48 protein-coding genes and 1 pseudogene (1 of these 49 running past the window's edge) are annotated in these 57,671 nt (G+C 26.9%); 39 read left to right on the forward strand and 10 right to left on the reverse strand.

The features are described 5' to 3' along the window. Both TY07_RS18730 and TY07_RS09980 read right to left on the reverse strand, forming a co-directional pair. Positions 1-1,761, reverse strand: a pseudogene (locus TY07_RS18730) (DUF11 domain-containing protein); the annotation flags it as partial. A 251-nt stretch (positions 1,762-2,012) separates the two neighbouring features. After that, complete coding sequence (locus TY07_RS09980; RefSeq protein WP_042398998.1) at positions 2,013-2,453, reverse strand: Hsp20/alpha crystallin family protein; 441 nt, start codon at positions 2,451-2,453, stop codon at positions 2,013-2,015. A 487-nt stretch (positions 2,454-2,940) separates the two neighbouring features. Here TY07_RS09980 and TY07_RS17670 point away from each other — a divergent pair, with 487 nt between their 5' ends. Beyond that, positions 2,941-3,636 (forward strand): CAP domain-containing protein, encoded by a 696-nt coding sequence (locus tag TY07_RS17670; protein ID WP_042399001.1) that lies wholly within the window; start codon positions 2,941-2,943, stop codon positions 3,634-3,636. A 235-nt stretch (positions 3,637-3,871) separates the two neighbouring features. Beyond that, on the forward strand, positions 3,872-5,710 hold the full coding sequence (locus TY07_RS17320) for a PAS domain-containing sensor histidine kinase (protein WP_052330686.1): 1,839 nt from the start codon (positions 3,872-3,874) through the stop codon (positions 5,708-5,710). Positions 5,711-5,822: 112 nt separating this feature from the next. Here the strand turns inward: TY07_RS17320 and TY07_RS09995 are convergent, their stop codons facing one another. Continuing rightward, positions 5,823-6,263, reverse strand: coding sequence for an Hsp20/alpha crystallin family protein (locus TY07_RS09995; RefSeq protein ID WP_042399004.1), 441 nt, complete (start codon positions 6,261-6,263; stop codon positions 5,823-5,825). Between the two features lie 344 nt (positions 6,264-6,607). On the opposite strand from TY07_RS09995, the gene TY07_RS10000 reads away from it, so the two are divergent. The 3 genes from TY07_RS10000 (at position 6,608) to TY07_RS17325 (ending at position 10,105) form a co-directional block, all read left to right on the forward strand. Then, positions 6,608-7,264: a poly(ethylene terephthalate) hydrolase family protein gene (locus tag TY07_RS10000; RefSeq protein WP_242833247.1), complete on the forward strand. Its 657-nt coding sequence runs from the start codon at positions 6,608-6,610 to the stop codon at positions 7,262-7,264. Between the two features lie 210 nt (positions 7,265-7,474). After that, entirely contained in the window at positions 7,475-8,203 is a 729-nt protein-coding gene (locus tag TY07_RS10005; protein ID WP_242833248.1) for a nuclease-related domain-containing protein, read from the forward strand. Positions 8,204-8,257: 54 nt separating this feature from the next. After that, positions 8,258-10,105: a PAS domain-containing sensor histidine kinase gene (locus tag TY07_RS17325; RefSeq protein WP_052330687.1), complete on the forward strand. Its 1,848-nt coding sequence runs from the start codon at positions 8,258-8,260 to the stop codon at positions 10,103-10,105. Between the two features lie 107 nt (positions 10,106-10,212). Here the strand turns inward: TY07_RS17325 and TY07_RS18735 are convergent, their stop codons facing one another. The 3 genes from TY07_RS18735 to TY07_RS10020 all read right to left on the reverse strand — a co-directional run bounded on the left by TY07_RS18735 (position 10,213) and on the right by TY07_RS10020 (position 11,085). Further along, positions 10,213-10,338: a hypothetical protein gene (locus tag TY07_RS18735; RefSeq protein ID WP_278244487.1), complete on the reverse strand. Its 126-nt coding sequence runs from the start codon at positions 10,336-10,338 to the stop codon at positions 10,213-10,215. Positions 10,339-10,459: 121 nt separating this feature from the next. Continuing rightward, entirely contained in the window at positions 10,460-10,645 is a 186-nt protein-coding gene (locus TY07_RS10015; RefSeq protein WP_042399010.1) for a DUF4177 domain-containing protein, read from the reverse strand. Between the two features lie 71 nt (positions 10,646-10,716). Beyond that, entirely contained in the window at positions 10,717-11,085 is a 369-nt protein-coding gene (locus tag TY07_RS10020; protein ID WP_042399013.1) for a hypothetical protein, read from the reverse strand. Between the two features lie 192 nt (positions 11,086-11,277). Between TY07_RS10020 and TY07_RS10025 the strand changes: the two genes are divergently transcribed. Beyond that, entirely contained in the window at positions 11,278-11,499 is a 222-nt protein-coding gene (locus TY07_RS10025; protein WP_042399015.1) for a DUF1659 domain-containing protein, read from the forward strand. 23 nt (positions 11,500-11,522) lie between these two features. Then, positions 11,523-11,738: a DUF2922 domain-containing protein gene (locus TY07_RS10030; protein ID WP_042399018.1), complete on the forward strand. Its 216-nt coding sequence runs from the start codon at positions 11,523-11,525 to the stop codon at positions 11,736-11,738. Positions 11,739-11,818: 80 nt separating this feature from the next. Here TY07_RS10030 and TY07_RS10035 read toward each other — a convergent pair whose 3' ends face one another. Continuing rightward, complete coding sequence (locus TY07_RS10035; RefSeq protein ID WP_042399021.1) at positions 11,819-12,490, reverse strand: response regulator transcription factor; 672 nt, start codon at positions 12,488-12,490, stop codon at positions 11,819-11,821. Between the two features lie 228 nt (positions 12,491-12,718). On the opposite strand from TY07_RS10035, the gene TY07_RS10040 reads away from it, so the two are divergent. The 23 genes from TY07_RS10040 (at position 12,719) to TY07_RS10145 (ending at position 42,936) form a co-directional block, all read left to right on the forward strand. Beyond that, positions 12,719-13,264 (forward strand): hypothetical protein, encoded by a 546-nt coding sequence (locus TY07_RS10040; RefSeq protein ID WP_042399023.1) that lies wholly within the window; start codon positions 12,719-12,721, stop codon positions 13,262-13,264. Positions 13,265-13,336: 72 nt separating this feature from the next. Next, positions 13,337-14,323 carry a hypothetical protein gene (locus tag TY07_RS10045; protein WP_042399025.1) on the forward strand — a complete coding sequence of 329 codons (987 nt, stop codon included), beginning with the start codon at positions 13,337-13,339 and terminating at the stop codon, positions 14,321-14,323. Positions 14,324-14,379: 56 nt separating this feature from the next. Then, the gene (locus TY07_RS10050; protein ID WP_042399027.1) at positions 14,380-15,705 is read left to right on the forward strand and encodes a replicative DNA helicase; all 1,326 of its coding nucleotides are present in this window, start codon (positions 14,380-14,382) and stop codon (positions 15,703-15,705) included. A 13-nt stretch (positions 15,706-15,718) separates the two neighbouring features. Then, positions 15,719-16,210, forward strand: coding sequence for a hypothetical protein (locus TY07_RS10055; RefSeq protein ID WP_042399030.1), 492 nt, complete (start codon positions 15,719-15,721; stop codon positions 16,208-16,210). Between the two features lie 187 nt (positions 16,211-16,397). Next, entirely contained in the window at positions 16,398-17,246 is an 849-nt protein-coding gene (locus TY07_RS10060; protein WP_042399032.1) for a ParA family protein, read from the forward strand. Between the two features lie 4 nt (positions 17,247-17,250). Further along, positions 17,251-17,610 carry a hypothetical protein gene (locus tag TY07_RS10065; RefSeq protein ID WP_042399038.1) on the forward strand — a complete coding sequence of 120 codons (360 nt, stop codon included), beginning with the start codon at positions 17,251-17,253 and terminating at the stop codon, positions 17,608-17,610. 706 nt (positions 17,611-18,316) lie between these two features. Beyond that, on the forward strand, positions 18,317-19,324 hold the full coding sequence (locus TY07_RS10075) for a restriction endonuclease (RefSeq protein WP_042399041.1): 1,008 nt from the start codon (positions 18,317-18,319) through the stop codon (positions 19,322-19,324). 128 nt (positions 19,325-19,452) lie between these two features. Continuing rightward, positions 19,453-21,690, forward strand: a complete 2,238-nt coding sequence (locus tag TY07_RS10080; protein ID WP_042399050.1) for a Piwi domain-containing protein — start codon at positions 19,453-19,455, stop codon at positions 21,688-21,690. Positions 21,691-21,873: 183 nt separating this feature from the next. After that, positions 21,874-23,337: a GIY-YIG nuclease family protein gene (locus TY07_RS18365; protein ID WP_198133991.1), complete on the forward strand. Its 1,464-nt coding sequence runs from the start codon at positions 21,874-21,876 to the stop codon at positions 23,335-23,337. Between the two features lie 186 nt (positions 23,338-23,523). Next, positions 23,524-23,790 (forward strand): hypothetical protein, encoded by a 267-nt coding sequence (locus TY07_RS10090; protein ID WP_042399051.1) that lies wholly within the window; start codon positions 23,524-23,526, stop codon positions 23,788-23,790. Between the two features lie 115 nt (positions 23,791-23,905). Then, complete coding sequence (locus TY07_RS10095) at positions 23,906-25,861, forward strand: hypothetical protein (protein ID WP_042399054.1); 1,956 nt, start codon at positions 23,906-23,908, stop codon at positions 25,859-25,861. 168 nt (positions 25,862-26,029) lie between these two features. Then, on the forward strand, positions 26,030-28,144 hold the full coding sequence (locus tag TY07_RS10100; RefSeq protein WP_042399057.1) for a Z1 domain-containing protein: 2,115 nt from the start codon (positions 26,030-26,032) through the stop codon (positions 28,142-28,144). A 359-nt stretch (positions 28,145-28,503) separates the two neighbouring features. Then, on the forward strand, positions 28,504-28,866 hold the full coding sequence (locus TY07_RS18595) for a hypothetical protein (RefSeq protein ID WP_242833249.1): 363 nt from the start codon (positions 28,504-28,506) through the stop codon (positions 28,864-28,866). 83 nt (positions 28,867-28,949) lie between these two features. Continuing rightward, positions 28,950-29,291 (forward strand): type I restriction enzyme subunit R domain-containing protein, encoded by a 342-nt coding sequence (locus TY07_RS18600; RefSeq protein ID WP_242833250.1) that lies wholly within the window; start codon positions 28,950-28,952, stop codon positions 29,289-29,291. A gap of 84 nt (positions 29,292-29,375) precedes the next feature. Further along, entirely contained in the window at positions 29,376-29,828 is a 453-nt protein-coding gene (locus TY07_RS18605) for a hypothetical protein (RefSeq protein ID WP_242833251.1), read from the forward strand. 374 nt (positions 29,829-30,202) lie between these two features. After that, the gene (locus TY07_RS10110; RefSeq protein WP_042399060.1) at positions 30,203-32,641 is read left to right on the forward strand and encodes a UvrD-helicase domain-containing protein; all 2,439 of its coding nucleotides are present in this window, start codon (positions 30,203-30,205) and stop codon (positions 32,639-32,641) included. Beyond that, positions 32,634-35,306 (forward strand): hypothetical protein, encoded by a 2,673-nt coding sequence (locus TY07_RS10115; RefSeq protein ID WP_042399063.1) that lies wholly within the window; start codon positions 32,634-32,636, stop codon positions 35,304-35,306. The genes TY07_RS10110 and TY07_RS10115 overlap by 8 nt, the downstream gene beginning before the upstream one ends. Further along, complete coding sequence (locus TY07_RS10120) at positions 35,293-37,593, forward strand: UvrD-helicase domain-containing protein (RefSeq protein WP_052330688.1); 2,301 nt, start codon at positions 35,293-35,295, stop codon at positions 37,591-37,593. Before TY07_RS10115 ends, TY07_RS10120 begins: the two co-directional genes overlap by 14 nt. Before the next feature lie 94 nt (positions 37,594-37,687). Next, entirely contained in the window at positions 37,688-38,119 is a 432-nt protein-coding gene (locus TY07_RS10125; protein WP_042399067.1) for a zinc ribbon domain-containing protein, read from the forward strand. A gap of 151 nt (positions 38,120-38,270) precedes the next feature. Further along, complete coding sequence (locus TY07_RS10130; RefSeq protein WP_042399071.1) at positions 38,271-40,760, forward strand: DEAD/DEAH box helicase family protein; 2,490 nt, start codon at positions 38,271-38,273, stop codon at positions 40,758-40,760. 93 nt (positions 40,761-40,853) lie between these two features. Next, on the forward strand, positions 40,854-41,930 hold the full coding sequence (locus TY07_RS17330) for a PDDEXK family nuclease (RefSeq protein ID WP_052330689.1): 1,077 nt from the start codon (positions 40,854-40,856) through the stop codon (positions 41,928-41,930). A gap of 94 nt (positions 41,931-42,024) precedes the next feature. Continuing rightward, positions 42,025-42,621 carry a class I SAM-dependent methyltransferase gene (locus TY07_RS10140; RefSeq protein WP_042399072.1) on the forward strand — a complete coding sequence of 199 codons (597 nt, stop codon included), beginning with the start codon at positions 42,025-42,027 and terminating at the stop codon, positions 42,619-42,621. 6 nt (positions 42,622-42,627) lie between these two features. Continuing rightward, complete coding sequence (locus tag TY07_RS10145) at positions 42,628-42,936, forward strand: nucleoside triphosphate pyrophosphohydrolase (protein ID WP_042399073.1); 309 nt, start codon at positions 42,628-42,630, stop codon at positions 42,934-42,936. Here the strand turns inward: TY07_RS10145 and TY07_RS18740 are convergent. Continuing rightward, a complete protein-coding gene (locus tag TY07_RS18740) occupies positions 42,920-43,048 on the reverse strand; it encodes a hypothetical protein (protein WP_278244488.1) in 129 nt (42 codons plus the stop codon). The genes TY07_RS10145 and TY07_RS18740 overlap by 17 nt on opposite strands. 151 nt (positions 43,049-43,199) lie before the next feature. On the opposite strand from TY07_RS18740, the gene TY07_RS10150 reads away from it, so the two are divergent. Together TY07_RS10150 and TY07_RS10155 are read left to right on the forward strand one after the other, a co-directional pair. Then, positions 43,200-45,326 (forward strand): DEAD/DEAH box helicase, encoded by a 2,127-nt coding sequence (locus TY07_RS10150; protein ID WP_052330690.1) that lies wholly within the window; start codon positions 43,200-43,202, stop codon positions 45,324-45,326. An 87-nt stretch (positions 45,327-45,413) separates the two neighbouring features. Then, positions 45,414-45,797, forward strand: coding sequence for a hypothetical protein (locus TY07_RS10155; RefSeq protein WP_042399074.1), 384 nt, complete (start codon positions 45,414-45,416; stop codon positions 45,795-45,797). Positions 45,798-45,914: 117 nt separating this feature from the next. Here TY07_RS10155 and splB read toward each other — a convergent pair whose 3' ends face one another. Further along, positions 45,915-46,937, reverse strand: a complete 1,023-nt coding sequence (splB, locus tag TY07_RS10160) for a spore photoproduct lyase (RefSeq protein WP_042399075.1) — start codon at positions 46,935-46,937, stop codon at positions 45,915-45,917. Between the two features lie 98 nt (positions 46,938-47,035). Between splB and TY07_RS18610 the strand changes: the two genes are divergently transcribed. The 6 genes from TY07_RS18610 to TY07_RS10190 all read left to right on the forward strand — a co-directional run bounded on the left by TY07_RS18610 (position 47,036) and on the right by TY07_RS10190 (position 55,480). Next, positions 47,036-47,263, forward strand: coding sequence for an NAD(P)H-dependent oxidoreductase (locus tag TY07_RS18610; RefSeq protein ID WP_341349576.1), 228 nt, complete (start codon positions 47,036-47,038; stop codon positions 47,261-47,263). Positions 47,264-47,317: 54 nt separating this feature from the next. Next, positions 47,318-48,022 carry a LytR/AlgR family response regulator transcription factor gene (locus TY07_RS10170; RefSeq protein WP_042399078.1) on the forward strand — a complete coding sequence of 235 codons (705 nt, stop codon included), beginning with the start codon at positions 47,318-47,320 and terminating at the stop codon, positions 48,020-48,022. 10 nt (positions 48,023-48,032) lie between these two features. After that, complete coding sequence (locus TY07_RS10175) at positions 48,033-49,349, forward strand: ATP-binding protein (protein ID WP_042399080.1); 1,317 nt, start codon at positions 48,033-48,035, stop codon at positions 49,347-49,349. 136 nt (positions 49,350-49,485) lie between these two features. Continuing rightward, the gene (locus tag TY07_RS10180) at positions 49,486-51,975 is read left to right on the forward strand and encodes a beta-glucosidase family protein (protein WP_042399082.1); all 2,490 of its coding nucleotides are present in this window, start codon (positions 49,486-49,488) and stop codon (positions 51,973-51,975) included. Further along, on the forward strand, positions 51,950-52,477 hold the full coding sequence (locus tag TY07_RS10185; protein ID WP_042399084.1) for a GtrA domain-containing protein: 528 nt from the start codon (positions 51,950-51,952) through the stop codon (positions 52,475-52,477). The genes TY07_RS10180 and TY07_RS10185 overlap by 26 nt, the downstream gene beginning before the upstream one ends. Positions 52,478-52,600: 123 nt before the next feature. Next, on the forward strand, positions 52,601-55,480 hold the full coding sequence (locus TY07_RS10190; protein ID WP_042399087.1) for a glycoside hydrolase family 3 N-terminal domain-containing protein: 2,880 nt from the start codon (positions 52,601-52,603) through the stop codon (positions 55,478-55,480). A 130-nt stretch (positions 55,481-55,610) separates the two neighbouring features. On the opposite strand, the gene TY07_RS10195 is transcribed toward TY07_RS10190, so the two are convergent. Next, a complete protein-coding gene (locus TY07_RS10195) occupies positions 55,611-56,702 on the reverse strand; it encodes a glycerol dehydrogenase (protein WP_042399090.1) in 1,092 nt (363 codons plus the stop codon). Positions 56,703-57,030: 328 nt separating this feature from the next. Here TY07_RS10195 and TY07_RS10200 point away from each other — a divergent pair, with 328 nt between their 5' ends. Beyond that, positions 57,031-57,671, forward strand: the 5' portion of a protein-coding gene (locus TY07_RS10200; protein WP_042399094.1) for an SDR family NAD(P)-dependent oxidoreductase. 118 nt of this gene lie beyond the right edge of the window; 641 of the gene's 759 nt are visible here — the first part of the coding sequence; the start codon lies at positions 57,031-57,033; its stop codon lies off the right edge, out of view.

Raw genomic sequence — 57,671 nt, forward strand, 5'->3', positions numbered from 1 at the left:
AGGTCCAGTAGGACCTGTATCACCGGGAGTACCAGTAAAGCCAGTACATCCGGTAGGACCAATAGCACCAAGAATACCAGTAGGACCAGTAGGTCCAGTAGGGCATGGACTACAATCTGTATCTATTACCATAGTATAAACTGTATTAGAAATGATATTAGTTTCATCACCAGTAGTTCCATAGAAGAGTCTACAAAAATTTATGATTTCAGTACCATTTTCAGTATTATTATTAATTTTTACATTAAAAGTTATAGTAACAGCTTCATTTATGCCTAGTGAAGGGATTATCGTTTCAATATAACCAGGCTGTCCGATATTAGTAAATTGCATATTATTTACTGTTAAACTATTAGCAACATAGGTTGTATTGGCAGGAATTTCATCATAAAAATATAAATTAGTGATTTCAGTATTGCTAGTATTTTCAAAGGTTATAGTATATAAAAGAATATCACCAGGTTTAGCTACATATTTATCAACAGATTTTTTTAAATTTGTAATAGGACTTTCAATTAATTCATAAAGAGTAATATCATCTATAATAAAATCATTTCCAGTTGCAGCAGCACCTTCACTAATAAAAGAAATTGTAATAGTTGTCTTAGTATCTAAATTATTTTTACCATCAATTATGCTAGTACCAGAATTTAACATTGTACCTATCTGATTCCAAGTGGGGATTTTTTTTACTTTAAAATTTCCTATTAAATTATCATTAAAAATAGGAGTTGAGCTTCCTTCTTCTGTTATTTCAACTCTCAATTTGGGCAAAGCAGCACTAGGAAAAAGGTCTATATTACAAATCCATGCTGAAAAAAAATAATTAGTATTTTCCTTAAGAGTAACATCACTTTTAAAAATAAATTCACCTGGATAAGCTCCATTTACAATTAGCATACTACTAGTTTCATCACCAGATTTGTGGTCGGAAACATTAAACCAGCCACCAGTAGACCAACCACAAAAATTAGAATTAGCTATTGTATTACTTAAAGAATATTGACCATTATATGGTGGGCAGGTTGGATAACCACCATGGGTACAAGTACATAATTCACCAGGTTCGTCATTTTGACAAGCAAGATTAGGGTCACTAGTTTGAGTTGCAGGATTATGTTCATACTGGACATATTGAAAGCTTTCTCCAAAACCTGAATAAGGATTTGAAGCAGGACTAGTTTGTACAGGGGTTCCATTTGGCAAATTACCAAATGTACCATTATCAGCACCAGTAAATAAATTACTTCCAGTAATAACATACTTACCTAAAGAAAGTGGAATATCATTAACAAAAACATCAATAAAAGAAATATTATCAATATCTTCTGTTAATGTATCAATAAAAACTGTATTGGGTGATATTGAACAAATTCTATTAGAGTCTGATGGAGCATTAGCAACTTGAGAAATATATGGGTCAATTGGAGTTATGGATATCTCCTTAGAGTCATTCCAATCTCCAGTAGAAGATATTTCACCTAGATATTGTCCCGCTTCAACAACTCGATAACTATTATTAGAAGGTACGTTTATAAAAGTGAACCTTCCGTTAATATCAGTTTTTACAACAATTCCAGTTTCTGTTACTACGCCGTAAATATTTTTGTCCCCTTGAATTTGTAATGCAATTGTAACATTAGGCATAGGAGTATTTATTACATCTTTATAGGGTCCACCGTTATTGTGTACAACTGTTCCTGAAACTGTATATATATTTATATTTTCGTTAATTAAAGAATATTTTTTTGAATTAGTCATAAAAAGCACCTACAAAATTTTCTATAATAAGATATTATATGCATATATCTATGAAAATTTCATGTAACTATTTAATATGGTACAGTAATTTAATAAATTTAATGAGTAAACTTTTCATTAAGCTTAACTTATAAATATAAAAAAATCAGCTACAAATTAAGTTTTGTAGCTGATTTTTTATCTAACCCGCTTGAATCATCTCCTTTCTAGAGAAGAAATACTTTTAGGAGTAAATAAAAATTAATTTTTGACTATTCAATTAAAATTTGAGTACTATTATTTGTAGTTACTTCCTTCTTAGGCAATTCAATATTTAAAACACCATTATCGAATTTAGCTTTAATTGAATCTTTATTTACATTGCTAATATAAAATGCCCTTGAAACTGATCCATAGCTTCTTTCACGTCTTATATAATTATCTTTCTTTTCTTCAGATTCATTATTTCTTGTTGCAGAAATAGTTAAATAATTATTATTGTAATCAATTTTTATATCTTCTTTCTTAACACCAGGTAATTCAGCATGAACAATATATTCCTCTGGAGTTTCCTTTATATCAGTTTTGAAGCTTCCACTAGAATTAAATTCTGATAGCATATCATCATTAAAGAAATCATTGAACATGTCATTAATTGTTAATCCTCTACTATTTTCTCCATTATTAAATTTGAAAGGTACTAAACCAAACATACAAAGACCTCCTTCATAATATAAATTTTAATTTAGTTAATTGTGAAAGTTCAAAAGTAGTTTTTACTAAGCTTAATTGAGCTTTCTATTTGAGAAGTTTATTCATTCTTTATTTATTACTTCTCTTATCTCTTTGTACAAGTACATTATAAGATTAAAGTCAAAGAAAGTCAAAGTTAAAAATAAAGAGATTTAGTTAGATTTATTTAGAAAATTAAAGAGTTAGTTTGATAAAATTTAATTTTAAAAAATTTTTTATATATTTCAATAAATTTAAATAAAAATCAATGTTTCTAAAAACTATTTTTAGGAATGTAAAGAAAAAATATTATTTTGGGGATATAAAATGTACATTTACTATTAATCCACTATTATAAAATTCAGATATCCATGTTACTATTAGGTGGACAAGTTGTTAGAGACGTAAAAGTACAAGACGACTAAAAATGAGTTAAAGATATTAACTCAAATTATAGGAGGAATGGAAATGAAATCAAAAATAATTTCACTAGTATTATTAGGAAGTATATTTGTAGGAGGAGTACAAGCCCATGCAGAAACTATTGATAATAGTTCAAATTCTAAAATGGTAAGTACATCTACTAGTTATAGATATAATAGACATAATAAACATAATAATAATCAAAATAAGCCATCTACTGGCAATACTTCAACATCAACTGGTAACACCTCAACATCAACTGGTAACACTTCAACGTCAAATGGAGGAAATACTAGTAACAATACTCAAACAGGTGATAGTACAGTTGTAAATGATCAATTCATGGCACAAGTTGAACAAGCCATATTTAATAAAGTAAATGAAGAAAGAGCAAAAGCAGGAGTTGCACCATTAACATATAATACAACAATGGAAAAGTATGCTAGAATTAAGTCTCAAGATATGGGAGATAATAATTACTTTAGTCATACTGATTTAAGTGGTAACTATATAACTACAAAAATGAAAGCTGATGGAGTTACATATAGAGCTTGGGGAGAAAATATCGCTTATATATGGGGAGTTTCAGACCCAACAGCATTAGCAAATCAATTTATGACTAACTGGATGAATTCACAAGGTCATAGAGAAAACATATTATCTACAAACTTTAGTAGTATTGGTGTAGGTGTATATAAGATAGGTAATAAGGTATATGCAACTCAAGAGTTTTACAAATAGAAAATAAATTTAGAATATATAATTAAATAGTACAATAATAGGAAGCTATAAGGTGATTTAAATATAATATCATCTTATAGCTTTTTTGTTATAGTCAAACCTTAAATTTATATTGGAATAAATGGTATTTTTTTTATAGAAAAAAATATAAAAATATAATATAATGTATTTAATTGTAAAAAATAATAAATTCAAAAGAAAAAATGTATTAATAGGTCAATAATATGGAGGGAATATGGTAGATTATAGAGAGGTTTTTAGAAAAATGCCCATGCCAGTTTTATTTGTAAAATATAAATTAATCTCAAATGAGCAATTTAAAATGAAAATAGAATTTATTAATGAAGAAACACTTTCATTTTTGAATAAAACTTCTGAAGAGCTTATAAATAAGGAGTTTTTTGATATTTTACCAGAGTTTAAAGATGATAAAAATTTTACATATAAAATACAAAATATGGATAGTGATAATATAATATATACTAAATATGTTAGAAGTTTAAATAATTTTATTAAGATTACGATACAGAAAATAAATGATGAAAGCTTTATTTTTTATTTAGAATGTTGTATAGAAAAGAGAGTTCTAGATAATATCAAGAAAAAGGGTAATGTTTTCTTCGTTAAGGATAAAGATAATAAATACATGTATAGTAGTTACTCTTATAAAGAACTTTCAGGAAATGCTAATATAGATATTTATGGATTAACAGATTTTGATCTATATGGAGCGGAGATTGGAAGTAAATATTTTGAAGCAACTAAAGAGTTTATTGATTCAAAACAAACTTATACTAAAGAAAATTGCAATTTAAATAATAATGTGTATTTATTAAATAAATATTCAATATTGAGCGATGATGAAGTTGTAGGAGTTATAGGGGTTCTTGAAACTATTGAAGGGAAATTAGAAAGAATATCTGATGGTGGTGTTATTGCTGAAATATTAAATAATAGTTCGGAACATATAGTTTTTAAAGATGTTAATGGTATATATTTAGATTGTAATGATAGTTTTTTAAAAGATTTGAATGTTAAGCGTGAAGATATTATAGGAAAAGCTAATTGTAATGTAAAGGCTTTAAGTTCAATAAATGATAGTTCAATTAAAACAGACTTAGCAGTAATTAATGAAAAGAAAAGAATAATATATACTCAAGAAATAAATATTGATGAACAGGTTAAGGAGTTTGAAATTATTAAAGAACCATTTTTAGATAGTTATGGAAATGTAGCAGGAGTTATCGCAACAGGAAGAGATGTTTCTCATAGAAGAGAAATTGAAAAATTACAGCAAGAATTCTTTGCAAATATATCTCATGAATTAAGAACTCCTTTAAATTTAATTTTTAGTTCATTACAAATAATTAAATTTATTAAAAAGGAATCCTGTGAAAAAGAAAGGGAATTTAATAAATATATAAATATAATAGAACAAAATTCAAAAAGATTATTAAAGTTAGTTAATAACTTAATTGATTCTACAAAAATGAAGTGCGGATATTATAAATATAATCCCAAAAATGGGAATGTAGTAAGTTTCATAGAAGATATTTCTATGTCAGTAGCTGAATTTGCTAAACAAAATAATATTGATTTAATTTTTGATACTAATGTAGAAGAAAAAATAATGGCATTTGATTTTGAAAAGCTGGAAAGAATAATGCTTAATTTGCTTTCAAATAGTATAAAATATAATAAAGCAAATGGAAAAATAGAAGTATTATTAAATGATTGTGGTGATAGTTTTAATATAGCTGTAAGAGATACTGGAATAGGTATACCAAGTGATAAATTGGAATATATCTTTGAAAGGTTTAGGCAAGTTGAAAATAGACTTAGAAAGTCTAATGAAGGTAGTGGAATAGGCTTATCTCTTGTAAAGGACTTAATTGAAATACAGGATGGAATTATAGAAGTTAAAAGTGAACTAGGTATTGGTAGTGAGTTCAAAATAAAATTACCAGTAAAGGTTTTAAGTGAAGAGCATGATTTTAATAAAGAATATTTTGATAATGATTCTAACGATTTGGTTAAGAGGATGAATATAGAGTTTTCAGATATATATTTATAAATAATTAATATATAAATAAATAATAAAAGCAGCCACAAATTAAGAATTGTGGCTGCTTTAAGCTTTTTAAAACAATGGAATCATCTTCTTTCTGGAGTCATTATTAATTGGGCTATTCAATTAAAATTTGAGTACTATTATTTGCAGTTAATTCCTTTTTAGGTAACTCAATATTTAAAACGCCATTATCAAATTTAGCTTTAATTGAATCTTTGTTTACATTGCTAATATAGAATCCTCTTGAAACTGAGCCATAGCTTCTTTCACGTCTTATATAATTATCTTTCTTTTCTTCAGATTCGTTATTTCTTGTTGCAGAAATAGTTAAATAGTTATTATTATAATCAACTTTTATATCTTCTTTCTTAACACCAGGTAATTCAGCATGAACAATATATTCTTCAGGGGTTTCCTTTATATCAGTCTTGAAACTTCCACTAGAATTAAATTTTGATAACATATCATCATTAAAGAAATCATTGAACATGTCATTAATTGTTAATCCTCTATTATTTTCTCCATTATTAAATTTAAAAGGTACTAAACCAAACATACAAAGACCTCCTTATACTAAAATTCTAAATTTTAATTTAGCTAATTGAACTTACTCCCTAAAGTAATAGTTAGGAATGAAGTTCATTTAATAAATTAATTTTGTGAAAGTTCAAAAGTAGTTTTTACTAAGCTTAATTGAGCTTTCTATTTGAGAAGTTTATTCAATCTTTATTTATTACTTCTCTTATCTCTTTGTACAAGTACATTATAAGGTTAAAGTCAAAGAAAGTCAAAGTTTAAAATGAAGAGGTTTGGGTTGATTTATTTAGAAAATTAAAGAGTTAGTTTGATAAATTTTAATTTTAAATAAATATTTATATATTTGAAGAAAATTAAATAAAAATGATTAACGTATTTGCAAATGGGGCAGGGGTTCGATATCAAAAGTATGGAGCAACATTTGAGCATTTAGCTTCTTGGGGATTTGTAGTAATAGGAAACGATGATGCTAATTCTGCAAGCGCTAAATCTTCATCAATTACATTAGATTATATTTTATCATTAAATAGTAATGAAGAAAGTATATTTTTTAATAAATTAGATACAGCAAATGTAGGAATTTCAGGACATTCACAAGGAGGTGTAGGAGCAATAAATGCTGTAACTGAATTTGATAATAGTAATGTATTTACATCAATTTATACTGCAAGTACAACATCGATTGAATTAGCTAATGCTCTTGAATGGAATTATGATGTAACCAAAATATCAATACCTTATTTTATGGTAGCAGGTACAGGTAAGGCTGATGCTGAAACAATAGCACCGCTAGATTCTATGGTTAAAAATTATATGAATTTAAATAGTGATATTAAATCAGTTATGGCAAGAAGAAAAAATACTGATCATGGGGACATGCTCCTTTATGCTGATGGCTATATGACAGCTTGGTTCAGATATACTTTAATGAATGATGAGGAAGCTAGCAAAGTATTCTTAGGAGATTCAGCTGAAATATTAAGTAATTCAAATAATTGGCAAGATGTAATGATTAAATAGAAATAAATATATTGATTATGAAGTTGGATATACTAAAAAGGAATATATTATTATCCATAAAATGCAATAATGTTATCAGTTTAATATGATAATATTATTGCATTTTTTTGTTTAAAAATATATTTATATCTTATTACTTATTTCGACAAAGTGAAGTGATGATATTTGCTATAATTAATAAAAATAAGTAAAAATAAAGGAGGGGTAGTTTTGGGGATAATTATAATTTTAATAATTATAATGTTAATTATTAAATTTAATGGTGCAAAAATTAAAGGTAATGTTGGCGAAAAAAGAGTAGCTAATATACTATCAACTTTAGATAATACAAAATACAAAGTTATAAATAATTTGATGATAAGAACAGAAAGAGGTACTACACAAATAGATCATGTTGTTATTTCTATATATGGAATTTTTGTGATAGAAACAAAAAATTATAAAGGATTAATATTTGGTAGTGAAAATGATGAAAATTGGACACAAGTAATTTATAAGAATAAAGGAAAATTTAGAAATCCTATAAAACAAAATTATGGACACGTATTATCAATAAGGGAAAGATTAAGCCTTGATAGTAGTACTAATATTAATCCAATAGTGGTTTTTACTAATAGGGCTAAATTAAAGGTTAATACGAAATCGCCAGTTATGTATGATAATAATGTTATTGACTATATAAGAAGTTGTAATTCTATTGTAATATCAATAGATATGGTAACTAGGATATATTATGATTTACTTATGTTTAATATTGATTCTAAAGATGTAAGAAAAGAGCATGTACATAATATAAAAAGTAATTTAAGTGAAAGAGAAAAAAAGATACAAAATAACATATGTCCTAGGTGTGGCAAGGCGCTTGTAATGAGAAATGGAAAGAATGGAAGTTTTATAGGCTGTAGTGGGTTTCCTAAATGTAGATTCATAAGAAATTAATATAGATAGTAAATAAGAAAAATACAATAATAGGTTAATAATGTGGAGGAAAGCATGGTAAATTATAAAGATGTTTTTAGAAAAATACCTAAGCCAATATTGTTTATAAAGTATGAATTAAACAAAGATAAGAATACTACAATGAAGATAGAATTTATTAATGACGAAGCACTTTCATTTTTTAATAAAACTTCTGATGAGCTTATCCATAAAGATTTCTTTGATGTTTTACCAGAATTTAAAGATGATAAGAACTTTATAAATAGGATAGAGAGTATAGAGAATGATAATATAGTATGCACTAAATATATTAGGAGTTTAGTGAATTTTATTAGCATTACTATACAAAAAATAGATGAAAAATATTTTGCTTTTTATTTAGAGCATTGTATAGAAAAGAAAATTTTTGATGAAATTAATGAGCTAGGTAATATTTTCTTTATAAAAGATAGAGAAAATAGATACATGTATAGTAGTGATTTATATAATGAATATGAAGGGCATCCAAATCTTGATATGTATGGATTAACAGACTTTGATGTATATTCAAAAGAGAATGGAGATTTATACTTCAATGCAGCTAAAACCTTCATTGATTCAAAGCAACCATATAGTAAAGAGATTAGTACATTAAATAATACTGTATATATATTAAATAGATATTCAATATATAGTAATGGTGAGGTTATAGGTATTATAGGAATTTTTGAAAGTGTTATAGGGAAATTAGAAAAAATATATGATGGTGGTATAATGACTAAAATAGTAAATGATAGCCTAGAACATATAATTTTTAAAGATATGAATGGTGTGTATTTAGATTGTAATGATAGTTTTTTAAAGGATCTTAAACTTAAACGTGAAGATGTTATAGGGAAGAGTAGCTCTAACATATATGGTTTAAGTGAAATAGAAGCTAGTATACAAAAATCAGATTTAGAAGTAATTAAAGAGAAAAAGAGAAAAATATATAATGAAGAAATTACTATTGATGGACAGGTTAGAGAATTTGAAGTTATTAAAGAGCCATTTTGGGATAGTTACAAAAATTTAGTGGGGATTATTGTAACTGGAAGAGATGTTACTCATAGAAGAGAAATTGAAAAAATGCAACAAGAGTTTTTTGCAAATATATCTCATGAATTAAGAACTCCTTTAAATTTAATTTTTAGTTCATTGCAACTAATTAAAAGTGTTGAAAAGGAAGTTTTAGAAAAAAGAAATTCCTTAAATAAGTATATAGATATAATAGACCAAAACTCCAAAAGATTATTAAAGTTGGTTGATAATTTAATTGAGTCTACAAGAATGAAATGTGGATATTATGAATATAACCCTAAAAATTATGATATAGTGAGTTTTGTAGAAAATATTTCAATGTCAGTAGCAGACTTTGCTAAACAAAATAATATAGATTTAATTTTTGATACTGATGTTGAAGAAAAAATAATGGCTTTTGATTTAGAAAAGCTAGAGAGAATAATGCTTAATCTCCTTTCAAATAGTATAAAATACAATAAGGCACAGGGGCAAATAGAAGTATTGCTAAACGATTGTAATGATACTTTTGTTATAACAGTAAAAGATACTGGAGTGGGGATACCAAGTGATAAATTAATGTATATATTTGAAAGGTTCAGGCAAGTTGAAAATAGGTTTAATAAGTCTACTGAAGGTAGTGGAATAGGATTATCGCTTGTAAAAGATTTAATTGAAATACAGGGGGGAACTATAGAAGTTAAAAGTGAGTTAGGTGTTGGAAGTGAGTTTATAATAAAGTTACCTGTAAAGATTTTAAGTGATGATAGTAATATTGATAAGGTATATTTTAATAATGATTATCATGATTTGGTTAAGAGAATGAATATAGAGTTTTCTGATATATATATAGGAAATGATTAAGATGTAATAGCTTCTTATTAGGTAAAATAATGGTTTTGTTTTAAAATAGTGTTGAAATTAGCATAACAAAAAAGGATGTCCAAATGGACATCCTTTTTGAATAGAAATTAAAGTAATCCTATCTTTATGTTGTTTAAATATGGAACAGATAATATAAGAATAAAAATCGAATATATACATAAAAACAATGATAAACTTCCTAACCCTAATTTGTTACATTTAAATTTTTTCACCATTGCTCCTCCTATCAATATACTTAATGTGGTAATACTTATAACTAAAACTACTATAAGTGTTAAATTATAAATTTATCGAGCATTTTAAAAATCAAATCGTCTTATACTTCGTAATATATTAAGAGTGTTCACATTTTTCAAAAACTAAATCATGAGAAGTTATTTGACCATAACTACCATTACTTGCAGGTATAGCTCCTACAAATCTCCAACCTTCTTTACTGTATTTATCAATTATTTCTCTATGATTACTATTAGTAAATACTCCTCTAACTTTTGATTCTACATACATATAAGTATACATAAATTCCCTCCCTTTAAATAACTTAGCCATCAAGATTAAAGTTGTTCATCAACTCTAATTTGTACTTATACTTATTCTCTTATTTGAATCCACTTAGGATTAGTAATTGTAGTAGGATACGTCTCTTGTGTATGTCCATCATACATAATAGTAACTACATCATCCAGCCTAATGTTATCCTGAGACATCTCTTCTCCTGACTTATCAAAAATCTTAATATCTTTGCAACTAACAAAGCACTTATCTCCTATTTGCGAAATTGATGAATTATCAATTCCACTAACAAGTAATAGTTTATTATCTAAATCATTTTCAATAACCTTAGCGTCTACAGTTGTTTCAACACCATCAGATTTATTTAAATTGCATCCATTCAAAAGAAATAAAATCATTGGTACACATAACGTCATACTAACAATTTTAAATATTTTACTCTGCATATACTCACCTCATATATTTCGTATTTTAATACCATTGTTCATCAACAATTACATTTATTATATACCAAAAGAAGTAAAATTAAAACAAATCCCCCAAAATAAATTTTATTTTAAATGCAAAAACATTCTAAAGCAGTATATGTAATAAGTGTAAGGCAACAAAACTAAAAAATAAAAAAGGGGGAATTTACAATGGCAAATAAAGAACTTGAAAGCACAGTACTATCAATAGAGGTAGAAACTTCTGTTGATAAAGAGGGCAATCCTAAATTTACAAAAAAGAAGTTAGGTAACTTAGTACCAGGTGCTGATCCAAATAAAGTTATGGCAGTTGCAGATAAGATTGCACCAATACTTAAGAAGAATACAGGTTATATTTATATAACTGAAGTATCTCAACTTACTAATCAATAATAAAAAGAAAGGAAGTGTAAAGTATGGAATATACATTAACAATGACATTTATAGCCGAAAGTGGAGAAAAATCTAATGTTTCCATTAGTGATGTAAAAAGCGGAATAACTAGTGATGAAGCCTTAGAAATAATGGATAGTATTATTGAAAATAATGTTTTCCAAAATAAAAATGGAGCATATATTACTAAAGAATCAGCTCAAGTTGTTGCAAGACAAGTTACTAAATTTACTGTATAAGCTCTAGTAGTTTTATACAGATTATATAAGAAGGAATAAGGGTTACCTTGGTGTAATTCTTATTCCTTCATTTTTTTATTTTAGCAATCTAAAATATAACCATATCCTGGTATCGATTTCAAACAATTCAAATCTAAAGCTGTTCTTATTTTACTTATATGAGAATCAACAGTCCTATCGTTAATTTTACAATGTGTTCCCCAAATATAATTTATAATTTGCTCTCTACTTAAAACTATACCTTTGTTATTTATAAGAAGTTTTAATATTTCTAGTCGTGTTTTTCCTAAAGAAACTTCATTATCATTCCATAATACTTGTCTTGTAGAAAAGTTAACTTTTATATTTTCATATATCCATAATTTATTATTAAGTTCTGTAATTTTAATTTTTTCTTCTAGAACACAACGTATTTTTTTAATTAAAAAGCCAATATAGCAAGGTTTAACTACGTAATCATTTATCCCCATATTAAAACATCTTTGTTGAACTATATTATGATTTATAGAAGTAAACATTATTACTGGTGTATTATAATTTCTAGCTTTAAGCTCACTTAAAAAAGTAAGTCCATCCATTTCAGGCATGATCATATCTAAAAGAATCAAACTTATCTTATTATTTTCTAGTGCTTCAATTCCAGCCTCACCATTATCGCAGTAAATAACATTAAATCCATTAATCTTTAATTCTTTAGTAAGTTCACGTGAATCAGTAACATTATCGTCAATTAGTAAAATAGTTTCTTTCATAAAATTTCTCCCCCTAAAAAAACAGTATAATTGTAAATAATAATAATTCTACCATTTAATTACATATAATAAAAGACAATTTTATACATTTTCTAAATGTTGTGAAAATTAACAAAATTATTGTGTTAAAGAGATGAAAATCCATATTTTCGCAACATTGAAGGTTTATAATTCTTATATAATCAAAAATTACCTTAACAATAAGTTAAGGAAAAGTGGGGGGATACCATGAATAATAATTTTTTAGCATCAAAACTTGATAGTGAATACATTAAAGATTTAACAATATTAAAGTTAAAGAAAAACTATAAGGTTATAGGGGATGAAGAGTATAAAAATATGCTTTTAGATTTAACAATGCTTAATGGGTATTCAGATTTTACAGAAATGTTATCAATGACAGCTTTTGAAATGATAATAGACAGAATAGAAAATATGGAAAGTAATGAAGAGGTTAAAATAATATTTAATGAAAAAGTAGAAGTTCTTTATAAGAATAAATTTATAGATAAAAGCTGCGATGTTGTATTAATTGGAAAACAAACAATAGAAGTGATAAGTATACTACCATTTGAATTCCATCATATATTTGCTTTTGATCATGAAGAAAGTCAATTGTTAGGAATAGGAATCATAAATAAGTATTTATCAAGTTTTGAATGTAAATGTTTAACACTTACAGTGGTTCAACCAAATTTAATGGAAAGCTCTATATATGGCACAACTGTAAATAAGTTTTTACATCAGTACGATTTCTCACTTTTATGGGAATAAAAATATAAATTATAGGCTGGCAAAATAATATAGCCAGCCTAAAAATAAAAAAGAGTTTTGGAGGTAATTAAGATGATTTGTACAGATAAAATGATGATTAATATATTTAGTGATACCAATATTGATAAAGATGAAAGGTATATGCTTTTAATGTTTATAACAAATACTATTAAGGGGAAGGATGCTATTGCAATGTCTATTAAAACATTGTTAGAGGTATTTGAATGCAAAGGAAAGAAAACAGTTTTAAATATTATAAAGTCTTTAGAAAAGAAGGGATATATAGAAATAATAAAAAGTATAGGTAAAGTAAATCAATATAAAGTTATTAAATATATTGATGGCTTTTTATCAGAAGATAGCTGCTCTTTACAAGAAGATTCCATTTTAGAAGATGATAGTATTTCTACAAGTGTAAGTACTTATCCTTCAGAGAATAACATTAGGAATCTAAGTGCAGATACCTATACTCCAGAGGATACTAGTGTTTCTACAAGTACAGGTACCTATACTTCAGAGGATACTAGTACTAAGGGAAGGACAGGTACCTATACTTCAGGAGATACAGGTACCTATACTCCACGAGACACTAGTATAATTTCAAGACCAGGTGCTTTAAGTAAAGAAAATAACGCTGGGAGGTCTGAAAATACTAATGTTTCAGCTAGTGCTAGCAAAAATGATGATAGATATATTAATAATAAATATATTAATAATAATAATAAATTATATATATATATTTTTAATGCTTGGAACAAACTAAATATAAACAATGAGAAAAAACTAACTGACGACAATAAAAGTGCAATAGCTAATGCATTAAATGAGCATAATGAAGAGGATATTATTAATGCCATAGAAAACTTTGGTGTTGTATATAAAAGCGATCATTACTACAACTATGCTTGGATTTTAAAAAGCTTTTTATCTAGAAGCAATGGAGTTAATAGGTTTATGGAAGATGGTGATATATGGCTTGATTACAAGGCAAAGCAAAAAAATGTTAAGCGTAATTCCATATTTCCTGAAGATTTTGATATAGAAAAATATATAGATTAACCAATATGGACAGGCTTTGTTTATAAAAAAATAAGTTATAAGGTGGGTAATGAGAGATGTTAACTAATAATCAAATTGTGTTAGAGCAGGAGCTTTTGGGGTCTATATTTAAAAATAATAATCTTATGCTAAAGGCTAGAGAAAAAATAAAGCCAGAGATGTTTTTATACTCAAAGCATATGAATATCTATTTAGGGATTTTAGATATGGTTGCAAATAAGCTAGAAGTAGATCTTATAACCTTTTTAGAGCATCATAAAAAAAGAGTTGGAGATATGGATGGAGTAACTTATGTTACAGAAATATACACATGTAGTGCAAGTGATATAGGCTTTAATACTAAGTTGGACATGCTTGTGAATAATTACAAAAGACATCTTTATGTTGAAATGAAAGACAAAATAAATTCAGATATGTCACTAGAAGAAATTGAAAGTGAAGTTGAAGGTGTTAAGGTTAAGGTCCATAAATGCAATATAAAAAAGGAGCTTGATATAGATAAGCAATATGATGATTATATAAACTGGCTTTATGATGAAAATAGAGATAAAGGAATGAAGTCTGGACTTACTTATTTAGATAAATATTTGGGGAATTTTCAAAAAGGAAGACTTGTTACTGTATTTGCTAGAAGTGGTGTTGGTAAAACAACATTTTCATTACAACTTGCAGCAAATATGGCTTTAAAAGGTCATAAAATCTTTTATGGAAGTGCAGAAATGACAAGAAATCAAGTTTTTAATAGGATAGTGGCTAGTGGGCTTTCACTTTCAGCTAAGGCTATTGATGAAGATACTATCTTAAAAGAGGATAAAGAGAGTATTGCAAAATTCATGACAAAAGTCATAAATAATAAATTTTATGTTTCTACTGAAACAGACTTTGAAAAGTTTATTGATGAAATAAAGGTATATAAACTTCAAAATTCATTAGATGTGGTGTTTGTTGATTATATAAATAAATATATAGATTTTACTGATAGAGATATGCTGACTAATAAATTAGGTAAAATAAGTGGCATGTTAAAGTCTTTAGCAATGGAAGAGGACATTTGTGTTGTTTTAATGGCTCAAGCTAACAGGGTTATAGATAAAAAGGTGGGAGACAATGCAGTTGAAAAAATAGATTCAAGTGATATTCAAGATAGTGCTAGAATTGAGCAAGATAGCGATCAGGTAATAGGTCTTTATAGAAACGTTAAGCTTGATGACAAAATGTATAGAGAAAATTTATTTAATCAAGGTAAGCTTAAATATAATTCTAAAAATGCAGATGATAATCCAGAATGTATGAATGCAGTTATTATTAAAAATAGGCATGGAGATAGGGGGACATGCGCATTAAGGTGGCATGGAAGGTATTCTAGAGTAAGTGATTTTTAGGGGAGGTTATATTATGTTTAGTGATATTATAAGTGTTATTAGTGAAAGGGATAAGTATTTGGCATCGTTAATTGAAAGTATTGATAAGATGTTATTGGTTGATTCTTTTACTGTTATTTTAAAGTCTAGAGCTATTGGTGAGCGAGTTGTTAAGAATATTATTTTGATTGAAGGTATTACTGGTACTGATGAAATGAATCAAAAGGATAAGATTAATTTGCTTGAAAGGCAGGATTTTTTTAGGGATGATGTTTATAGATCTTTTCATACTTTAAGGGTTTTTGGGAATAGGGCCATTCATGATGAGCTTGAGGGTGTTTTTGAAACTTCTTTGATGGTTTGTAGGGTTCTTTATAGGGTTTTATCTTGGTATGTTATTGTATATGTTTGTTGTGATTTTGTGCCTAGTAGTTATATTGAGCCTGATATTATTGGCAGGATTGCTGAGTCTGAGAAGAGGGTAAGTGATGCTGTGAATTTGGTGTTGGGGAAGGCTTATGTTTGATTAGAGGCATTTAATATGGAATCAGCTATAAGGGGGTATAGCTGATTTTGTATTTAGAATTGTAGAAAGGATTGCCATGTTTTATTAATAATTTAATATGATTTAGCATTAATTGTTTAAAAATATAGTTATATAAATTTATATGAAGTTAATATATATAAGTAAAGGAAGAGTATATGGGGGAAAGATGGCTAAGATAATTTCTATAATAAATTTAAAGGGTGGAGTTGCAAAAACTACAACTACAGTTGGATTAGCTCAAGTTCTATCAACAGAATTTAATAAGAAAGTATTAGTTATAGATTTAGATGCACAAACAAATGCAACAACTATGTTAATTGGGGAAGAAAAATGGCTTGAAGTAAATAAGGACAAGCAAACTATAGCTCAATTATTTTATGAAGGAGTATATCCTAAAAGTGAAAAAATATTTGATATTAATAAAGCAATATTGAAAGGAGTTTCTAATATTGATGAAGTAAAGTTAGTGGATCTTTTACCATCAAGCTTAGAATTAATAGATATACAAGAAGATGTAATAAAAACTCCAAGGGGAATTTTTTCAACTATTAGGCCAGTTGATTTACTAGGAAGGCAATTATCAAAAGTTAAAGAAAGATATGATTATATATTAATAGATTGTCCTCCAAATTTAGGAGTAATAACAAGGAATGGATTGAAGGTATCAGATGTTTATATTATACCAACTATACCAGATATTTTATCAACATATGGAATTCCTCAAATAATTAGTAGAGTAAAGAAATATTCTAAGGAATTAGAAAGAGATATAAAGCCTTTAGGAATAGTTATAACTAAATATAGAGAGCAATCACCAGTTCATAGAAGGACTATAAAGAAATTACAGGAAGAAGTAGATTGTAAAGTGTTTAATACTATATTTAAAGAAAACGATAGCATTGCAAGTGCTGCTGAATATATAAATAAATCTACTGTGAGGCAAAAATGGGGATATGGTGGACAAGTTAATAATTTTATAGCATTAGCAAGAGAAATAATTGAAGCTATGGAGTGAATTTATGGAGAAGAAGTTAAAAGAATTATTTAATGTAATTATGGAAGAGATGAAAACCAATGATGAGTTTAAAAAGAAAATTGAGGTTGTTTTAGGGGGAGAAGATAAACCTAAAAAGAAGGTTAAGAAAAAAGTTATTATTGAACCTAAGTTAAATCCTTTGGAACTTATAAGTAAGAGTGAAGTGGATTTAAGAGAGAAGCTTTCGGAGCTTGAAGTTATTGACTTGAAAAATATTATTAAGTTTTATGAAATGGATAATACGAGTTCTTGTAGTAGATGGAAAAAGAAAGATAGGCTTATTAATTATGTAATCGATGTTAGTAAAAGTCGAGTTAATAGGGGAAATGCATTTAGAAATTAATTATAAATATTGAAATGAAAAAGGAAATATAAAAATATTATGAGAATGTTTTGAAGAAAATTCAAGGCATTCTTTGTTTATATAAAATAATAAGTATTAATTAAATTTTTTTAGTATTTTTTAGAGAAGTTAAAAAAATATAATAATTAATAGTAAAGTTAATAGCTTTAGAGTAAATATTATAAATTGTAAAATAATTTATATTAAGATTTGTGAAATTTATATAAAGGTAATTGTGTTAAAAAGTAGGTAGAGTAAAGCATTAAATAGAGGGTAGAAGATTAAAATTTGTTGGAACGGGGTTAGGGTTGTTTGGGCACTTTATTAAGTGGTGGTTCTTTACAATAATTACATTAGGTATATATGGATTTTGGCTTAGTATAAAAATAAGACAATGGGAAGTAAGAAATGTTCAATTTGAATAGTTGGAAGAATAGAAGCACTTATTTAGATAGGTGCTTTTTATTTTATATAGATTTAGAAATGATAAATTAAATGTAAAACTACAATATAATTATAAAGAGTAATAGAAAGTAGTAGTTAAATTATGTATATGTAATTTCCTATTTCGACATAAAAAAATAAGTTGATTTGATATAATTACTGTTAATGTAGTATTTATAATAAAATATTATAAAATAACCACAAGGATCAATAACTTAGAGGTAGTATTTAAGTATATATATGATTGGAGAAAATTAAGTTTATGAGCGAAAGAGTATGGTTACATAGAATATCTCATTGCAAGGAGGTTTCATTTAAATTATTGGAAATGGGATATTTAACAATAGGCTTTTCTGATATTGCTAAAGAAGAGTTTTTAAATGAAATTTTAAATAATGATATTTATGAAAGTAGAATTAAATTTTTTGAAGAGGAATTTGAGAAGATTTGGGGACCTAAAAAGAGAAATAGATATAGCTTATGGAGATTTATACATGAGTTTAAAGATAATGATATTGTAGTAGTTCCATATAGTAAAGAGTTTGATATATATAAACTTATAGGAAAGCCAATGATGCTTAAGGATGTAGATGATGGAAACATTGTAGGAGAATTTAGTAATGCTGATTTAGGGTTTGTTTGGAAAGTTGAACCTTTAATAAGGAATGCAAAACGTAGTGAGTTATTTAGTAGAAAATTAATATCAAGAATGAAAATTAGAGATACTAATGCAAATATTACTGATTTAAAAGATGAAATAGAAAATGCCATAGATATAGTAAAAAATAATAAATTATTTGATATACATGATTTTATTATTGATTCTATGATAAAAAATATTGAAGAGGTTATAAATGAAGGGTTATCAGATCATAAGTTTGAAAAATTAGTTAAATGGTATATGGATAAGTGTGGTTCTACAGATACTTATATACCATCTAAGAATGAAAGTGGTAAGGAAAATGGAGCAGATGCCGATGTAGTTGCTATTTTTAAAAATTTAAAGGTAGTTATATATATTCAAGTAAAATATCATAGAGGTTTTACTGAAGGTTTGGCAGTAGAGCAAATAAATGAATATAAAAATCAAAGGGAATATGTGGAAGACGAGTATACATATATTCCTTGGGTTATAAGTAGTGCAGATGAGTATTCAGATAATGCTAAATCTTTAGCCAATGAATATGGAGTTAGATTAATAGGTTTAAAGGAATTTTGTAAGATGATTATTGACATAGGTATTCAAGATATTAATGAGGCATTTAGATAAGAGTAAAAATACAAAAGTATGCTGCTAGCATAGCAACAATGTTATATGACTTTGATACAATAATATTATCAAATTTAGGTAATGATATGTTGTATTTTTTGTATACGAATGAAAGGGTGTAAGGAACAATGAATAATTTAATGTTAGAAGCTTTTAAAGGAATAGGAACAATAAAACCATTGGTTTTTTATAGATACAAATTAATAGGAAAAGGTAAAATAGAAAATACATATAAAACCATAAGCAATGCTAAAAATAAGATGAGTTTTAATAATAAATTTAAAGCAACATTTAGTAAAGGAGAAACAATATATACATTAGAAAAGTTTGAAGTAATGCCAAATTTAAATGATGTAACAATTGAATTTGATGGTGAGGAAGTATTACCTATAAAAGATAATAATGAAATTTATTCTGAAGTTGTTCAATTTTATATTAATAATAATTTACGTAAGATTAAGTTAGATAATAAATATCAAAAGTATAGAGCTACAAATACAAGGGAAATAACAGGTAATGTTATATTAGATAAAGATTTTAAGGAAAAATATAAAAAGAGTAAAAGTGGATTTCAATTAAAAAGAAAATTTATAATTTCTCCTAAGGTAAATGATGAGGGAAAAGTAACTTTATTTTTAGATTTAAATTCTAGTTTTGATTATGATAAAAATATTTACCAAATGATAAAGGCTGGAATGGATGTAGTAGGTCAAGAGGTAATTAATACATGGAACAATAAAAAACAAAAAGGGAAGATCAAGAAAATATCAGAATTAACAATAAGTGAGCCATGTAACTTTGGACAATCCTTAATTGATTACTATGTTAGTTTAAATCAAGCTGTCAGGGTTAAGAACTTCACAGAAGAAGAGAAGAATACAAATGTTATAGTAGTTCAAGTTGGAAAAGGTGAAGTAGAATATATTCCACATGCATTAAAACCAATTATAACTAGGGAGTATATTAAAAAATATGATGAAGCTTTTTCAAAAGAAGTAGAAAATCTAATCAAAATAAATATGAGTTATAGGTATGAAATACTTAAGAAATTTATTGATGATATAGGAAGTATAACTGAGTTAAATAATTTAAAGTTTGAAAATACATATATAGATAATATTGAAAGTTTGGGGTACCAGCAAGGTAAATTGAATGATCCAGTATTAATTGGGGGTAAAGGGATACTAAAAGATAAGATTCATGTATTTAAAAGTGGATTTTATAAATCTCCAATTGATGAGGTGAAGTTTGGAGTTATTTATCCAAAAGGACATACTAATGATAGCAAAAGTACAATTAGAGCTATATATGATTTTTGTACTGATGGAAAATATCAGGGAAAAGATAATATATTTATAAATAATAAATTAATGAATATAAAATTTAGTAATCAAGATTGTGTTTTTGAAGAGTATGAATTAAATGATATTACAGAGTATAAAAGGGCTGCTAATAAGCTTAAAAATAATGAAAATATTAAATTTGTCATTGCTATTATACCAGCAATAGATGAAAGTGATATTGAAAATCCATATAATCCTTTTAAGAGAGTTTGTGCAGAATTAAATTTACCATCACAAATGGTTTCTTTAAAAACTGCAAAAAGATTTGGGACAAGTAAAGGTAATAATGAACTTTATTTTTTACATAATATTTCTTTAGGTATATTAGGTAAGATAGGAGGAGTTCCATGGGTAATTAAAGATATGCCTGGAGAAGTAGATTGTTTTGTTGGATTAGATGTGGGAACAAAGGAGAAAGGAATACATTATCCCGCTTGTTCAGTGCTTTTTGATAAGTATGGTAAGTTAATAAATTATTATAAGCCTACAATACCTCAAAGTGGAGAAATAATTAAAACGGATGTTTTACAAGAGATATTTGATAAGGTACTACTTTCTTATGAAGAGGAAAATGGGCAGTATCCAAGAAATATTGTTATTCATAGGGATGGTTTTTCTAGGGAAGATTTAGAGTGGTATAAGAATTATTTTATTAAAAAGAATATTAATTTTACAATAGTAGAAATTAAAAAGAACTTTGCAACTAGGGTAGCAAATAATATTAATAATGAAGTTAGTAATCCTTTTAAGGGAAGTTTTATTTTAAGGGAAAATGAAGCAATAGTAGTTACAACGGATATTAAGGATAATATTGGAGCACCTAAGCCAATTAAGGTGGAAAAGACATATGGAGATATTGATATGATGACTATAATAAATCAAATATATGCATTAACTCAAATTCATGTTGGATCTGCAAAGAGTATGAGATTGCCAATAACAACAGGTTATGCAGATAAGATTTGTAAATCTATAGAGTATATACCTTCAGGGCGAGTTGATAATAGATTGTTCTTTTTATAGATTATAGAAGGGGGAGTATTTCTTAGAAAATTATAACTTATTAAAAACAATTAGAATGTAATGGGGATGCTAACGAGAAAAAAACAAGTGGAATAAATTACCTCTGGTGTGTTGACTTATTTCGACATAAGAAATTGTTTTTATTTATTATAATGTCATTATAAGGTTGTAGGAGGAAAAAATATGTTTGAAAAAATTAAAGAGTTATTTAGATTAAGAAAGGCTATTGAAGAAAAAAGTATAGAGTTAAATAAGCTTAATAATAATATACTTGAATTAAATAAGGAAAAAGAAAATAAAATAAAGAATTTAGATAATGAAGTAAATGGCGAAGTTGAAAAGTTAAGGTTAGAAAAGCAAGATGAAGTTTTTAAGTTTAGTGAAAAAATTGAAAATATAAAATCTGAAATTTCAAAAGAAGCAGAAAAAATTGAAAGAGTTGAAAAATTAAATAATGATATTGAAAAATTAGATAAGAAATTAGTAAGAGAAACTAAAAGACTAAATAAAATTAAACTATTATATAATAGTATTCAGTACATAATAGAAAAGTATAAGGAACAAGACATATTTAAAGATAATATAGAAGAATTAATACTGAAAGAGAAATTTCATGATGATGAAGTTGACTTTGATCCAACAGTAAAGCTTAAACTTCACTGTATGGATATAAAAGAATTAAGGAAAGCATTTAATGAAAATGAAAAATGTATAAATGAAGCTCTAAAAAAATATGAAGGTAGATACAATACTAAGGCAAATGCGACAATATATAAACTTATGGTAATTGCATTAAAGGCAGAACAACAAAATATTTTATATAACTTAAAATATGAAAAGTTGGACAAGGCTGTAGAAGCTGTAAAGGCTACAACTCAAAAATACTTAGATATTGCAGCAGAAGGAAATCAAAGTATTTTTAATACTATGGTTAAATTTATAAATGAAATAGAGTTTCTATTTATAAGGGCAGTTGAAATAGAATATGAATATTACATAAAAAAAGAGCAGCAAAAAGAAGAACAAGCTAGATTAAGAGAGCAAATGAGACAAGAAGCTGAGGAAAGAAAGCTTTTAGAGCAACAAAAGAAGCAAATTGAAAAGGAAGAAGAGAAATATAAGACAGAGATATCTAAAGTTGAAGAAGCTTTAGCTAGTTCAGAAGATAATGAAATGTTAGAAAAGTTAAAAGCTAGGTTACAAGAATTACAAGAACAATTAGATGGTGTTGAGCATAAAAAAGAAGATATTGTTAAAAGGCAAAATGGTAAGGCGGGTTACGTTTATATAATTAGTAATTTAGGTTCATTTGGAGACAAGACGTTTAAGATTGGTATGACAAGAAGATTGAATCCACAAGATAGAGTAGATGAATTAGGTGATGCTAGTGTACCTTTTGTATTTGATGTACATAGTTTTATTTTCTCTGATGATGCTGTTGGATTAGAACAAAAATTGCATAATATTTTAAATGATAAGAGAACTAATAAGATTAATTTTAGAAAGGAATTCTTTAATGTTTCTATTGATGAGTTGGAATCATTAGTTCAGGAGATTGAACCTACTGCAGAATTTAATAAAACTATGGTGGCTGAGCAGTATAGACAGACTATTTCTATTAATGAGGAAGAGAACGTATTAGTTTAATAGATAAGAGAAGATTTTAAATTTATAAAGAGAGAAATAATGATATAAAATGAATAAATTAGAGTAACAAATGAAGTTAGTAAATGAAGCAGTAGAATTAATTAAAACTTAGTAAATAGCCATGTAATTTAAATGAAAATTATGGAGAGTAAATTGTTTATATTAAAAACATAGAAAGGATAATTAATGCTTAGTGGAATAGGTAAATTTGTAATAGATAGTATTACTATTTTGGATGATACATTATTAAATTTAATTGTTACAGTTATAGTGGGATGGATTAGTTATATATTAGCATATAAGATAACAGGAAATGCTTATTTGTATGGTGTTGTTGAAAGTAAGAGTGGCGGAAGTTTTATTCATTGGATAGTAAGAATAGGAATTTTTCTTGTTCTAAGTATTGTTATTAGATGGGGATATTCAATTTATAATATTATAAGTAGTTTTTGATTATTATGATTTAAGTAGGATTTCAGAAATATTGAAAAAACTAGTATTTATGTTAATATTAAATATGATATAGTACAAGCTATAAATGAAGTTATAACTGATATCAGGAGGGCAAATGAATTTAGAAGATAGAAATAAAGAAATAGATTATTATATAGATAACTATCCAGAAAATGCACCAGTTTTAAAAAGAATTAAAGATAAAATAAATCAAGTAGAAAAACAGTTACAAGAACAATATTCTTTAGTTTTTATAGCAGAAAAAGGTGCAGGAAAGACAACAACTATAGATTTTTTATTAGGATTAACACAAGAAAAGCAAAAGATAAATGAAAAAACTAAGAAAAAGTACATAGTAGAAGAAGATGTATTAGAAACAGGATCAGGAGCAACTACAACATCAGAAGTTGTAATATGCCAAAGTGATGAAGAAGTAAGTAAGATAACAATAACTCCATACGAAGTAGAAGAAGTTAAAGAAATATTAGTTGTTTTTGCAAAATCAATGTTTTCTAATGTACATGGAAGTACTGTTGCTGATGAGCAATTAGCACCAGAGTTAATAAGAGCATGTAGAAATATGACTGGATTAACTGAGAAAAAGAATGAATCTGGAGAAAAGGTTGATTTACTAAAAGAGCTAATATTACAGTATAATGCAGAAGATTACAGTAGTTTTGAGCAAAAGATAATTGAAAATGCAAAGCTTAAAGATAGGAATAAAACTACTTTTATATGTGATGACAAGAACGAAAAATCTTGGATAAAAAAGATATTTAGAAGAATAAACTTGGTACATATAAAAGAAGCACCATTACCAAAGAAAATAACAGTAATGTTAAGTAAAGATATATTTGATTTTAGTAAATTTAATAGAATAAGTAAAATTATAGATACTAGGGGACTTGAAATTGCTTCAAATACAGATAGAAGTGATATTAAAAGTATTTTCAGAGATGGTGAAAACAACATCTTATTATTTGTAGATAAATTTAATAGTCCATCTAAAAGTATAATAGATTTAGTAGATCATTATATTTATGATGATGGAATGGATATAGTTAATAGAGTAGGGTATATAGTTAATCACAGAGATGGAGAAGCAGAAAAGGTTGTAGGCTGTGATGGTATTATCGATAATGAGGAAGATGGAATAGCTGAAAAGCGTAATCAAGTTATTCAAATTTTTAGAGATAACAATGTTTATATTAAAGAAGAAAATATTATATATTGTTCACCTAAAAGATATTTAGATGAAGAAGGAAGAATTAAGATATCAATTGATGAACTTGAAGAGTATGATTATGATAGACATGCTATAGAAGAAGTTAAAAAAGAAGCTAGACAAGCAGAGCATGATTTATTTGTAGATAATATTATTAGTTTTATAGATGATTATGAAGCGAAGTTAGAGTCTGATTTAGAAGAAGCATTAAATAGTTATGAATCTATTAAGAGAGAAATTGAAAAAGACTCAACATTAGATGTAACTCCAGTAGTTGACTATATTAATAATAAAGAAATTAATATGGACTTAAAAGATAAAATTTTAAAGATGTACGAGGTGTATATAGGTAACAAATTTCCCAGTACACTCAGGGCTATTAATAATAGGTTTGGTATTTATAATAGTTATGATATTTATTGTGAAGGGGCAAATGTAGTTGAAAGCTTAATAAAAAGAAGTTTCAAGAATTTTAAAGATGAAATAATAGATCAACTAGATTTATCAGCAAAAGGAAAGAAATTGAATAATAATCAGGAAAAAGCTAAGGAATTTATAACTAAGGATATTAATAAATATTTCTTTAATTACATGGAAGAAATAAATAATTATTTTTATAATAAATTAAAGGAAGATACTTTTTCAAAGGAAAATTCAGAGTTTTGGGATGAAGTAAAAGCACGTTGGGGTAAAGGTAGTGGATATAGAAAAGATGTTGTTAATCTTTATGAAAAGAATATCCAAGACAATGGATTAAGTAATGAAATTAATGATGAAATTGATGAAATGATTAATGGATTTAAATTAGGAATAATAGATGTATTAAATAATGTAGAAACTAATTAGTGTTATTATTAGATAGTTAAAGGGACTTAATTTAAAAATTAGGTCCTTTTAATTTTAGAAATAAAATAATAGTGAGTTTATTGAAGAAATATACATGAAATTGTATATATAACTAAAAAATAGTACAATAAATAATATAAAAAGATAACTGACAAAGGGAGTGGGATAATGGTACTAAAAGGGGAATTTTTTAGTGTAAAAAGTAAAGAATATAATGATAAAACGTTAAATTGTGTAATGCAAGCTGTTAAAAAGCTTGATGAAATAGATGATAAACCATTAATGATGTTAGGTAAAATTCAAAGCGGTAAAACTAGATCATTTATAGGAGTAATATCATTAGCTTTTGACAATGGGTATGATTTAGCTGTGGTGCTAACTAAAAATTCAAATGCACTTGCAAAGCAAACAACAGCTAGAATGAAGCAAGAATTTTATGATTTTAGGGATGATGATATTATTGAAATATTTGATATTATGTGTATACCACCTAATATGTCACAATTTGAATTAGATAAAAAGATGATTATTGTTGTTAAGAAAGAAAAGAATAATATTCCAAAACTTATGAACTTTATAGAAAAATATGCTTTACATAATGATAAGAAATGTTTAATTATTGATGATGAGGCAGATTTCTGTAGTATAGGTTATGATAAGAATAAAGAAACAGAAGATTTTGATTTAAGAAGAATAGCTTCTCAAATAAATGATTTAAGATTGCAACTTACATGTAAGTTTATACAAGTAACAGCTACACCATATTCTTTATATTTACAACCAGAAACTATTGATTTAAGTGGAGAAAAGGAAATAAGAGCTGTAAAGCCAGCTGATACTGTTTTAGTACCACATGGAGAAGGATATATAGGTGGAGAGTATTACTTTGATAGAGATAAACATCCATTAGGAGAGTATCTATTTCATGCTATAGAAGAAACAGAATTACAAATAATTAAAAGTTCTGATAGAAGAAGATTTAAAGATGAAGAAGTTTTAACTAGTGATAAGGTAACAGGACTTAGAACATCAATAATTAATTTTATTGTAGCTGGATGCATAAGAATTATCCAAAATGGTGGAAATCCAAGAGGAAAGAAAAATAAGTTTAGTTTTATTATTCATACAGAAATATCTAAGGCTGCTCATAGTAGGCAAGAAAATTTAATAAGTATGTTAATTGAAAAGTTAGAAGAAGAAGTTAATGGTGATAGTAAACTTTTAGATAAGTATATTGAAGAAGGATATAATGATTTAGCTAACTCAGTTAATAAGTATGGATTTGAGGTACCTTCCTTAGAGGAAGTTAATAAATATGTAAAAAGATCTATAAAAGAACAATGGGTAACTAAAGTTATTGTAAATTCAGAAAATGACATTAATGCTTTATTAGATGAAGATGGACAATTAAGGCTTAGGACACCACTTAATATATTTATAGGTGGACAAATATTAGATAGAGGAATAACTATTGCTAATCTTATTGGATTTTATTATGGTAGAGCACCGCAAAAAATGCAACAGGATACTGTGCTGCAACATTCAAGAATGTATGGATATAGAAGCAAAGAGGATTTAGCTGTAACTAGATTTTATACAACTAAGGATTTGTATAATAGAATGTCTAAGATTAATGATTTTGATGCGAAATTAAGAGAGGATTTTGAACAAGGTAATTTTGAAAAAGGTGTTATTTTCATTAGCAAGGATGAAAATGGACGTGTAATTCCATGTTCTCCTCAGAAAATTATGATTAGTAACACACATGTATTAAGACCAGGAAAAACAGCCACTCCCGTAGGTTTCCAAACAGGATTTAAAACATATATTAAGAAAAACATAGAAGTGATAGATAATATTCTTAAGGAAAGGAATCATGGAGAATTACAAGGAAGTTATAAAATAAGCAGGGAAGAGGCCTGTGAAATAATAAAAAATGTATATGAGTCAATAGAAATTGAAAGTGATAATTGTATTGATGAAAAAGCATTTATTTCTTTAATTAATTATTTAAGTAAAAATTATGTTAATGTATATGTAGGTATAGATAGAAAAATATCTAGGTTAAGAAAAACATCAAGATATTATTCTGATATGCCATATAATAGAGATAATGACTTGAAAAAAGCAAAATTAATGGCAATTGAAGAACCAACATTAATGCTAATGAAACAAACTGGATCAGAAGAACTTGGTTGGAGAGGAACAGAATTTTATTGGCCAGTGTTAGTAATACAAGATGATGTTGATACGGCTGTTTATACATCTGAGATATTAAAATAAAAATATTTATTTCTAAGTCAGTGTGACAAGTTATAAATATTTTTAAGACACAACTACAGATAATCATATAAATTAAGGAGATGGATTAAATTATGTACTTCAAAAGATAGATTCTTTAGATGAAAGAAAATATGCAGTTATTATAGGCGAAGCTCACTCTTCTACTGCAGGAGAAAATATGAGTGCATTAAAGGAAACATTAGCAGGTAAAACTTTAGAAGAAGCGGTAAAAGAACAGACAGAAGAAGAAAAGTAAGAAAAGTCTAGTATGGATAAAATGTCTGAGCTTATAGAAAAGAGAACTAATTTAAAAAAATGTTAGCTTCTTTGCTTTTACAGCAACACCTAAAAATAAAACAATGCAAATATTGGGCAGAATAGGTGATGATGAAAAGCCATATGAATTCCATTTATATTCTATGAAGCAAGCTATAGAGGAAAAGTTTATATTAGATGTTCTTAAAAACTATATGCCAGTTAGTGTCTATTATAAGGTAGGAAAGAAGATTGAAGATAATGCTGAATTTGATAAGGGTGAAGCTAAGAGGGCTGTAAATAGATTTGTTAGTTTAAATGCACATAATATAAGACAAAAGGTTGAAACAATAGTTGATGACTTTATGCTAAATAGAATAATGTGGATTGAAGGAAAAGCAAAGGCTATGGTTGTTACTGCAAGTAGACTTCATGCTGTAAGATATAAACTAGCTATAGATATATAAAGGAAAAGGGATATAATATAAAAGCTTTAGTTGCTTTTTCAGGAACAGTAAAGGATGAAGAGGAAGAGTATACAGAAGTTTCAATGAATAAAGGTGTTGCAACTGATATTACTGAAACTAATTTACCTAAGATATTTGATAAAGATGAGTTTGAAATACTTATAGTTGCAGAAAAATATCAAACAGGATTTGACCAACCAAAGCTTTGTGCAATGTATGTAGATAAAAAGCTTGATGGTGTTAAAACTGTACAAACTTTATCAAGATTAAATAGAACTTATCCTAATAAACAAACTTTTATATTAGATTTTCAAAATGATGTAGAAGATATTCAAGCAGCATATGCTCCTTATTTTGAAATGACTAATATAGATAAGGTTACTGATCCTAATGTAGTTAATGATTTATGGTATCAGTTACATTAATATGGAATTTATCATGATGAAGAAGTAAATGACTTTTCAACTCTTTTCTATAAAGAAAAAAGAACATCAGCACAAGATGCAAAGATGAATAGCATAATAGATAAAGGAGTAGAAAGATATTCTTTCCTAGAAGATGATAGTGAAGAGGAAGCTGATGAGTTTAAGAAAAAAGCTCAAAAGTATATAAATTTCTATAACTTTTTACTTCAAATTTATCCTTTAAAGAATTTAAATCTTTTAAGACTTCAAGTTTACTTAGTTGCTTTATTAAAGAAATTACCTAAGAAGGGTAAGGAAAGAGTAAACTTAGATGATATATTAAGTTTAGATTGTTATAAGCTACAACAGCTAGGTAAAGATGAAAAACAAGGTTTTGATATTTCTCTAAGCTATGGAGATGGAGAACTTGTAGGAATATCTGAAACTGCAACATCAAGAGTTGCTGAAGATAATGAAGATTATTTAGATGATATAATTCAAAGAATTAATGATGTTTTTGGTATTGGACTTACTGAAGAAGATAGAATAATTATTTAATGGTAATCTTCAAAACTTTATGATTCATTATGTATCAGAAAAGATTTATGATCAAGCTAATAAATAATATTAAAAAGTATACAAAAATTATACAAAAATTATACAAAAATTTTAAAGAAGTTAATAATCTTATTTTAGGATTATTAACTTCTTATTTTTATTTAAAATAATTAAAAGTAAGAATAAAGTTTAGGTTATTATTTACAACAATATTAGAAATTAGAATATTATTCTAAAATATGTATTAATTTATGTGTGAATAGTTTGAATTTTTAATGAATTACACATAGCTTTCGACACAATAAATAAAACAGCTTTGATATAATATAAATAAAGGAAATATATTGTCATAATAAAAAAATAAGGAGAAAGATATGGATAAAATAACTGAGTTTAATTATTCATTAATATTATATTTTACTGAGGTTTTAGAGGAAGATATAGAAAGAATTTTAGATTTTATTAAAAAAGGTATAACTGTTCATTTATTTTTAAGTAACACTTTAGAAGAAGAGTTAGAATTAAATGAATATGATTTAAATATATTTAAAAATGAGATAGATAATAATTTATTATTTGTTTATGAGAATCAAGAGCAGGTTTCAGATGGTAATGAAATAATTGCAATTGATGGAGATATAAAAAATACAAAACTATATGATAAGTTATGTAAGGATAAAGATTCAAAATTTAATAATAACCAATATGAGATTATTACATCATATGAAAATTCAAATTACATAATAGTATCTGGAGCAGGTACTGGTAAAACTACTACTATGATAAATAGATTAATATATCTAAGAAAGAAAATTCAAGGCTTTACATTTGATAAGGCAGCTTTAATTACATTTACTAATAAAGCAAGTAGGGAAATGCGTGAAAGATTAATTTCAGTATTAGAGAGATATTTTAGTGTCACAAAGGATCCAAAGTATTTAGATATGATGGATGAAGCTACAAGATGTACAATTAGTACAATACATGGATTTTCTAAAAGACTTATTAATAAATATGGTAAAAATATAAATATCAATAAAAATGTTAAAGTAAGATCATTTAAGTTTTTTAGGCAAAAAGCAATAACAGAAGCACTAAATGATTTATATAAAGAGCATAGAGAATTATATAATGTGATTAAATATTATCCTCATTATGATATAGAAGCAAAATTACTTTCAATATGGAACAAACTAGATAATTATTCAATAGACGTTAATTATATAAATTATAATGTGGATTTTGGAGTTGATGAAAAGAACTTTTCTCAAATAGTAAAAATAGTAATAGAAAAAGCTCAAAAATATTTAGAAGAAAATAAAGAGTACGAAGTAGAAATAGTTGATTTAATGAAAAAACTATCCTATAGAGAGTTATTTACTGAAGCTAAAGGTGAATACGATTTAATTATGGTAGATGAATTCCAAGATAGTGATAACATTCAAATAGACTTTGTAGCTAATTTTTGTAATGTTACAGGTGCAAAGTTAATGGTAGTAGGAGATGAAAAGCAAAGTATATATAGATTTAGGGGGGCAGAGCATACTGCTTTTGATAGATTAAGACAAGCATTAAAAGAAAATAATAATTTATTAGAAGAATTTACTATGGTTAGAAATTATAGAACAGATAGTGAATTATTAAATGAAATAAATGATATTTTTATTAATATAGACAGTAGAGTTGATAGATTTAGATATAAAGAAGAGGATTATATTTATTCTCTTATAAATAGCGATAAAATCTCTAATATAAAATATGTTTCTTTACCAGAGTATAACGAAGAGTGTGCAAATTTCTATCATGATGTATTGAAAAACAAAGATTCAAATGATTACGTAGCAGTATTATTTAGAAGTAATAATGATATTAAAGAATTTAAAGAGTTTTGTGATAAAAATAGTATACCTTGTAGAGTTGATATAAGTGGTAGTTTTTATAGGCATGAGGCCGTAAGAGATTTTTATATAATGATTAAAGCACTTGTTGATACAAGTTCTACGTCTATACTATATTCATTTGTCGAAACTCCATATATAAATAAAAATATAAATAAAGGAATCATACTTACTGAAAGTAGAGAGAAAGTTAATGAGTATTTATCATCTATATTAGATGATAAGAAGTGGACAAAGTATAGAGATATAGTTCAAGAAAAGAATGTTTTAGAAATAATAGATTCAATTATTAGTGATGATGAATTTAATCCTATAAGGGGATATTATACAAAAGAATATTTAAGAGCAAAAGCTAATGGTAGAGATGCAGAAAAAATTGCAAAGATAAAAACCCTTGAATATAAACTTAATTTAGAGCATTTACTATATTTAATTAAAGAAAATTTTTCGGATAATATTTCTTCAATAGCAGCATTAGAACAATTTTTAAGATTGAAAATATCAACAGATGATTCAGTAGATACTAGAAAACCATCATCATTTTATGAAAGAGATTTTATTCAGTGCAGCACAGTGCATAAAGCAAAAGGATTAGAATATGATTATGTAATATTACCTAAATTAACCAATAGGTTTATTACAAGTAAGGCTGTTGATGTTATTGTTAGAACAAATAAAAATACTGTTGAAGTTGGATATAAAGTAAGATTAGGTGATGATGAATATAGTAACTCTAATTATTCTAATTATTTAAAGGATGAAAAAAGTGAAATAATTGGTGAAGAGGCGAGACTTCTATATGTTGCAATGACTAGATGTAAGAAAAACTTATATTTAAATTCGGCAGGATTAGCCGCAACAGAAGGTATTAACAATTGGAAGAGCTTAATAGGAGGAGCAAGAACTTATGTATAAGGTAGAGACCCATAATAATTCTAGAGAGTATTATAAACAATTAGTTGTTGAAAATGATGCAGTGTATATTACAGCCAATACATCTCTTTCACATATGATAAAAGAAGTTTCAAAAGTATCTAAAGAAGATGATTGGAGAGTAATTGATATTGAAAACTTTATTAACAACTTATATCCTAATTGGACAGATACTATAAATGAAGTTAAGTTAAAGAGTGAGCTTAGAAAATCTATATACAAAGTTAGAGAAACTATTAAGTCTAAAGAAGAAATAGAAGAGCTTAAATTTTTAGAAGATAATATTTCAGTTGTATATAGTGATTTTAGATGTTTAGCAGAGGCTGGGATTAAAGAATTAAGTTATGAAACAATTGATATAAAGTTAAAATTAATAAAGGATATATTCAATGTTTTTTCTAAAACAGATTTGTTTAAAGAAATAAGTAGAGAAATATTAAATATTAATGAAGTTATAAAGTTTCCCCAAAAATTAATTGAGAAACATTTATCTAATATAGCGAAAGTAGATGAAAATAAAGCAAAAGTTACTAAGAAAATAATGGATAGTAAAAATAATGATATAAAGAAAATATATTTCTTTAATATTAGTAACCTTGATTTAAGAAGATATTTAGTTGCAGAAATTTTAAGATGTGCAGGGTTTGAAATAACTTTTGTTATACCTTATTTTAGCTCATTAAATATAGTTAATAAATGTTGGGATATGGTATATGGAGATACAACTTTATTTAATATTAATATAAATAAAAAGTACTGTAATCCAAAGAGAGAAAATTTAAAATATATCAATTTTCTTGAAGGGAAAGAAGTAGTAGATTTTTTAGAAGAAAAGATTTCTAGTAAAAACTATAGGGAAGTATATGACTTTAAGAAAAAAATAAAAGATAAAAACGTAATAACTTTATATAAAGATAGTTTAAAGTCAATTATGAAAAGGGATAGCTTAAACTTAAAAGAGAATTGTTATCAAAATTCAATAGGTAGATTCTTATTTAATTTATACAATTGCAAAGTTGTTGAAGATGAAATAAAGATTGATTTTGATACATATAGAGAGATGATTACATCTGGCTGGATAGAATATAAGGGATGGAATGGATTAAGATTACAAGCTTATTTAGTAGATAATTCAGAATATTTTTCCGGTGTAACTACATTAAAGGAAATTATTATAAGAATAGAAAATTTAAAAGAAGTTAAAGAAATTAGTGATGTGTTTTATGAACAATCAAAAGATAGAATTAAGAAAAATCCAACAAAACAATTTTTATCAAATCCATTTAAAGCATTTGGTTATGTAGATGTTGAAAAGTATAAAATTACAGTAAATAATATGTTAGAAGTAACTTTAAAGCTGAAGAGGTTTTTATTAAAGGCTTTTGAAAATGAAAGTGGTTTAATAAATATAGAAGAGCATTTTAATTTGCTTATACCTTTATATAGAAATAAATACATTGTTGATTTATATAACAATGGTAGTGAAGAGCAAAAGAAGGTAGCTAGAAGAATATATGCAGTATTAAGTAATCCTAAGGACTTTGGAGTAGAGCTTCATAGAGATGAATTAAAAGATTTATTTAATGTTAAGTTAGGTCTAGAGAAAAAGCAAATAGATGAGCAAGAAGAGGACTTTTCAGTAGATCAATTAGAAGGGTTAATATATAGAGATAAGTTATTAAAGAGCAATAATGGAACTTTATATTTAGGAGATATGTCCTATAAGGCATATGAAAAATATGTTGAGAGGCTTAAGAAATTTGATAAGGTACTTTCAGTTAATGATTTAAAATATATTTTTCAAAATAACCTTATAGGTAGAAGTAAAGATATAGTTTTACAGGGAATAAAACTTCAAGAGGATAGTAGAAAAGCTGGTGAAAGTTATTTTAAATTCGCATTAGCTAATTTAATTATTAATTATGATGGAAATATTGAATTTAGCTGGATAGAAGGGTTAAGAAAAGATGATAGCAAAGCAATATTCCTTAAGCAAATAGAAGCACTTTATGGAAAAGCAGAAGATGAATTACAATTTTTGGATGGTAGTGAGTTTGTAGAAGAAAAAGATATGGATTTTGATTTTATAACCAATTATGATAAGAAAAATATTTTAGATAATGTGAATAGTGTTCCAGAAGTTGCTTTTAGAGATTTAGATTTTTGTGGAGATAAATTCTTATATTCATCAATTTTAGAAGGAAATCCAGCTTATTATTCAGATTTTCATCATAAATTAACTTTTTCAGCATTGGTTAGTATATTTAAAAATAATATAGAAGATGGTTATTTAAATATGCTTAAGTTTGTTTTACCTCTTTTTCCACAATGGAAGGATGTAGTGAAAAAGAATATTTTAGATTGTGAGTTTTCACGTAAAGGATTAAGGGAGTATAGATATTTTGAAGGTGTTAATTATCCTAAATCTATTGATGCTTTATACTTATTAAAAAGTAAATATATTGTTACAGAAAATAATAAGATAAGAAATAGATATAATAAAGGTGAATTTAATGGAGACAGGTATTATAAAGAGTTTATTGAAGAGTTTTTAAAGGGAGAACAAAATAATAATGGGTTACATTGTAGAATGTGCCCACATAATTATCTTTGTAAGAAAGGGGAGTTTGTAATTGACAGTAAGTAATGAAAAGTTAGAGTTTTTTACTAAGCTCTCAAAGATATGGCAAAATTTTAAGGACTATAGTTATTTAGAAGGAATTAATTTATCTCAAGAGCAAATAAATATAATTGAGCAAGAGGAAGATCAATTATTAATAGAAGGGTATGCAGGAACAGGAAAAAGTTTAACTTTATTATATAAGTTTATTAATATATTAGTTAGAGAAGAAAGTAAAAGAATACTTTACGTAACTTATAATAGTACTTTAATTGAAGATACTAAAAAGAGATTAAAGACTTGTGCTGAATATAATGAAAATAAAGATAGACATGATGTTAATATTCAAACTTTCCATGAGATGGCAGCTTCAATACTTAAAGAAATAAAAGTTATAGATAGAGGAATTGGAAAGTTATCAATTGAAACAATTAATAAAAAAGGTGGAGATGCATTAAGGCGTATAGCAAGTGTTCATTCAAAATATACTGAAGCAAGGTTTGATGAATATAAAGCATTAAGTAAAGAAGAAAAATTATATTCTACACATGATATGAAGTTTGTTACTGAAGAGATATCATGGCTAAAGGCTATGGGATTTACAACGCTTGATAAATATCTTTCAACTGAAAGAACTGGTAGAAGTAAGCGTATAAGACTTACAAGAAGTCAAAGAAAAACTATTTTTAAGATATATGAAGAGTATCAAAGAGAACTTTCTAATAATAAATATGGATTAGTATTGGATTTGGAAGATTATGCACTAAAAATATTAGAAAAAGAATATGAAATTAGTCATGATTTAAAATATGACTATATTTTTGTTGATGAAATGCAGGATCTTGATCCAATGCAAATTTTAGCTCTTTGTAAATTAACTAAAAAGTCTATTGTACTTTCAGGAGATGCAAACCAAAGAATATATAAAAAATGTCCTGTAAAATATGATGAATTAGGATTACAAGTTAAGCAAAAGGGAAGAAAAAAGGTATTAAAGAAAAATTATAGGTCTACTGCTGAAATAGTTAGACTAGCTAATTCGTTGAATTTTTATGATAACGAGGATAAACTATCTGAAAAGCAATTTGTTAAAGAAGGAGATAGACCAATTATTCATAGAACAAAAGATTCTGCAACAGCAGCAAAGTATATTGCTGAAAAAATTAAAAAGATACATGCTGAAAATTCTAAAAAGACTATAGCTATTATTAATAGAGAAGAAGTTAAAAAAAAGACTTATGGAAAAAGTTCATTTAGGTTATATCTTGAGCAGAATTTGATATATCATACATTTACAGATATAAATAGTTATTATAAAAAATTTGATCAAGGTAAGGAGAGACAAGTGTTTTACACTAATCCTTATGATGTTAAAGGATTAGAATTTGATATTGTATTTATAACTGATTTTAATAAAAAATATTATCCAAATTTAAATGAACTTGATAAAATGTCTAACAGTAATGATAGTAAACAAAAAGAATTATTAGATGATGATATATTAGAATTTATAAATATAGAAAAAAAGCTTTTGTACGTAGCCATGAGTAGAGCAAGAGAAGAATTATACTTAATTGCAAATGGATGTGCAACAGAAAAAACTATTTCAGAATTTATATTTGATTTTGAATCAAAAGATTATGTTGCAAGTGGATTTACCAAGAGTGGTATTGAAAAGGCTAAGATTCATTATGATAATATTGGTAATGGAAAATTATTTAAAATTAAAGAAAAGGAAATACAAGAAAAAATTCAAGCAGAATTTACAAAGAAAATAGAAGAGATAAAAGAAAAAGAAGAACAAATAAATGAAGCTGTTGAAGAGATCAATACAGTAATAATTTCTAATAAAAATATATCAAATGGTTTAATGGAAAATGTAAAGATTTTTGAACCAGTTGATAATGATAGGCTTAGAAAGCAAACTACTTTAAATATTGAGGAACCTAGTAATATAAAAGAAACAATAAACATAAAAGAAGTAGTTAAAGAAAATAATAAAAATAATATTGACTATAATAGAAACATTAACATAAATAAAGAAAGTAAAGCAAGAGAAACAGCTAAAGTAAAGTCTAATTATAAAGAAGTAAATATTACAGTAGATATAATTGATAAGACTGTAAAGCCATTGTTAGCTAAACATAAGATTAAGTTTGTGGATAAGAGAAGTAAAGGGGGAGCTTTCTGGATTATTGCTGGTATGGAGATAAAAGATTTGATTGATACATTTAATAATTATGGTTTAAAATTAGCTTTTGCTAAAAATGGTGGAAGATCTACTGGGCATAAAGCGGCTTGGTATACTAAGTAAATACTTTATATTAAATTTAGTTTAGAATCAAGAATAATTTCCTTAATAAAATAGTATTTATTAATAAATATATTTATGTTTGTGAGGAAAAAGTATGGCAGTTAAAGTGTGTAAGAAATGTGGTGAATATAATTCAGAGTCATCTATAATTTGCTACAAATGTGGAGAATTGTTAAATAATACTGAAGTAAGAGATGCGGGAAGAACAGTAGATTATAATAGTCAAATAGAGTGTCCTAATTGCGGTGAAATGATCAAATGTGGTAGTATAGTATGTCCAGAATGTAGAGAGATAATTACAAAGAAAATTAATAAAACATCTAATATTATCTATAAACATGATGAGGAGTATTCTGGAATTGCATTATATATTTTTTCAATTTTAGTTCCTATAGTTGGATTTATTGTAGGAGCAATTATGTTAACAAAAGATGATGAATATAAAAGATCAATAGGAGCTATGTGTATAGTATTAGATATAATATATATAATATTAGCAAGTATAATTATTTATTTTTACATTTAAGTACAATAAAAAATATTATTGTAAAGTTAATAAATTACATAATATATTTGGAATAGATAAATAAATATGAGATAATAAATAAGAGCAAAAAGAATAATTCAAATACATTCTTTTTGTTCTTATTATTATACAAAAATATTAGGTGATTAATATGATAAATAATATAAAAGAAGAAATATCTATAATAGAAAAATCAATAAATTATGATCAAATAAATGTAAATACTTCAACAGGAGATAAAGACCACCTTTATCCCAAACTAAAACAAAGCTTTAAAACAGCAACAACAATAGACATAATAGTATCATTCCTAATGGAATCAGGCGTTAAATTATTATTACAAGATCTAAAAGAAGCACTAGAAAGAGGCGTTAACATAAGAATCCTCACAGGAAATTATCTAAAAATAACACAACCACAAGCACTATACTTACTAAAATCAGAATTAAAAGACAAAGTAGATTTAAGGTTTTACAACAATCCAAACAAATCATTCCATCCAAAAGCATACATGTTTCATAATCCATTAGATAGTGAAATATATATAGGTTCATCAAACATATCAAGAGGAGCATTAACATCATCAATAGAGTGGAACTACAGATTCCTAAAATCAAATGCTCCAAATGACTTTAAGGTATTTTACGATACTTTTGAAGACTTATTTAATAACCATTCACTAATAATAACAGATGCAGTATTAAAAGATTACTCAAAACAATGGACAAGACCTAATGTATATAGAGATATAGAAAAAGAAAATAACAACGAAGAATGCAAAGAGGATAATATAATAAATATATTTGAACCTAGTGGAGCACAAATTGAAGCATTATATTCCTTAGAAAAATCAAGAGGGGAAGGATTTGATAAAGGACTAGTAGTAGCTGCAACAGGTATTGGAAAAACATATTTAGCAGCATTTGATTCAAGAAACTACAGTAGAGTTTTATTTGTAGCTCACAGGGAAGAGATAATAAAACAAGCAGCTCAAAGTTTTAAAAATGTTAGAAATTCAGATGATATTGGATTCTTTTATAGTAATCAAAAAGATACTAAAAATTCATTTATATTTTCATTAGTACAAACATTAGGAAAAGATGAATATTTAAATGGAAAATATTTTGAAAGAGATTATTTTGATTACATAGTAGTAGATGAATTTCATCATGCAGTTTCTAATAACTATAAAAAAATCATAGATTACTTTACTCCAAAATTCTTATTAGGGCTTACTGCAACACCAGAAAGGTTAGATTCTAAGGACGTATTTAAGCTTTGTGATTACAACATGGTTTATGAAGTAAGATTAAAAGAAGCCATAAATAAGGGGTGGCTAGCACCTTTTAGATATTATGGTATTTATGATGAAACTGTAAATTATGATGATATAGATTATAAGAATGGTAAGTATGATGATAAGCAACTTGAAGATGCTTTAATGCTTAATAAAAGAGGAGAGCTTATATTAAATCATTACCTTAAATATAATTCAAATAGAGCAATGGGATTTTGTACTTCAAGGCATCATGCTGAATATATGGCAAAGGTATTTAATGAAAATAATATTCCATCAGCTGCGGTTTATAGCGGTGAAAGTGGAGAGTATTCTGAAGAAAGAAATATAGCATTAGCTAAGTTAACTTCTGGAGAGTTAAAAGTTATATTTTCAGTAGATATGTTTAATGAAGGTTTAGATATTCCTGCAATTGATATGGTTATGTTTTTAAGACCAACACAATCACCAACAATTTTCTTGCAACAACTTGGAAGAGGTTTAAGAAAGTCTAAGGATAAACAATATTTAAATGTACTAGATTTCATAGGTAACTATAAAAAGGCAAACTTAGTTCCATTTTTGCTTAGTGGTAAAGACTATTCAGCAGCTGAAAGTAAGAAAAATAAGCAAGGAGATTATGAATTCCCAGAGGAGTGCATAGTAGATTTTGACTTTAGAATCATTGATATATTCAAAAAGCAAGCAGAAAGAGAAATGAAGGTTAAGGATAAAATCAAAGAGCAGTTTGATATTATATATGATATGTTAGGTTATAGACCTAGTAGAATTGAATTATTTACTTATATGGATGATGAAGTTTATAAAAATATTAAGAGCAAAGGTAAAGATATAGATCCTTTTAAGAATTACTTAGAGTATATAAAGAATAATGATAGATTAAGTTATGATGAAAATATATTATATAATTCTAGAGGAAGAGAATTTATTAATATGATTGAAACTACATCTATGAGTAAAACCTATAAGATGCCAGTTTTATTAGCCTTTTATAATGAAGGTAATATAAAGATGGAGATTACTGAAGAAGATATTTATAAGAGCTTTTATGGTTTCTATAGAAGAGGTTCTAATAAGGTTGATATGCTTAAGGATAAAGGAACTAGTGGGTTTGAATCATGGGATATGAAAAAGTATGTGGCTTTAGCTAAGAATAATCCAGTTAAGTTTTTGCTTAAAACTCATAGTGATTTCTTTAAATTAAAAGATAATTGTGTATTAGCACTTCATGATGATTTGGAAGAGTTAATTGGTAATGAAGCTTTTAAGAATCATATGAAGGATGCTATAGATTTAAGAGTTGAAACTTATTATAAGAATAGATTTTTTTATAAAGAAAAATAGTATATAATAAAATTATAAGAAGCCAATTAATTTTGGCTTCTTTATAATTTATATAAATGAATATAAAAGATTATTATAAGGGAAATGAGTATTATGTATATATTAAATAAAACTGGAAATTTTCTTGAAAAGGTAAAAGAAACAACATTTTATGAAAGTGATATAAAAGAAAGACAACATATTGAAGAATGGCTTAGAAAAAATCCTGAAATTATGGGAGAAGAGTTACTTATTATTGGGCATGAGTATGATAAATTTGAAGTAAATGAAAGACTAGATTTATTAGCTTTAGACAAAGATGGTAAGTTAGTTATTATAGAAGTAAAAAGAGATAATTCAGGAAGTGCAGTAGATTTTCAAGCATTAAAGTATGCTTCGTATTGTTCGAGATTAAACCCAAGGGATATTCTTGATATATATAGTGAATATATTGCTAACTTTGGATTAAATTTAAATCCAGAACAAGAGATAATGTATTTTTTACAAGTAGAGGATGAAGCTGTACTTAATGAAATGCTAAATAATTCTCAGAGAATAATAGTTATAGGGAAAGAATTTGATAAACGAATATTATCAGTTTGTACATGGCTATATGAAAATAATATTGATGTTAAGTGCATTTCCATTAAACCTTATGAGTTGAATAATGAGATTTTAATAGATATAGACCAAATAATACCTCCTGATAAGATTGAAGACTATTATATAAATAAGAAGCAAAAACAAAATAAAGATATTATCAATAAAGATAATAATAGTATCGAATTTTTAGCAGGTATTGTTAATGAAATTAATAAAAAATCTAATTTGAATATTAAATATTTAGGGAAAAAATATTATTTTGGAGCATCTAGAATAAAAGATAAGGGAATTGAGTTTGTAGTATCTTATAGTAAACGAAATAATACTGTTGGTATATCGGCAGAAGCTTGGAGAGATGAAGGGGTTAAGAGATTAAAGAAGGTTTATGATGAAATTGGAAATGAAATAGCAGAAAAACTTGGGACAAAGCTGTATTTAGAAAGTGGAGTGAAAAATAGTCAAGTTTATAGAATGTTTATTAGAATCAGCATGGATGGAGTAACAAATCTACTAAATAGCTCAGAGGAAATAGCTAATAAATATTTATTTTATAAATCTATTTTAGAAGATAGCCTTATAAATTTATAGTAGAATTATAATGAATTAATACAATAAGTTAACCTATATATTTAATGTAAAAAAATTAAAGTAAAGATTAAAAATTTTGAAGGATATGAAACAAATGATAAATAACACATTAGATTTTTACAACAACAATTCAAAAATATACATAGAAACAACACTTACAATTGATATGAGCAAATTATATAACGAATTTTTAAACAATATTCCTAAAGGTGGAACTATCCTAGACTTAGGATGCGGAAGTGGTAGAGATAGTAAAGCCTTTGTAGATAAAGGATACAAAGTAACAGCAGTAGATGGTTCCAAAGAATTAGCTCAAAGTGCATCAAAACTAATTGGTCGAGATGTTTTAGTTAGTAAATTTGAAGACTTATCATTAATAGACAAATTCGATGGAATATGGGCATGTGCATCATTACTTCATGTTAATAAAAGAGATATCTTAGATGTTATAAAAAATGTATCATCAAATTTAAATAATAATGGAATCTTTTATATGTCATTTAAGTATGGTGAAGATGAATATATAGATGAAAAAGGAAGATATTTTAATTGCTATACTGAAGAAACTTTTAATGAATTAATAAATAAAGTTGAAGGTTTAAAGATTATGAAAGTTTATAAAACCATTGATATTGTTCCAGGAAGAGGAGATATCGTATGGTTAAATATACTTTGTGTTAAGGAGAGTTAAGGGATTATGAAAACTTATAATAAATTAGTAAGAGATTTAATACCACAAGTAATAAGAAAATCAGGAAAAGAGTGTGAAATAGAAGTAGTTTCAAAAGAAGAAAGAGCAGAGCTTCTTGAAGCTAAGCTTATGGAAGAAGTTAATGAATATTTAGAAGACAAAAACTTAGAAGAGCTTGCAGACATTATGGAAGTACTATTTGGACTAGCAGATAACCTAGGATATAGTGAGGAAGATTTATTTAATAAAAGAGAAGAAAAGCTAAAAGAACGTGGTGGATTTAAAGAAGGAATAGTGCTTAAAAACGTTTATTAACATAAAATGCTTGTTGCTTTAATTCTTTGAAATTAGTTTCATCAACTTTTACTCCATAATTTTCAACTAATGCTAATAAAGCTACAGCCCTTGCTTTATAACCTTCCCCCATAGCTCAGTGTATTTAAAATAGGCTAAATTTATATTTAAGAGTTGTTTTTATATAACAGTATAAATAAACTTATTAAAATAAAATACTTGGATTAATATGGTATAATTTAAAGATACATTAAATTATAAGATATATTTAAGGGGAAACAAAATTGAACATAGAAAAAAACTTACTTTTAATAAAAGGTGAAGATAAAACAGAAAAAGTTACATACTGTAAATATAATAATGCTACAAAAAAATATGATGTTACATTTATAGGAAACAAAACATACAGCTACAATTATAATAATGTGACATGGATTAGTGATTCAAAAGAGATAAATATAGAAAATAAAGCTATTTACGAAAATAATAAACCATTAGTAACAGTAAAAAAAGTTATATTATTTAATGAGTACATAAGAGTAATACATAGAAATGGATATAGTAAAGTTTATAAAAGAAATGAAATAACAATAGAGGAATCATGTCTTAATAATCCTAAAGCAAATAGTACTTTTCAATATCTTAAAGAACTATCACAATCAATAGGATTAATGCTTGATGGTTCAAAAACATTCTTAGGAAAGCAATATGAAAAAATTACATATATAAGTCCTAAAAGTGCTTTAGCATTTTATTTAAATCCAGATCACATAGAAAAAAGTAAATCTTATAAAAATATAATATTTCCATTTGGATTTAACTTAAGTCAAAAAGAGGCTACAGAAAAAGCTTTTGAAAATAAGTTTAGTGTTATCGAAGGTCCACCAGGTACAGGTAAAACTCAAACTATTTTAAACATAATAGCAAATGCAATAATGAGTGATAAGACTGTTGCAGTAGTTTCCAATAATAATTCAGCAACTGAAAATGTTTATGAAAAGCTTAGTAAATATAATTTAAATTTCTTTGCAGCTACTTTAGGAAGAAGAGAAAATAAAGAAAATTTTATCAATAGCCAAAGTGGACTATATGTTGATATGGAAGAGTGGAAATTAGATAGCTCTGAAAAACAAGTCATTTTAGATAAACTAAACAAATCAAAAGATAAAATTAGTGATATGTTAAAGAAGAAAAATATGTTAGCTACTATTAAAAATGAATTATCAGAATTAAAGGTTGAAAAGAAGCATTTTGAAAAGGAATATTTATCAGAAGATGTTGCAAAGCTTAAGTATAATACAATTGTTAGGCTTAAAGCTGATAATATAATGAATTTATTAATAGATTTGGACTTAAATATAAGAGGATTAGATAAAATTCCATTTAGTATAAGAATAAAAAATTTATTTAAATATGGAATTTATAATTTTAAGTTTTATAGTAATCCAATAGATGAAGTTTTAGATTATCTTTATTATTTGTATTATAAAAACAAAGAAGATGAATTAAATAAAGAAATTGAAAAAATAGAAAGAGAATTAAATATATTTAATTTTGATAGTGAGCTTAAGGAGTATTCTAACAATGCATTAAAAATATTTAAAGACAAGTTAAACAAAAGGTATTATAAGAATAAAAATAGGCAGATATTTAATGAAGAGGATTTATGGAAGAGATTTGATAAAGTAATAGAGGAATATCCAGTAATATTAAGTACAACTCATTCATTAAGAAATTGTATTTCTGATAATTTCTTATTTGACTATTTAATTATAGATGAAGCATCTCAAGTAGATTTATTAACTGGAGCACTAGCTTTATCATGTGCTAAAAATGTAGTTGTAGTTGGAGATTTAATGCAGCTTACTAATGTGGTAAGTGAAGATGATAAGAAGATTAGTAAGAAGATTTTTGATACATATAAGTTAAATGAAGCTTATGATTTTTCAAATAATAATTTATTGTCATCAATTACAAGCTTAAATAAAGATATTACAAAGACTTTACTTAAGGAACATTATAGATGTAATCCTAAAATAATAAACTTCTGTAATAAGGAGTTTTATAATGATGAACTTATTATATTAACAGATGAAAAAGAAGGTGATTCTCCATTAGTATTATATAAAACTAATGAAGGAAATCATGCTAGAGGAACTATTAATGTAAGGCAGGTAGATGTTATTAAAGAAGAGGTTTTGCCTAAGTTAAAAACCAAGAAGTCTATTGCTGTAATATCTCCATATAGAAAGCAGACTAATGAAGTTTCTAAAGTGTTAGGAGAAATGGTAGAAGCTGATACTGTACATAAGTTTCAAGGTAGGGAGAAGGATGTAGTTATATTAAGCACTGTTTCTAATGAAGTTAATGATTTTATTGATAATTCTAATTTAATTAAGCAGGATATATAAATATATCTTGAGCAACAGTAATGAATATAATTTTTAGATATTTAGAATAATAATAATAGAATATATTAAAGACATGGAGTGTTAAATATGGTTTCTGTAATTGATGAAGCATATAAAATAGCTGATAAAAACAATGTAATTCTTAAAGGAAATATAAAACTAAGCAGAAATACCAATTGTTTAATATTTGCTCATTACTGTGATAGTACTTTATTTTATAAAAAATTTTTTAAGATATCTAAAGATTCATTTAAAGTAAATAAAATAGCAAATAAAAACTTAAGAGAAATAAAAAAACTCATAAAAGCTTCAGGATATAAAAAAGTTTGGTCAAAGGGTATATTTTCATTTTATGGTGATTTAAGGCCGTTAGCCGTTAAAGCTGGCTTTGGAGAATGGTGTGATGATGGAATTATTAAAAATGATAAATATGGAACAAATTTTTTAATAACAGCTATATTTTATAGATAATCAAAATTAAAACATATTGAGAAATAAGAAAATCATAAAGGCTATAGGGAAATAATAAGTTTTTACTATAGCCTTTATGTATTTATTAAATATAATACTAGTATTAATAAAAAGTTATTAAATAATATATTTTATTATATTATTTGGAAATACATCATTAATATTTGAAATAAAAAATTCCTTCATTTCAGCTAATTGTTCTTTTGAATAAATATATTTACCATATCCAAACTGTCCATATTTAAATTTCCTATCTTCATCAGTCATAGGTAATGTTGTTTCAGGAAAGATTTGAAAAATTCTATTTTTAGCTTTAGTAGTATATCTATGAGAAATAATTTCAAACATAATAGGTTTATCAAAATCACTTGGTAACTGTTGCTTTATGCTTTTAATTAAATCTTTATAATCATTTTTCCAATTATCATAAAGAAAAACTGGAGCAATTAAAAATCCTATTTTATATCCAGCTTTAGCAACTTTTACTGCAGCTTCAATTCTATTATGGCTAGATGCAGTGTAGTGTTCATAAGTACTTATTATTTTAGGGGTATTTATACTAAATCTAATTTCAGTATGATTATTATGATTTATATTTAATAAAGTATCTACATCATTATATTTAGTTACAAACCTAAACCTTCCATATTCTTGATCTGCCATAAATTCAATTGTCTTTTTTAAAGCATTAGTATATGGTTCAAGAGGAATAGGATCAGATGTAGCGGAACCTTCAAATATAGTTATTTTTGGTAATCTTTCATCAATATATTCTTTGGCTTTATTTAATACATCATCAATATTAGTAAATACTCTTACAAAAGGCTTATCACCTAGTTGTGTATTTAAATAGCAATATTCACACCTCCCCATACATCCACTAACTAGTGGTAATTGATAATTAGCAGAAGGTTTACAGGTCTGAAATTTTAAGCTTTTACGTGTTCCTACAACTAATGTTTGTTTTCCAGACCTATATTGCTCAAATAAATTATTACCAGGTATATGGACATTAATTTTATTAGAAGTAGCATTTATAATTTCAATATTTGGATTATCTTTTATTTTATCATAAATATTTTTACCAATTTCAGTATCTAAGGAACCTTTTTCAAAAATAACTCTTTTAGGAATAAACATTTTTACCTCCTTAATATATTACCTTTTTAATTTTATATTTTTAGTTTTTCTAAATCTTGAATTAAAATACAAGCTTAGAGAAAAATATAACGAAATTAATTTTTACAACTCCAGTATATTCAATGCAGGTTTCAGGATTATTAAAGAATTTTATAGATCATATGTCTTATAATTTTCATAGACCTAGATTTTATAATAAAAAAGCATTAATAATTACAACAACTGTTAAGGAATATACAACCCTTGAAAATGAATTAAGATCTTATAACTTAGATCTTAAAGTCCTTGATGAAATACAAGGATTTATAAATGTACTTACCTGTTGAGAAAAAGAATATTATGTTACAATATATATAAAATGGTAAAAGGGGGATAGCAAAATGATTCGATTAGCAATTGTAGAAGACGAAGATTTATATGCAAATCAGTTAATGGAATTTGTGGATAAGTTCAGAAAAGAAACTGGAGAAGTATTTCATATTGTTAGATTTAGGGATGGAGATGAAATTGTTGAAGGGTATAAGGCTACATATGATATTATTTTTATGGATATTCAAATGCAATTTATGGATGGAATGAAAGCCGCAGAAAGAATAAGAGAATTGGATAGTGAAGTAATTATAATGTTTATTACAAATATGACGAATTATGCAATTAGGGGATATGAGGTAGATGCATTAGATTATATAGTAAAACCAATAGATTATTTTTCATTTAGAAAAAAATTTGAACGAGCTATAGAAAAGGTAGAGAAAAAAAGGAGACCAACTATTACGATACGAAATAAGTCAGAGTTTATGAGATTACAGACTAATGATATTTATTATATTGAAAGTGATAGACATAATTTAATTTATGTTACAAAGAAAGGTGTATATATAAGCAGAGCAAGTATGCAGCAAGCAGAAGAAAATCTTGCGAAATACGGGTTTTTTAGGAGCAATAAAAGTTATCTTGTAAATTTGCAATATGTAGAAGGTGTTAAGGATGGATGCTGCATAATTAATGGTACTAATCTTTTAATTAGTAGAGCTAGAAAGTCATCTTTTATGGTTGCTATGACAAATTATATGAGTGAAAGGTAGGGTGGCAAAGATGATAACTGAAACAATTAATATACCTAGGATATATACTGCAATTGCAGAGTGGATGGCATGTCTTGCAATAGGAATTACGTTACCTAAAAAAGTGTCTAATATTAAATTTGCAATGATTTCAATTTTTATTTTAGTATTACAATGTGTATTACTCGAAGTAACGGAGAATATATCAATATATTTATGGATACCTATAATGGTATTAGCGGTACTATTAATGTATATATTTTTTTATTTGCTATGTGATATTCCAAGGAAAAATAATTTGTATTATACAGGAAAAGCTTTTTTAACAGCTGAATTTATTGCTTCTTTAGAATGGCAGATTGCATATTTTTTTGATAATAATGTATCGAGAAATTTAATTTGGCACATAGCAATTTTAGTAATAATATATTCAGCTATGTTTTTTTTATTAGTATATTTAGAGAAAAAAATGAGAACAAGCTATTTTGTATATGAAATTTCAATAAAGGAATTAATATCAATTTCACTGATTGTCATTGCTATATTTGCGTTTAGCAACTTAAGTTTTATTATTCCTAATACACCTTTCTCAGGAAGTGAGGTTATGAATATTTTTAATGTTCGTACATTAGTTGATTTTGGTGGGGTAGCAATTCTTTATGCATATCAAAGTAGAGTTTTTGAATTACAGGTGGAAAAAGAATTAGTATCTATTAATAAGGTATTACAATCTCAATATGATAACTATCGTAATTATTCAGAAAGTATTGATTTAATTAATTTGAAATATCATGATTTAAAGCATCAAATAGCTGGACTTAGGGCTGAAATGTCTCAAGAAAAGAGAGAAAAATGGATAGATAGTATGGAAAAAGAATTACAAGGGTTTCAACCAGAGATACAGACAGGTAATTATATATTAGATAGACTAATATTAAGTAAATTGAATATTTGTAATAACCAAAAGATTAAATTTACTTGTGTAGTTGATGGAAAACAATTATCTTTTATGAATGTTGCAGATATTTGTAATATTTTCGGAAATGCATTAGATAATGCTATTGAAAATGTATCATTAATAGAAGAAGAAAAAAGAATAATTCATATGCAAGTGTTTGCACAAAGTGCATTGTTATATATATCTATTTCAAATTATTGTGAGCATGAAATCAAAGTTAAAAATGGATTTCCTATTTCAAGGAAGGTTGATAAAGTAAATCATGGATTTGGTATGAAAAGTATTAATTATATTGTAAACAAATACAATGGGAATATGTCTTTTGGAGTGGAAAAGGATATGTTTGAAATTAAAATGCTTATTCCCATACAACAAACAAGTGAAAAATAAATAGTAATTTTATAATAAGCTAAACAGTTGGTGCTGTTTTTTTTACAGTTTGGGACATTATTATTGTACAGTGGAAAATCAGGTGTATTATAAAGAGGTAAAATTGCAAATTAAAAATAACGGAAAGGGAAAGTAAATGAAGTATAGTACATTTATCGAAAAAATGACAACTGAAGAGAAAGCAGCCTTTTTAAGTGGGAAGGGAGAATGGGATACAAGAGACCTTCCTCGTTTGGGAATTCCATCTATATTTTGTTCTGATGGACCTCACGGTATAAGAAAGCAGGCTGGGGCTGGAGACCACTTGGGATTAAATGAATCTCTTCCTGCAACTTGTTTTCCAACAGCAGCAACAGTTGCTAATAGTTGGGACGAGAAACTAGGAGAAGATATTGGACAAGCTTTAGGTGAAGAAGCTGAAGCATTAGGTGTAGATATTCTTCTTGGGCCTGGACTTAATATTAAGAGAAGTCCTCTATGTGGAAGAAATTTTGAATATTTTTCAGAAGATCCTTATCTGGCTGGAAAAATGGCAGCTTCTTATATAAGAGGTATTCAAAGTTATAATGTTTATGCATGTCCAAAGCATTTTGCAGTAAATAGTCAAGAACAAAGACGTATGGCAATGAATTCAGTAGTAGATGAAAGAACATTACGAGAAATTTATTTAACAGGATTTGAAATCGCTGTTAAAGAGGGCCATGCAAAAGCTATAATGTCAAGTTATAACGAAGTAAATGGAGTATATGCCAATGAAAACAAACATTTGTTAAAAGAGATTTTAAGAGATGAATGGAAATTTGATGGGATAGTAGTTACAGACTGGGGAGGCTCTAATAGTCATGTAGAAGGTGTTAAAGCAGGTTCTAATCTTGAAATGCCAGCACCAGGATTTGATTCTGCAAGGGAAATTGTTGAAGCAATAGAAAATGGATCTTTATCAGTGGAAGAGCTAGATAAAAGTGTAGATGATTTGTTAGATGCAGTAGTAACTTTGAGAATGGTAGAAAAGAAGAAAGAATTTGATAAGAATAAACATCATGATTTAGCCAGAAAAGCAGCAACAGAAAGCATAGTTCTTTTAAAGAATGAAGATAAGATACTTCCACTTAAAGCAGGGACAAAAGTTGCTTTAATTGGTGATTTTGCAGTAGAGCCAAGATATCAGGGAGCAGGTTCTTCGATTGTAAACCCAACTAAGGTAGAGACTATGGAGGAGGTTATTAAGGGGTATAATGTGTCTTTATGTGGATTATCTAGAGGATATTTAAGAACTGGAGAAGAAGATAAAGCACTGAAAAAAGAAGCTTTAGACATTGCAAAAGATGCAGACGTTATCATATATTGTTTTGGATTAGATGAAATCAGTGAATCAGAAGGATTAGATCGTAATCATATGAAAATCCCACAAAATCAAATTGATTTATTACAAAGTATTATGAGCGTAAATAAGAAGATTGTTGGTGTTATTAGTGCTGGTTCTGCAATAGAAATGCCATGGAATAACTGTTGTCAAGCGATACTTCATGGATATCTTACTGGGCAAGCGGGGGCAAGTGCATTGCTTGATATTATAACAGGAAAGGTTAATCCATCAGGTAAATTAAATGAAACATACCCAATTCTTCATGAGGATACTCCTGCATTTAATCAATTTCCAAGTGCAGAGAGAAATTCAGAGTTTAGGGAAGGGATATATGTTGGATATCGTTATTACGATACTAGCAATGTAAAAGTACAATATCCATTTGGATTTGGATTATCATATACAGAATTTAAATATTCTAATCTTGTAGTAAATAAAGAAGGAATAACTTTAACAATTACTAATAAGGGAGCTTTTGATGGAGCAGAGATTGTACAAATGTATGTAGGTTTAGATAATGCTATTGTATTCCGTCCAAAGAAGGAATTAAAAGGTTTCAAAAAGGTATTTATTAAAGCTGGAGAAAGTAAAACAGTTTCTATTGCTTTTGATGATAAGACTTTCCGTTACTGGAACGTAGTAACTAACAAATGGGAAGTGGAAAAAGGAAGATATAATATTATGGTGGGATCTAATGTAAACAATATTTTATTAAAAGATACTATTGAAATAGAAGGAACAACTAATGTGTATCCCTATAAATCTGAACTTATTCCATCTTACTACAAAGGGAATGTTCAAAAAATTTCAGATGAAGAGTTTGAAAGAGTATTAGGTACTAAAATTCCAGATGGAAAATGGTCAGGAGAGCTAAATAGAAATGATGCAATATGTCAAATGTACTATGCAAAAAGTAGTTTAGCTAGATTCTTATACAAACGTCTTACAGCTATGAAGGAAAAGAGTGAAGAAAAAGGAAAACCAGATTTAAACATTCTATTTATATATAATATGCCATTCCGTGCTATGGCAAAAATGACAAGAGGTGCGGTAAGTATGGAAATGGTAGATGGCATGGTAAGTGCCGTTAATGGACATTTTTTTAAGGGTGTAGGAAAGATTATATTTGGATTTTTCAGTAATTCATATAAGAATAAAAAGTATACTAAAAAATTAGAGTCAACAGGATCGATAGAAAAACAAGCTATAAAAGTTTGGGTGGAGGAGAATAAAGGTGAATGGAATAAAAAAATGGATTAAAAATCATCCAGATCTATGGGAATTTATATTGTTTAATGTTTTATCAAACTGTGCTACAGTAACTAATTTTGTTGTTATGTGGCTGTGCACAGGAATTGTTTTTACGGGATTAAAGGAAATCTCATTTAAGTTTTTTATCTTTGATTATACAACAACTGGAAGTTTAATGCTTTGTGGGTTTTTAAGCTTTTTAATAGCTACTGCAGCAGCACAAACAGTAAACTTCTTTGTACAGAAGAATTGGGTATTTAAATCTAATGCGGCATTTGCATCAGCAGTTCCTAAATATATAGCTTTAGCAGTAATACTTGTAATTTTATCTGCAGCATTGCCAGCATACAGTCAACAGTTATTTATTTATATTGGAATTCCAGCTGGACTTGCACCAACATTAGCAAATGTAGTAAATATTCTTGTACAAGTAGTATTAAGCTATCCAACAATGAAATTCTGGATTATGCCAAAAGATAAAAAAACAGAAGCTAACAGTTTGGGTCGTTAAAACAACAGTTGGGGACATTAAAGGTAAAATAAGTAAACGATATGATAACATATAAATGTATTCAATAAATCTAAATAATAAAAAAAAGAGTGAAATTTATGAGAAAAAGAGAGGGGGATTTTTATGTTACAAATTAATATGGATGATGTGTGGAGTATACTAAATACCTGTAAGCCATATTTGATTGCACTTGGTGCTGTGGCGATAATTGCATTAATTGTAATCATTGCAGTAAGAAAACTAAAAGTAGAAAACAGAAAATTAATTAGAAGTGAGGCTGGAATAGCTCTATTATGTGCTGTGATTATCATAGTAAATTTAATCTGTTCAGGACCTATGTCAACATTAATATCATTAGCAACAGGAAATGGAACAATTTCAGATGAAACATCAGCTGAAGCAACACAACTTTCTCAAGAAATTGCAGGAGAAGGAATAGTACTTTTAAAGAATGATAATAATATACTTCCTGTTACAGACAATAAAAATTTAAATGTATTTGGATGGGCTTCTACTAATCCTTGCTATGGAGGAACAGGTTCAGGTTCATTATCAGATGCTTATGAAACAGTATCATTATTACAAGGACTTGAGGATGCTGGATTCTCACTTAATAGTGATCTTTCAGATTTTTATACTGCTTATCGTTCAGATAGACCAGAAGTTGGAATGTGGTCACAAGACTGGACATTGCCAGAACCAACTGCAGATAGCTACACAGATGAATTAATAAATGATGCTAAAAACTTTTCAGATACAGCATTAGTAGTAATTACACGTGTAGGTGGTGAAGGAGCAGATCTTCCTACAGATGTAAGTGAGGTAACTTATACAGATAACTCTACAGAATATAAAGACTTTGAAGATGGAGAACACTATTTACAATTAAGCCAAACTGAAAAAGATATGGTTGAATTAGTTTGTAATAATTTTGATAACGTTTTAGTTGTATATAATGGTGCTAATACTATGGAGCTAGGGTTTGTAAATGATTACAAGGAAATCCAAGGTGTAATTTGGTGCCCAGGAACAGGTCAATCTGGATTTGAAGCATTAGGAGAAATTATTGCAGGAGAGAGCAACCCTTCTGGAAAAACAAGTGATACATTTGTAAAAGACTTAACAACAACACCAACATGGAATAACTTTGGTGACTTTGAATATGACAATATGGATGAGTTTGAGCATACACAAACTAGTTTTACTGGAACAACAGATCCATATGTACCACACTTTGTTAACTATGTTGAAAATATTTATGTTGGATATCGTTTTTATGAAACAGCAGCAACAGAAGGTCTTATTAATTACGATGATATGGTAATGTATCCATTTGGATATGGACTTTCATACACTTCATTTACACAAGAAATGGGAGCAATTACAGAAACAGATGATAAAGTTTCATTTGATGTGACAGTTACAAATACAGGAGATACAGCTGGTAAAGACGTAGTTGAAGTATATTATAATCCTCCATATACAAACGGTGGAATTGAAAAAGCAACTGCAAACTTAATTACATTTGAAAAAACAGAAGAGCTTCAACCAGGAGATTCTCAAACAATTAATATTACGTTTAATAAAGAAGATATGGCATCTTATGATTCATATAATGCGGCAGCTTATGTTCTTGAAGCAGGAGATTATGGAATTTCTATTAGAGAAAACTCTCATAATATAATTGATGAGAAAATAGTATCAATTAGTGAAGATGTTATATATGACGAAAATAATGCACGTTCAACAGATGAAAGTGTAGCAACAAATCAATTTGAGGATGCAGAAGGAGAAGTTACTTACTTATCTAGAGCAAATGGGTTTGCAAATTATGCTGAAGCAACTGCAGCGCCTCAAACAATGTCAATGACAGAAGAACAAAAAAGTGTATTTGTTGTTGATACAGTAAATTATGATCCTGAAGATTATAATGATGAGTCTGATGAAATGCCAACAACTGGTGCAAAAAATGGGCTAGAGTTAGCAGATCTTCGTGGCTTAGATTATGATGATCCACAATGGGATACACTTTTAGATCAATTAACAGTAAGTGAAATGGATAATTTAATAGCACTTGGGGGATATACTACAGCAGCAATTTCAAGTGTTAATAAAGTAATGACAATTGATTGTGATGGACCTGCATCTATTAACAACAACTTTACAGGGACAGGCTCTATAGGGTTCCCATCAGCAGTTATGATAGCTAATACTTGGAATAAAGATATAGCATTAGCATTTGGAGAAAGTATTGGTAAAATGGCAGATGAGATGGATGTATCAGGTTGGTATGCTCCAGCTATGAATATACATCGTAGTGCTTTCTCAGGAAGAAACTTTGAATATTATTCAGAAGATGGAGTTTTATCTGGATATATGGCTGCAAATGCAGTAGTTGGTGCTGAAAAATATGGTGTATATGCATACATTAAACACTTTGCTTTAAATGACCAAGAAACTAATAGAACAGAAATGTTATGTACTTGGGCAACAGAACAAGCAATTAGAGAAATTAACTTAAAACCTTTTGAAATAGCAGTAAAAGAAGGTGGAGCAAAAGCTGTTATGTCTGCATTTAACTATATTGGAACAACATATGCAGGAGGTAATAACGCATTATTAAATAATGTACTTCGTGGAGAATGGGGATTCCAAGGCATGGTTTTAACTGATTACTTTGGAGGCTATGGTTATATGGATTCTGATATTTGTATCAGAAACGGAAATGATTTCTGCCTTGTTGCTTATGATATGGAATCAAATCATTTGACAGATAAAACAAGTGCAACTAGCGTAATTGCTATGCGTCAAGCAGCTAAGAACATTATGTATACAGTTGTTAATAGTCGTGCATATGATGCAGCAAATTTACAAACTGGATTAATGGCATGGCAAATTGCAATGATAGTTATAGATGTTATCTTAGCTGCTGGGGTTATTGGATTAGAAGTTGTTACTATCAAAAAATACCGTGAAAGAAAGGTTAACTATATTGAAGTTTAAAAATAAAAAGAAATATGAAATAAAAGATTAATGTAAGTTATTTAAAGGAGTGCACTTCAAATGGAGGTGCACTCCTTTTACTGTTAATCAATATTATAAATATAACAATTAGAAATAAAGCCAACTAATATTATTTATAACTCTTTCCAAGTGCATCAGCAGTTAAAATAGCAGAATAAACCATATCAGCAGTAACAGTGAAAGGCATATTATGAATAGTTTCTCCTTCAGCACAAGCAGCTTCAGCTACTGACATAAGTTCTTCAGGTTTTACATTAGTAATACCCATATCTTCCAAATTAATTGGAAGTCCAACATTTTTACAGAATAAAATAACTTCTTCAATTTCACTTAAAGGAGCATTTTCAAGAACTAATTGAGTTATAGTTCCAAAAGCAACCTTTTCTCCATGATATAAATGATGGCAAGAATCAAGTACAGTAAATCCATTATGAATAGCATGTGCAGCTGCTAGTCCACCACTTTCAAATCCAATACCACTTAAAAGAGTATTAGCTTCAATAATATTTTCAACAGCCTTAGTACAAACTTTATTTTCAACAGCTAGTTTAGCTTTTAATCCATCAGATAATAAAGTTTCATAACAAAGTTTAGCTATTCCAAGTGCAGCAAGGGTAGATGTACCACCAGCGCAAGTAGTAGAATTTGAAGCAAAACAAGCTTTAGCTTCAAAATAAGTAGCTAAGGCATCACCCATACCAGAAACTAATAATCTAGCAGGAGCTTTGGCTACAAGTTCTGTATCTATTAGCACTAAGTTTGGATTTTGTGGAAGAAAAACATATTCCTCAAATGCACCTTCATCAGTATATACCACTGATAATGCACTGCAAGGAGCATCTGTAGATGCTATAGTTGGAACTATAGAAACAGGATGTCCAGTATAATATGCAACTGCTTTTGCAGTATCTAATATCTTACCACCACCTATTCCAATAATATTATCACAATTATTTTGCTTTAAAATTTCTATCAATCTGTTAATTTCATTTCTGCTACATTCACCGTTAAAACTTTCAAAAACTATTTTTGTGTTTGTTTCTTTAAAGCTATTTTCTACATTTTCACCAACTCTTTTTAAACCAGAAGGACTTATTAAAATTAAAGATTTTGATCCTAAATTACTAACATAGCTACCAAGATTATTAATTTCACCTTTACCTTGAATGTATTTGCCAGGCGCAATAATGATATTTGCCATTTCTAAAACATCTCCCTATAAATAAAATTTTATAATATTTTACTATTAATAATTATTTTACCATAATATATATTATTTAACAGCGTAAATTATTATGTTTATATAAATATTAAGGAAGAAGTATTAGGTGGATGGTATTGTTCTAATTTATATTTTTATAGTAAATATTTTGAGTTATATTAAATAAAGAATAAGATATAGTATAATAGAAAATATATAAATGATAACTTTTACAATTATTCAAATTAATGATAAAATTATAATTATAAAAATAATATTTTTATTTAGTATAAAAGGGTAATAAAAAGAGGTATATGGAGGAGACTATATGTTAAAGAATAAGGTGGCAATTATTACAGGTGGGAATTCAGGTATTGGTGAGGCTACGGCATTATTGTTTGCAAAAGAAGGTGCAAAGGTTGTAATAACTGCAAGAAGAAAAGAACAATTAGAAAATGTTGCCCAAAGAATCAGGGGCTTAGGTGGAGAAGTATTAGTAGTAACTAGTGATATTTCTAAAAAAGAAGATTGTAAAAATGTTATAGATGAAACAATAAAAACATTTGGTAAATTAGACATTTTAGTTAACAATGCTGGTGTACTAGATCATGCACTTTTACCTATTGAAGCTGTTGATGAAAATGATGTTAATTTTGTAATAGATGTTAATACAAAAGGAACTATAAATATTACAAATGTAGCTGCTAAGGTAATGTTAGAAAATAAAAGTGGCGCAATTATTAATGTAGCATCAGTTGCTGGTGTTTATGGTTCTGGAGGAGCTGTATATTGTGCTAGTAAAGGAGCAATAATTGGATTAACTAAAAATATTGCATTAAGAATGGCTAAAGAAGGAATACGTTGTAATGTTGTGTGTCCTGGTTCAGTAAAAACACCAATGTCTAAATCAGAAAATTTAGCTAATATGAATATGGATATGATGAATGCTATGATGGCTCATGCAGATTT

The sequence above is a fragment of the Clostridium saudiense genome, assembly GCF_000577815.1.
Lineage (GTDB): Bacteria > Bacillota > Clostridia > Clostridiales > Clostridiaceae > Clostridium > Clostridium saudiense.

Excerpts from the sequence above, each read along its gene's own strand:
- TY07_RS09980 (WP_042398998.1), bottom strand. The coding sequence starts at position 2,453 with ATGTTTGGTTTAGTACCTTTCAAATTTAATAATGGAGAAAATAGTAGA.
- TY07_RS17670 (WP_042399001.1), top strand. The coding sequence starts at position 2,941 with ATGAAATCAAAAATAATTTCACTAGTATTATTAGGAAGTATATTTGTA.
- TY07_RS17320 (WP_052330686.1), top strand. The coding sequence starts at position 3,872 with ATGGTAGATTATAGAGAGGTTTTTAGAAAAATGCCCATGCCAGTTTTA.
- TY07_RS09995 (WP_042399004.1), bottom strand. The coding sequence starts at position 6,263 with ATGTTTGGTTTAGTACCTTTTAAATTTAATAATGGAGAAAATAATAGA.
- TY07_RS10000 (WP_242833247.1), top strand. The coding sequence starts at position 6,608 with ATGATTAACGTATTTGCAAATGGGGCAGGGGTTCGATATCAAAAGTAT.
- TY07_RS17325 (WP_052330687.1), top strand. The coding sequence starts at position 8,258 with ATGGTAAATTATAAAGATGTTTTTAGAAAAATACCTAAGCCAATATTG.
- TY07_RS10015 (WP_042399010.1), bottom strand. The coding sequence starts at position 10,645 with ATGTATACTTATATGTATGTAGAATCAAAAGTTAGAGGAGTATTTACT.
- TY07_RS10020 (WP_042399013.1), bottom strand. The coding sequence starts at position 11,085 with ATGCAGAGTAAAATATTTAAAATTGTTAGTATGACGTTATGTGTACCA.
- TY07_RS10025 (WP_042399015.1), top strand. The coding sequence starts at position 11,278 with ATGGCAAATAAAGAACTTGAAAGCACAGTACTATCAATAGAGGTAGAA.
- TY07_RS10030 (WP_042399018.1), top strand. The coding sequence starts at position 11,523 with ATGGAATATACATTAACAATGACATTTATAGCCGAAAGTGGAGAAAAA.
- TY07_RS10035 (WP_042399021.1), bottom strand. The coding sequence starts at position 12,490 with ATGAAAGAAACTATTTTACTAATTGACGATAATGTTACTGATTCACGT.
- TY07_RS10040 (WP_042399023.1), top strand. The coding sequence starts at position 12,719 with ATGAATAATAATTTTTTAGCATCAAAACTTGATAGTGAATACATTAAA.
- TY07_RS10045 (WP_042399025.1), top strand. The coding sequence starts at position 13,337 with ATGATTTGTACAGATAAAATGATGATTAATATATTTAGTGATACCAAT.
- TY07_RS10050 (WP_042399027.1), top strand. The coding sequence starts at position 14,380 with ATGTTAACTAATAATCAAATTGTGTTAGAGCAGGAGCTTTTGGGGTCT.
- TY07_RS10055 (WP_042399030.1), top strand. The coding sequence starts at position 15,719 with ATGTTTAGTGATATTATAAGTGTTATTAGTGAAAGGGATAAGTATTTG.
- TY07_RS10060 (WP_042399032.1), top strand. The coding sequence starts at position 16,398 with ATGGCTAAGATAATTTCTATAATAAATTTAAAGGGTGGAGTTGCAAAA.
- TY07_RS10065 (WP_042399038.1), top strand. The coding sequence starts at position 17,251 with ATGGAGAAGAAGTTAAAAGAATTATTTAATGTAATTATGGAAGAGATG.
- TY07_RS10075 (WP_042399041.1), top strand. The coding sequence starts at position 18,317 with ATGAGCGAAAGAGTATGGTTACATAGAATATCTCATTGCAAGGAGGTT.
- TY07_RS10080 (WP_042399050.1), top strand. The coding sequence starts at position 19,453 with ATGAATAATTTAATGTTAGAAGCTTTTAAAGGAATAGGAACAATAAAA.
- TY07_RS18365 (WP_198133991.1), top strand. The coding sequence starts at position 21,874 with ATGTTTGAAAAAATTAAAGAGTTATTTAGATTAAGAAAGGCTATTGAA.
- TY07_RS10090 (WP_042399051.1), top strand. The coding sequence starts at position 23,524 with ATGCTTAGTGGAATAGGTAAATTTGTAATAGATAGTATTACTATTTTG.
- TY07_RS10095 (WP_042399054.1), top strand. The coding sequence starts at position 23,906 with ATGAATTTAGAAGATAGAAATAAAGAAATAGATTATTATATAGATAAC.
- TY07_RS10100 (WP_042399057.1), top strand. The coding sequence starts at position 26,030 with ATGGTACTAAAAGGGGAATTTTTTAGTGTAAAAAGTAAAGAATATAAT.
- TY07_RS18595 (WP_242833249.1), top strand. The coding sequence starts at position 28,504 with ATGCAAATATTGGGCAGAATAGGTGATGATGAAAAGCCATATGAATTC.
- TY07_RS18600 (WP_242833250.1), top strand. The coding sequence starts at position 28,950 with ATGAATAAAGGTGTTGCAACTGATATTACTGAAACTAATTTACCTAAG.
- TY07_RS18605 (WP_242833251.1), top strand. The coding sequence starts at position 29,376 with ATGAATAGCATAATAGATAAAGGAGTAGAAAGATATTCTTTCCTAGAA.
- TY07_RS10110 (WP_042399060.1), top strand. The coding sequence starts at position 30,203 with ATGGATAAAATAACTGAGTTTAATTATTCATTAATATTATATTTTACT.
- TY07_RS10115 (WP_042399063.1), top strand. The coding sequence starts at position 32,634 with ATGTATAAGGTAGAGACCCATAATAATTCTAGAGAGTATTATAAACAA.
- TY07_RS10125 (WP_042399067.1), top strand. The coding sequence starts at position 37,688 with ATGGCAGTTAAAGTGTGTAAGAAATGTGGTGAATATAATTCAGAGTCA.
- TY07_RS10130 (WP_042399071.1), top strand. The coding sequence starts at position 38,271 with ATGATAAATAATATAAAAGAAGAAATATCTATAATAGAAAAATCAATA.
- TY07_RS17330 (WP_052330689.1), top strand. The coding sequence starts at position 40,854 with ATGTATATATTAAATAAAACTGGAAATTTTCTTGAAAAGGTAAAAGAA.
- TY07_RS10140 (WP_042399072.1), top strand. The coding sequence starts at position 42,025 with ATGATAAATAACACATTAGATTTTTACAACAACAATTCAAAAATATAC.
- TY07_RS10145 (WP_042399073.1), top strand. The coding sequence starts at position 42,628 with ATGAAAACTTATAATAAATTAGTAAGAGATTTAATACCACAAGTAATA.
- TY07_RS18740 (WP_278244488.1), bottom strand. The coding sequence starts at position 43,048 with ATGGGGGAAGGTTATAAAGCAAGGGCTGTAGCTTTATTAGCATTAGTT.
- TY07_RS10155 (WP_042399074.1), top strand. The coding sequence starts at position 45,414 with ATGGTTTCTGTAATTGATGAAGCATATAAAATAGCTGATAAAAACAAT.
- splB (WP_042399075.1), bottom strand. The coding sequence starts at position 46,937 with ATGTTTATTCCTAAAAGAGTTATTTTTGAAAAAGGTTCCTTAGATACT.
- TY07_RS10170 (WP_042399078.1), top strand. The coding sequence starts at position 47,318 with ATGATTCGATTAGCAATTGTAGAAGACGAAGATTTATATGCAAATCAG.
- TY07_RS10175 (WP_042399080.1), top strand. The coding sequence starts at position 48,033 with ATGATAACTGAAACAATTAATATACCTAGGATATATACTGCAATTGCA.
- TY07_RS10180 (WP_042399082.1), top strand. The coding sequence starts at position 49,486 with ATGAAGTATAGTACATTTATCGAAAAAATGACAACTGAAGAGAAAGCA.
- TY07_RS10190 (WP_042399087.1), top strand. The coding sequence starts at position 52,601 with ATGTTACAAATTAATATGGATGATGTGTGGAGTATACTAAATACCTGT.
- TY07_RS10195 (WP_042399090.1), bottom strand. The coding sequence starts at position 56,702 with ATGGCAAATATCATTATTGCGCCTGGCAAATACATTCAAGGTAAAGGT.